Source organism: Nitratireductor sp. (genome assembly GCF_017794765.1).
Classification (GTDB): Bacteria; Pseudomonadota; Alphaproteobacteria; order Rhizobiales; family Rhizobiaceae; genus Nitratireductor.
Genome location: NZ_CP051236.1, coordinates 1,938,414 through 1,994,388 on the forward strand (window position 1 = coordinate 1,938,414; position 55,975 = coordinate 1,994,388).

At 59.0% G+C, this 55,975-nt stretch carries 56 protein-coding genes, 1 tRNA gene and 1 riboswitch (1 of these 58 running past the window's edge); of the genes, 31 read left to right on the forward strand and 26 right to left on the reverse strand.

Features of this window, described 5'->3' with window-relative positions:
• Window positions 1–1,887, forward strand: partial view of a TonB-dependent receptor gene (locus tag HF949_RS09140; RefSeq protein WP_292893391.1) — the 3' portion only. Its footprint begins 1,824 nt before the window's first position; 1,887 of the gene's 3,711 nt are visible here — the last part of the coding sequence; its start codon lies beyond the left edge, outside the window; its stop codon occupies window positions 1,885–1,887.
• Between the two features lie 205 nt (window positions 1,888–2,092).
• Entirely contained in the window at window positions 2,093–2,704 is a 612-nt protein-coding gene (locus HF949_RS09145; protein ID WP_292893394.1) for a DUF922 domain-containing Zn-dependent protease, read from the forward strand.
• A 17-nt stretch (window positions 2,705–2,721) separates the two neighbouring features.
• Here HF949_RS09145 and HF949_RS09150 read toward each other — a convergent pair whose 3' ends face one another.
• The 7 genes from HF949_RS09150 to HF949_RS09180 form a co-directional block, all read right to left on the reverse strand.
• Entirely contained in the window at window positions 2,722–4,329 is a 1,608-nt protein-coding gene (locus HF949_RS09150) for a carboxyl transferase domain-containing protein (protein ID WP_292893396.1), read from the reverse strand.
• A gap of 25 nt (window positions 4,330–4,354) precedes the next feature.
• A complete protein-coding gene (locus HF949_RS09155) occupies window positions 4,355–5,080 on the reverse strand; it encodes a flavodoxin family protein (protein ID WP_292893399.1) in 726 nt (241 codons plus the stop codon).
• A gap of 55 nt (window positions 5,081–5,135) precedes the next feature.
• Complete coding sequence (locus HF949_RS09160) at window positions 5,136–6,296, reverse strand: isovaleryl-CoA dehydrogenase (protein ID WP_292893402.1); 1,161 nt, start codon at window positions 6,294–6,296, stop codon at window positions 5,136–5,138.
• 13 nt (window positions 6,297–6,309) lie between these two features.
• Complete coding sequence (locus HF949_RS09165) at window positions 6,310–6,918, reverse strand: TetR/AcrR family transcriptional regulator (protein ID WP_292893405.1); 609 nt, start codon at window positions 6,916–6,918, stop codon at window positions 6,310–6,312.
• A gap of 285 nt (window positions 6,919–7,203) precedes the next feature.
• Window positions 7,204–7,758 (reverse strand): cysteine hydrolase family protein, encoded by a 555-nt coding sequence (locus HF949_RS09170; protein ID WP_292893408.1) that lies wholly within the window; start codon window positions 7,756–7,758, stop codon window positions 7,204–7,206.
• A gap of 19 nt (window positions 7,759–7,777) precedes the next feature.
• On the reverse strand, window positions 7,778–8,410 hold the full coding sequence (locus HF949_RS09175; RefSeq protein WP_292893411.1) for a LysE family translocator: 633 nt from the start codon (window positions 8,408–8,410) through the stop codon (window positions 7,778–7,780).
• Window positions 8,411–8,447: 37 nt separating this feature from the next.
• Window positions 8,448–9,641 (reverse strand): MFS transporter, encoded by a 1,194-nt coding sequence (locus tag HF949_RS09180; protein WP_292893414.1) that lies wholly within the window; start codon window positions 9,639–9,641, stop codon window positions 8,448–8,450.
• A gap of 302 nt (window positions 9,642–9,943) precedes the next feature.
• On the opposite strand from HF949_RS09180, the gene HF949_RS09185 reads away from it, so the two are divergent.
• From HF949_RS09185 to HF949_RS09200, 4 genes are all read left to right on the forward strand, one after another.
• Complete coding sequence (locus HF949_RS09185) at window positions 9,944–10,987, forward strand: P1 family peptidase (protein WP_292893416.1); 1,044 nt, start codon at window positions 9,944–9,946, stop codon at window positions 10,985–10,987.
• A gap of 136 nt (window positions 10,988–11,123) precedes the next feature.
• Window positions 11,124–12,194 carry an imelysin family protein gene (locus tag HF949_RS09190; protein ID WP_292893418.1) on the forward strand — a complete coding sequence of 357 codons (1,071 nt, stop codon included), beginning with the start codon at window positions 11,124–11,126 and terminating at the stop codon, window positions 12,192–12,194.
• The gene (locus HF949_RS09195) at window positions 12,184–13,278 is read left to right on the forward strand and encodes a DUF1513 domain-containing protein (RefSeq protein ID WP_292893421.1); all 1,095 of its coding nucleotides are present in this window, start codon (window positions 12,184–12,186) and stop codon (window positions 13,276–13,278) included. Before HF949_RS09190 ends, HF949_RS09195 begins: the two co-directional genes overlap by 11 nt.
• A gap of 60 nt (window positions 13,279–13,338) precedes the next feature.
• Window positions 13,339–13,491, forward strand: a riboswitch (FMN riboswitch).
• An 82-nt stretch (window positions 13,492–13,573) separates the two neighbouring features.
• The gene (locus tag HF949_RS09200) at window positions 13,574–14,008 is read left to right on the forward strand and encodes a 6,7-dimethyl-8-ribityllumazine synthase (RefSeq protein WP_292893423.1); all 435 of its coding nucleotides are present in this window, start codon (window positions 13,574–13,576) and stop codon (window positions 14,006–14,008) included.
• 169 nt (window positions 14,009–14,177) lie between these two features.
• Here the strand turns inward: HF949_RS09200 and HF949_RS09205 are convergent, their stop codons facing one another.
• The 3 genes from HF949_RS09205 to HF949_RS09215 form a co-directional block, all read right to left on the reverse strand.
• Window positions 14,178–15,290 (reverse strand): pyridoxal phosphate-dependent aminotransferase, encoded by a 1,113-nt coding sequence (locus HF949_RS09205; protein WP_292893425.1) that lies wholly within the window; start codon window positions 15,288–15,290, stop codon window positions 14,178–14,180.
• A 161-nt stretch (window positions 15,291–15,451) separates the two neighbouring features.
• The gene (locus tag HF949_RS09210; RefSeq protein ID WP_292893428.1) at window positions 15,452–16,573 is read right to left on the reverse strand and encodes a porin; all 1,122 of its coding nucleotides are present in this window, start codon (window positions 16,571–16,573) and stop codon (window positions 15,452–15,454) included.
• Window positions 16,574–16,735: 162 nt separating this feature from the next.
• Window positions 16,736–16,826 (reverse strand) — tRNA-Ser (locus HF949_RS09215).
• Between the two features lie 495 nt (window positions 16,827–17,321).
• On the opposite strand from HF949_RS09215, the gene HF949_RS09220 reads away from it, so the two are divergent.
• On the forward strand, window positions 17,322–18,401 hold the full coding sequence (locus tag HF949_RS09220) for a porin (protein ID WP_292893431.1): 1,080 nt from the start codon (window positions 17,322–17,324) through the stop codon (window positions 18,399–18,401).
• 402 nt (window positions 18,402–18,803) lie between these two features.
• Window positions 18,804–19,739: a tyrosine-type recombinase/integrase gene (locus tag HF949_RS09225; protein ID WP_292893434.1), complete on the forward strand. Its 936-nt coding sequence runs from the start codon at window positions 18,804–18,806 to the stop codon at window positions 19,737–19,739.
• 72 nt (window positions 19,740–19,811) lie between these two features.
• Here the strand turns inward: HF949_RS09225 and HF949_RS09230 are convergent, their stop codons facing one another.
• The gene (locus HF949_RS09230) at window positions 19,812–20,741 is read right to left on the reverse strand and encodes an alpha/beta fold hydrolase (protein WP_292893437.1); all 930 of its coding nucleotides are present in this window, start codon (window positions 20,739–20,741) and stop codon (window positions 19,812–19,814) included.
• Between the two features lie 168 nt (window positions 20,742–20,909).
• A complete protein-coding gene (locus HF949_RS09235) occupies window positions 20,910–22,985 on the reverse strand; it encodes a lytic transglycosylase domain-containing protein (protein ID WP_292893440.1) in 2,076 nt (691 codons plus the stop codon).
• Window positions 22,986–23,219: 234 nt separating this feature from the next.
• Between HF949_RS09235 and dapA the strand changes: the two genes are divergently transcribed.
• Window positions 23,220–24,101: a 4-hydroxy-tetrahydrodipicolinate synthase gene (gene dapA / locus HF949_RS09240; protein ID WP_292893443.1), complete on the forward strand. Its 882-nt coding sequence runs from the start codon at window positions 23,220–23,222 to the stop codon at window positions 24,099–24,101.
• 119 nt (window positions 24,102–24,220) lie between these two features.
• Window positions 24,221–24,694, forward strand: coding sequence for an SsrA-binding protein SmpB (smpB, locus tag HF949_RS09245; RefSeq protein WP_292893446.1), 474 nt, complete (start codon window positions 24,221–24,223; stop codon window positions 24,692–24,694).
• Between the two features lie 29 nt (window positions 24,695–24,723).
• Here smpB and HF949_RS09250 read toward each other — a convergent pair whose 3' ends face one another.
• Window positions 24,724–25,389 carry a uracil-DNA glycosylase gene (locus tag HF949_RS09250; protein WP_292893449.1) on the reverse strand — a complete coding sequence of 222 codons (666 nt, stop codon included), beginning with the start codon at window positions 25,387–25,389 and terminating at the stop codon, window positions 24,724–24,726.
• On the reverse strand, window positions 25,386–25,976 hold the full coding sequence (locus tag HF949_RS09255; protein ID WP_292900095.1) for a LabA-like NYN domain-containing protein: 591 nt from the start codon (window positions 25,974–25,976) through the stop codon (window positions 25,386–25,388). The genes HF949_RS09250 and HF949_RS09255 overlap by 4 nt, the downstream gene beginning before the upstream one ends.
• Before the next feature lie 297 nt (window positions 25,977–26,273).
• Between HF949_RS09255 and rpoZ the strand changes: the two genes are divergently transcribed.
• From rpoZ to recO, 10 genes are all read left to right on the forward strand, one after another.
• Window positions 26,274–26,672, forward strand: a complete 399-nt coding sequence (gene rpoZ / locus HF949_RS09260) for a DNA-directed RNA polymerase subunit omega (protein WP_292893452.1) — start codon at window positions 26,274–26,276, stop codon at window positions 26,670–26,672.
• A 133-nt stretch (window positions 26,673–26,805) separates the two neighbouring features.
• Window positions 26,806–29,058 carry a RelA/SpoT family protein gene (locus HF949_RS09265; protein WP_292893455.1) on the forward strand — a complete coding sequence of 751 codons (2,253 nt, stop codon included), beginning with the start codon at window positions 26,806–26,808 and terminating at the stop codon, window positions 29,056–29,058.
• A gap of 131 nt (window positions 29,059–29,189) precedes the next feature.
• On the forward strand, window positions 29,190–29,594 hold the full coding sequence (locus tag HF949_RS09270; protein ID WP_292893458.1) for a hypothetical protein: 405 nt from the start codon (window positions 29,190–29,192) through the stop codon (window positions 29,592–29,594).
• A 117-nt stretch (window positions 29,595–29,711) separates the two neighbouring features.
• Window positions 29,712–30,569 (forward strand): methyltransferase, TIGR04325 family, encoded by an 858-nt coding sequence (locus HF949_RS09275; protein ID WP_292893461.1) that lies wholly within the window; start codon window positions 29,712–29,714, stop codon window positions 30,567–30,569.
• Window positions 30,570–30,795: 226 nt separating this feature from the next.
• Window positions 30,796–31,392: a DUF2062 domain-containing protein gene (locus HF949_RS09280; RefSeq protein ID WP_404933316.1), complete on the forward strand. Its 597-nt coding sequence runs from the start codon at window positions 30,796–30,798 to the stop codon at window positions 31,390–31,392.
• Complete coding sequence (gene acpS / locus HF949_RS09285) at window positions 31,389–31,796, forward strand: holo-ACP synthase (RefSeq protein WP_292893467.1); 408 nt, start codon at window positions 31,389–31,391, stop codon at window positions 31,794–31,796. The genes HF949_RS09280 and acpS overlap by 4 nt, the downstream gene beginning before the upstream one ends.
• A 91-nt stretch (window positions 31,797–31,887) precedes the next feature.
• A complete protein-coding gene (gene lepB / locus HF949_RS09290) occupies window positions 31,888–32,637 on the forward strand; it encodes a signal peptidase I (RefSeq protein WP_292900097.1) in 750 nt (249 codons plus the stop codon).
• 13 nt (window positions 32,638–32,650) lie between these two features.
• On the forward strand, window positions 32,651–33,367 hold the full coding sequence (gene rnc, locus HF949_RS09295) for a ribonuclease III (RefSeq protein ID WP_292893469.1): 717 nt from the start codon (window positions 32,651–32,653) through the stop codon (window positions 33,365–33,367).
• Window positions 33,367–34,293, forward strand: a complete 927-nt coding sequence (era, locus tag HF949_RS09300; protein WP_292900099.1) for a GTPase Era — start codon at window positions 33,367–33,369, stop codon at window positions 34,291–34,293. Before rnc ends, era begins: the two co-directional genes overlap by 1 nt.
• A gap of 18 nt (window positions 34,294–34,311) precedes the next feature.
• On the forward strand, window positions 34,312–35,052 hold the full coding sequence (gene recO, locus HF949_RS09305; RefSeq protein ID WP_292893472.1) for a DNA repair protein RecO: 741 nt from the start codon (window positions 34,312–34,314) through the stop codon (window positions 35,050–35,052).
• Window positions 35,053–35,057: 5 nt separating this feature from the next.
• Here recO and HF949_RS09310 read toward each other — a convergent pair whose 3' ends face one another.
• On the reverse strand, window positions 35,058–36,299 hold the full coding sequence (locus tag HF949_RS09310) for an MFS transporter (RefSeq protein WP_292893475.1): 1,242 nt from the start codon (window positions 36,297–36,299) through the stop codon (window positions 35,058–35,060).
• Window positions 36,300–36,497: 198 nt separating this feature from the next.
• Here HF949_RS09310 and HF949_RS09315 point away from each other — a divergent pair, with 198 nt between their 5' ends.
• Both HF949_RS09315 and HF949_RS09320 read left to right on the forward strand, forming a co-directional pair.
• Complete coding sequence (locus tag HF949_RS09315) at window positions 36,498–37,013, forward strand: sigma-70 family RNA polymerase sigma factor (protein WP_292893478.1); 516 nt, start codon at window positions 36,498–36,500, stop codon at window positions 37,011–37,013.
• On the forward strand, window positions 37,013–37,804 hold the full coding sequence (locus HF949_RS09320; RefSeq protein WP_292893481.1) for an anti-sigma factor family protein: 792 nt from the start codon (window positions 37,013–37,015) through the stop codon (window positions 37,802–37,804). Before HF949_RS09315 ends, HF949_RS09320 begins: the two co-directional genes overlap by 1 nt.
• A 9-nt stretch (window positions 37,805–37,813) precedes the next feature.
• On the opposite strand, the gene HF949_RS09325 is transcribed toward HF949_RS09320, so the two are convergent.
• Complete coding sequence (locus HF949_RS09325) at window positions 37,814–38,707, reverse strand: mechanosensitive ion channel family protein (RefSeq protein ID WP_404933313.1); 894 nt, start codon at window positions 38,705–38,707, stop codon at window positions 37,814–37,816.
• Window positions 38,708–38,930: 223 nt separating this feature from the next.
• Here HF949_RS09325 and HF949_RS09330 point away from each other — a divergent pair, with 223 nt between their 5' ends.
• A complete protein-coding gene (locus HF949_RS09330) occupies window positions 38,931–39,407 on the forward strand; it encodes a GNAT family N-acetyltransferase (RefSeq protein ID WP_292893486.1) in 477 nt (158 codons plus the stop codon).
• Window positions 39,404–40,855, forward strand: coding sequence for a RimK family protein (locus tag HF949_RS09335; RefSeq protein ID WP_292893489.1), 1,452 nt, complete (start codon window positions 39,404–39,406; stop codon window positions 40,853–40,855). Before HF949_RS09330 ends, HF949_RS09335 begins: the two co-directional genes overlap by 4 nt.
• A gap of 29 nt (window positions 40,856–40,884) precedes the next feature.
• On the opposite strand, the gene HF949_RS09340 is transcribed toward HF949_RS09335, so the two are convergent.
• From HF949_RS09340 to HF949_RS09370, 7 genes are all read right to left on the reverse strand, one after another.
• On the reverse strand, window positions 40,885–41,703 hold the full coding sequence (locus HF949_RS09340) for a mechanosensitive ion channel family protein (protein ID WP_292893492.1): 819 nt from the start codon (window positions 41,701–41,703) through the stop codon (window positions 40,885–40,887).
• A gap of 253 nt (window positions 41,704–41,956) precedes the next feature.
• Complete coding sequence (locus HF949_RS09345; protein WP_292893495.1) at window positions 41,957–42,577, reverse strand: HD family hydrolase; 621 nt, start codon at window positions 42,575–42,577, stop codon at window positions 41,957–41,959.
• Window positions 42,577–43,434, reverse strand: a complete 858-nt coding sequence (gene ygfZ / locus HF949_RS09350; RefSeq protein ID WP_292893498.1) for a CAF17-like 4Fe-4S cluster assembly/insertion protein YgfZ — start codon at window positions 43,432–43,434, stop codon at window positions 42,577–42,579. Before ygfZ ends, HF949_RS09345 begins: the two co-directional genes overlap by 1 nt.
• Before the next feature lie 84 nt (window positions 43,435–43,518).
• Complete coding sequence (locus HF949_RS09355; RefSeq protein WP_292893501.1) at window positions 43,519–43,935, reverse strand: hypothetical protein; 417 nt, start codon at window positions 43,933–43,935, stop codon at window positions 43,519–43,521.
• A 61-nt stretch (window positions 43,936–43,996) separates the two neighbouring features.
• Window positions 43,997–44,800: a hypothetical protein gene (locus HF949_RS09360; protein ID WP_292893504.1), complete on the reverse strand. Its 804-nt coding sequence runs from the start codon at window positions 44,798–44,800 to the stop codon at window positions 43,997–43,999.
• Between the two features lie 9 nt (window positions 44,801–44,809).
• A complete protein-coding gene (locus HF949_RS09365; protein ID WP_292893507.1) occupies window positions 44,810–45,181 on the reverse strand; it encodes a TIGR02301 family protein in 372 nt (123 codons plus the stop codon).
• 110 nt (window positions 45,182–45,291) lie between these two features.
• Window positions 45,292–45,699, reverse strand: a complete 408-nt coding sequence (locus HF949_RS09370) for an NUDIX hydrolase (RefSeq protein ID WP_292893510.1) — start codon at window positions 45,697–45,699, stop codon at window positions 45,292–45,294.
• A 178-nt stretch (window positions 45,700–45,877) separates the two neighbouring features.
• On the opposite strand from HF949_RS09370, the gene HF949_RS09375 reads away from it, so the two are divergent.
• On the forward strand, window positions 45,878–46,405 hold the full coding sequence (locus HF949_RS09375) for a DUF2799 domain-containing protein (RefSeq protein WP_292900101.1): 528 nt from the start codon (window positions 45,878–45,880) through the stop codon (window positions 46,403–46,405).
• Between the two features lie 24 nt (window positions 46,406–46,429).
• Window positions 46,430–47,185, forward strand: coding sequence for an SOS response-associated peptidase (locus tag HF949_RS09380; RefSeq protein ID WP_292893513.1), 756 nt, complete (start codon window positions 46,430–46,432; stop codon window positions 47,183–47,185).
• Here HF949_RS09380 and HF949_RS09385 read toward each other — a convergent pair.
• Together HF949_RS09385 and HF949_RS09390 are read right to left on the reverse strand one after the other, a co-directional pair.
• The gene (locus HF949_RS09385; protein WP_292893516.1) at window positions 47,182–48,465 is read right to left on the reverse strand and encodes an NAD(P)/FAD-dependent oxidoreductase; all 1,284 of its coding nucleotides are present in this window, start codon (window positions 48,463–48,465) and stop codon (window positions 47,182–47,184) included. The genes HF949_RS09380 and HF949_RS09385 overlap by 4 nt on opposite strands.
• A gap of 195 nt (window positions 48,466–48,660) precedes the next feature.
• A complete protein-coding gene (locus HF949_RS09390) occupies window positions 48,661–48,831 on the reverse strand; it encodes a transcriptional regulator (RefSeq protein WP_157776523.1) in 171 nt (56 codons plus the stop codon).
• Window positions 48,832–49,266: 435 nt separating this feature from the next.
• Between HF949_RS09390 and cysS the strand changes: the two genes are divergently transcribed.
• The 5 genes from cysS (at window position 49,267) to rarD (ending at window position 55,012) form a co-directional block, all read left to right on the forward strand.
• Entirely contained in the window at window positions 49,267–50,742 is a 1,476-nt protein-coding gene (cysS, locus tag HF949_RS09395; RefSeq protein WP_292893524.1) for a cysteine--tRNA ligase, read from the forward strand.
• 139 nt (window positions 50,743–50,881) lie between these two features.
• The gene (locus HF949_RS09400) at window positions 50,882–51,394 is read left to right on the forward strand and encodes a GFA family protein (protein ID WP_292893527.1); all 513 of its coding nucleotides are present in this window, start codon (window positions 50,882–50,884) and stop codon (window positions 51,392–51,394) included.
• Window positions 51,387–52,340 carry a prolyl aminopeptidase gene (pip, locus tag HF949_RS09405; protein WP_292893530.1) on the forward strand — a complete coding sequence of 318 codons (954 nt, stop codon included), beginning with the start codon at window positions 51,387–51,389 and terminating at the stop codon, window positions 52,338–52,340. The genes HF949_RS09400 and pip overlap by 8 nt, the downstream gene beginning before the upstream one ends.
• The gene (cimA, locus tag HF949_RS09410; protein WP_292893533.1) at window positions 52,337–53,968 is read left to right on the forward strand and encodes a citramalate synthase; all 1,632 of its coding nucleotides are present in this window, start codon (window positions 52,337–52,339) and stop codon (window positions 53,966–53,968) included. The genes pip and cimA overlap by 4 nt, the downstream gene beginning before the upstream one ends.
• A gap of 108 nt (window positions 53,969–54,076) precedes the next feature.
• Window positions 54,077–55,012, forward strand: a complete 936-nt coding sequence (gene rarD / locus HF949_RS09415; RefSeq protein WP_292893537.1) for an EamA family transporter RarD — start codon at window positions 54,077–54,079, stop codon at window positions 55,010–55,012.
• 246 nt (window positions 55,013–55,258) lie between these two features.
• On the opposite strand, the gene HF949_RS09420 is transcribed toward rarD, so the two are convergent.
• Window positions 55,259–55,870: a TIGR00730 family Rossman fold protein gene (locus HF949_RS09420; protein ID WP_292893540.1), complete on the reverse strand. Its 612-nt coding sequence runs from the start codon at window positions 55,868–55,870 to the stop codon at window positions 55,259–55,261.
• Between the last annotated feature and the right edge of the window lie 105 nt (window positions 55,871–55,975).

A 55,975-nucleotide genomic window follows, 5' to 3' on the forward strand; every position in this document is an offset into this window, starting at 1 on the left:
GCGCAGACCTGGCTTGGCAAGAGCATTCGGCTGGGTGCCACCGGTATCAAGGATTCGACGGGATTGTCCGATCAGACAGCCTACGGCGCCGATTTGCGCCTGCAGCGATCCGAGGACACCTTTATTGACGGTGAAATCGCGTATTCGAAGGGGCCAGGTTTCGGGCTCTCGCGGTCAACCGACGGCGGTCTGTCACTGGCGGATCAGGAGACGGCGGGACGCGAGGGCATTTCGGCCAAGGCGTGGAGCCTGCGTGGTCAGATGGCCTTCAAAGACCTGCGCTTCCTGGGCACTGCAGGCAAAATTGGCGGATATTATGAGCAGAAAGAAGCTGGCTTCTCCAGCGTGACCGAGCAGGTGGATTCCGACGAGCGCAGTTGGGGCGCGGAAGCCGAAATTCCCTTGAGCGCAGCCATGAACCTCAAGCTCTCTTATGACGACTATCTGAACGAAGATGGCAAGCAACACAGCAATGCGGAACTGGAGGTCAGTTACGCCTTCGATGCCTACTGGAAGGCGGCCTTCGGCATCGCCTATTCCAAACTCCACTCGCCAGGAGCCATTGCGTCTGGAAAATCCGGTTATGACGGGACGCGGCTCGACGCGGGTCTGCGTGTCGACTATCGCCAGGATGATGATTACCTCTACTATGGTTTCGTTCAGGGAACAGTCGACAGGAAAGGCAATATTTCCAAGAATGATCGCTACGGTGTGGGCGCGGAAGTCCGTCTGAGCGAAAAGCTTGGCGCCGAGGGCGAGGTGTCCTGGGGTAAATCCGGGATCGGCGGACTTGCCGCGCTGACTTACGATCCGACACCTGAAGATCACTACTATATCGGTTATCGCCTCGATCCGGATCGCGCTACGGACGGCACCTATGGATACGACCTCCAGGGCCGGGACCATGGCGCCGTGGTTGCGGGCGTAAAGAAGCGAATGAGCGATGTGGTTTCGGCCTATTCGGAAGCCGATGTCGATCTCTTCGGACGTCGTAACTCCCTGGCTCAGCGTTACGGTGTCATCTACACACCTGATGTCGCCTGGACTGTCGATGGCGGTTTCGAAGCCGGCAATATCGAGGATGATCGCATCAACCCCGCCTCCGGGAAACAATATGCCGATTTCGAACGGTACGCGGGCTCACTCGGCGTAGGATTCAAGGACGAGGAATTGGGCGTCAGCGCACGGGTTCGAGGTGAAGCCCGGATCGAACGGTCCGAAGATGAAACACGAAACCGCAATACCTATGTCGTAAGCGCCGGCGCCAGTATGGATCACGACGGGTATGGCAGGGTTCTCGGAAGCGTTGACGCCGTAATCTCGCAGACGCCGTTGGGTACTTACTACAACGGAGACTATATCGAGGGTTCGCTGGGATACGCCTATCGCCCCGTCGACAACGATCTCCTGAACGCCTTGTTCAGATATACCTACCTCTACAATCTCCCGGGCAACGACCAGATCAGCAGCATGTCGCGTTCCACAAATGGCCCGCTTCAACGCAGCCACATCGTCTCCGCCGATCTGACTTATGACCTCCTTCCGTGGTTGTCCGTTGGTGGCAAGTACGGCATGCGCCTGGGTGAGATCCGGGCAAGGAGCAGCGACAGTTCCATGGGCGATTGGGAAAAATCCTCAGCCCATCTGGGCATCGTCCGCGCCGATCTGCATGTCGTGAAGAACTGGGATGCGATGCTTGAAGGCCGAGCCTTCTATCTTCCGGAGATTCAATCGGTGGATTACGGCGCGCTTGCCGCTCTGTACAGGCATGTCGGCAACAACTTCAAGGTCGGCGCAGGGTACAATTTCGGGCGCTTCTCAGATGATCTCCGCGATCTCACGCTGGACGACCGTGGAGCCTTCCTCAACGTGGTTGGGAAGTTCTGACGCCCGAAGCGGGCGCCGCTCGTGGGGGGAGGCGCCCGCACCCGCTTCCGCCAGATGGGAGATTTGTCGTCATTTCGACAAGGTTGTGTCCTGAAACACATCCAACATTCAAGCGCCAGGGCGTCTTTCCAGACGCCCTGGCGATCTGCTACGTCAATGGTGGCACCGCAGCGGACGCTGCTGGCAACAAGCGGGGGCATTGGAGTTGGCCAAAATTCGCTGGACCGTCCTGGCCGTGGCCACGGCCATTTTTCCTGGTTCGGCGCTGGCCGACTGGAAGCCGATCGAACGTGTCGAACCCTACGCCATCTCTGGGGCAACTGCGCTGGATCTTTATAGGTCCATCGGAGAGCGCGGGCCCAAACTCGGCGTACGCCGGGTGATCGCATACACGGATTTCAAACTCACCTGGCGTCGCGATTATCAACCACGCAAGGATGGCGCCTGCGTCCTGGCTTCAGCAACGCCGAAACTGATCATCACCTACCGCCTGCCACAGGTCACAGGGGCGCTGTCATCGCAGACACGTTCGGCCTGGGAGCGCTTCATAGAGGGGGTGAGGGCGCACGAGCGCGTTCATGGAGATATCATCACCGATATGGTGAAGAAGATTGAAGAGGTGTCGGTCGGATTGCGGGTCGAGAATGATCCTGGGTGCCAGAAGGTGCGTGCAACACTGCAGGAGCATCTGGGAAAGCTCTCTCAGGAACAGCGACAACGCAGCCGCGAGTTCGATCGCGTCGAAATGGGCGATGGCGGCAATGTGCACCGCCTCGTGATGGAGTTCATCAATGGCGACAGGCAGCGCAGCAACTGACGCTGCCTGTCCGCGTCCTACATTCTGAATACACCGAACTTCGTATCAGCGATCGGCGCGTTCAGTGCTGCGCCAAGGGACAGGGCAAGAACCTCCCGCGTCTTGGCAGGGTCGACGATACCGTCGTCCCAAAGGCGGGCGCTCGAATAGAGCGGGTGGCCTTCGCGCTCGTATTTTTCGAGGATGGGCCGCCGAAATTCGGCTTCCTCCTCCGCGCTCCAGCTTCCACCCTTACGCTCGATGCCTTCACGCTTGACGATGGAAAGAACGGTGGCCGCCTGCTCGCCGCCCATGACCGAAATGCGCGCATTTGGCCACATCCAGAGGAAACGGGGAGAATATGCGCGGCCACACATGCCGTAATTGCCGGCACCGAACGATCCGCCGATGATCGCTGTGACCTTTGGCACCTGTGCCGTCGCGACTGCCGTCACCAGCTTGGCTCCGTCGCGTGCGATGCCCCCGGCCTCATATTTGCGCCCGACCATGAACCCGGTGATGTTCTGCAGGAACACAAGAGGGATCTTTCGCTGGCAGCACAATTCGATGAAATGGGCTCCTTTCAATGCGCTTTCGGAGAAAAGCACACCGTTGTTTGCCAGAATGCCTACCGGAATCCCGTAAATATGGGCAAAGCCGGTAATCAGCGTGGTTCCATAATTGGCCTTGAATTCATCGAACTCCGAGCCGTCCGCCACGCGCGCGATCACCTCGCGCACATCGTAGGGCTGGCGGGTATCGGCGGGGATGATGCCGTAGATCTCACGTGGATCGTAGGCGGGCGGAATCGGTTTGCGAAGATCGAGCGATATGCTCTTCTTTCGATTCAGGTTTTTGACAATGCGCCTGACGATGGCGAGCGCATGTTCATCGTCCAGCGCATAGTGGTCTGCAACGCCGGATTCACGCGTATGGACCTCTGCGCCGCCGAGCTCTTCCGCGGTAACCACCTCGCCGGTCGCCGCCTTTACGAGCGGCGGTCCGCCGAGGAAAATTGTGGCGTTGCCCTTCACCATCACGGTTTCATCACTCATTGCCGGCACATAGGCGCCGCCGGCAGTGCACGATCCCATCACACAGGCGATCTGGGGAATGCCTTTCGCGGACATGTTCGCCTGATTGTAGAATATGCGGCCGAAATGATCGCGGTCGGGAAAAACCTCGTCCTGATTGGGCAGGTTAGCGCCGCCTGAATCGACCAGGTAGATGCAGGGGAGGTTGTTCTCCAGCGCAATTTCCTGGGCACGCAGATGCTTCTTCACCGTCAGAGGATAATAAGTGCCGCCTTTCACGGTCGCATCGTTGACGACCACGACACATTCCTGCCCTTCAATGCGTCCCACACCGGCAATCAGGCCTGCGGAAGCAATGTCTCCGCCATACATGTCGAAGGCGGCGAACTGGCCGATCTCGAGAAAGGGGGCGCCCACATCCAGCAATTGCGCAAGTCTCTCGCGTGGCAGGAGCTTGCCACGCTTGACGTGGCGTTCACGAGCCTCATCCGACCCGCCGCGCTCGATCTGTGCGGCTTTTCCGGTCATTTCGCCCACCAGCGCCTGCATCCGGTCGAAATTGGCCTTGTAGGCGTCGGAGGAGGGGGAAAGTTGCGATTGAAGGACGGTCATGCGATCTCCTGCGGCGAATGGGGCACTATGCCCAATCCGTGGTTTGATTCCCATGGTCTGGCAAGCCGCCTGCATCACGCAGCATACGAGCCAGGTGCATTAGGTTGAAGGTCATGAAGGTCAGGTTGCGTCGCGTGAAGGCGCTGTCGTAGCCGGCACGGCCGCCGTTCTCGGTCTCATCGCCGTAGGACGGGCCCGGGCCAGCTTCGCCAATCCAGCCGCAATCGGCCTGAGGCGGAATCGTGTAGCCGATATGCTGCAGCGAATAGAGCACGGTCTTGGCCACATGCTTGATGCCATCTTCATTGCCGGTGATGATCGCCCCGCCGACCTTGCCATAGTAAATGTACTGGTCCTTGGTGTTGCGCTGGCCGGAATGGGCGTAGAGCCGTTCGATGATCACGCGGCAGATGGAGCTCTCTTCGCCAAGCCAGATGGGTGAGCCGATCACCAGAATGTCGGCTGCATTTACTTTTGGCCAGATCTTCTCCGGCCAGTCATCAATCGGAGCACCTTCCTCCCGCATATCCGGCGAAACGCCAAAAGCAATGTTGAAGTCGACCGCGCGCAGATAATCAGTCGCGACCCCGCAGCGCTTCATCAGGGCGATGGAATCCTGCATCAGGTCTTCGGTATGCGATGCAGCCCGGTCGCTTGGTTTCAGCGTGGTATTGATGAACAGCGCTCGAAGATCGGAAAAATCAGTGCTGGTCTCATCGGCAAGGCGCTTCTGCAGATCATTGAGTGGCATGGGTTTTCTCCATGTGTGTGTGACCAGGGTCAACGCACGGGAGAGGACATGGTTCTCACGCCTCTGACATCATCTCACGTCCGATCAGCCAGCGCCTGATCTCGCTCGTACCTGCGCCGATCTCGTAGAGTTTGGCATCTCTCAGGAGACGCCCTGCCGGAAATTCGTTCACATAGCCATTGCCGCCCAGAAGCTGGATTGCATCAAGTGCGGTCTGGGTGGCCTTTTCGGCCGCGTAAAGGATGCAGCCCGCCGCGTCCTTGCGGGTCGTCTCGCCGCGGTCGCATGCGGCTGCCACCGCATACACATAGGCGCGGCACGCGTTCATCGTTGTGTACATGTCCGCAAGCTTGCCCTGGACAAGCTGGAACGAGCCGATAGGCTGACCGAACTGTTCACGCTCCCGCACATAGGGGGCTGCGACATCAAGGCAGGCTGCCATGATGCCAACGGGCCCACCCGCCAGCACCACGCGCTCATAGTCCAGACCCGACATCAAGACATTGACGCCCTTGCCTTCCTCGCCAAGCACGTTTTCGAACGGCACTTCGACGTTCTCGAAAACCAGCTCGCCCGTGTTGGATCCGCGCATGCCAAGCTTGTCGAGCTTCTGGGCAACGGAAAATCCCTGCATGTCACGCTCGATGATGAAGGCCGTAATGCCGCGTGGTCCGGCGTTCGGGTCGGTCTTTGCATAGACAACCAGGGTGCCGGCATCAGGCCCGTTGGTGATCCACATCTTGGACCCGTTGAGGACAAAGCGGTCGTTGCGTTTTTCCGCCCGGAGTTTCATGGATACGACATCCGAGCCGGCACCCGTCTCTGACATGGCGAGCGCCCCCACGGTCTCGCCCGAGCATAGTGCGGGAAGGTATTTCTTCTTCTGTGCGTCGTTACCCCAGCGGCGGATCTGGTTCACGCATAGATTGGAGTGCGCGCCATACGAGAGCCCGACCGAGGCCGATGCGCGCGAGATTTCCTCCATGGCCACGACATGTGCCACATATCCGAGACCCGAACCGCCATAGTCTGGATCGACGGTCATGCCGAGCAGACCTAGCGCTCCCATCTCCTGCCAGAGATGGGCGGGAAACTCGTTGCTTTCATCGATGCCCGCTGCAAGGGGGGCAATCTTTTCCTGCGCGAAGCGATGTGTCATCTCCCGCAGCGCGTCGATATCCTCGCCAAGCCCGAAATTCATCGATCCGGTATACATCGGTCTCCTCCGGTCACATCACGGCGCCTACAAGGCGCATGGTCATGGTATGGTAATTGGCAGCGACCTCGTCCTCCGAAAGCCGCAGCTCAGGGCGAAACCAGACGATCACGCCCGTGATCATCTGGATGATCGCCATGGCGGTCAGTGAAACATCGTCAATCCGGAAGACCCCGTCGCGCAGGCCATCTGTCAAAATACCCCTGAGCTCGCCTTCATACTGGCTGCGCAGATCGAGAATGCGCTTGAGGCGTTCCTCGGAAAGGCTGCGCAGTTCCAGATTGCTCACATGAGTGGAGTTGCGACGGGCCAGGTGAAAGCGGATGTGGTTTTCAACGAAAGCAGCGAGGCGTCCTGCTGGCTTTTCTTCAACAGAGCCTTCTGCAGGACGCGCTTCCCTCCAGGAAATGATCAGGTTTTCCATATGCTCGCGCATAAGCGCGTAAAGCAGCTCTTCCTTGGTCGGAAAATACCGGTAGAGCGCGGCCGGCTGAACACCAACCTTGCCGGCAAGCTGGCGCATTGCCATGGCCTCGAAGCCAAGACGCGCGATCAGGTCGAGCGCCGCCTCTCGGATCGCCGCTTCGGTCTTCTCTCCATCGGATCCGGTCGTGCGCGCCATGAAGCCTCCTTGGGAAATTAATAAAACGAACGTTCAATTAATTCAAGAGCCAGTGAAGCATGTGACGTTTTCTGATGTGTGTGAACCGGAGGGCCTGGGATTTTTGGAGAAACGGAGCCGCCCGGACGGGACAGAAGCACGTATGCCAATGCGTTGATGCCAGGGCGGGAAACCGGGAAAATCGTCCCTGTTCTCCATACCGTCGTGCCCGGTTGACACAGGCGGCTCCGTTGCGAAAACAACGTGATCGGCTGCCATAGGTTCCAGAGTTTTTACAGCGTCGTTTCAAAGAGTTTGCAGGAGCGCGCTGGTCGTCGTGACCTTACAGAATTCGAAGCCGAGTGTAGCCACATGGACCCGGTGCACCGTCTCGGCCGGGATGGTCCCACCGCGCCCATCTGGCAGATCGAAGCAGTCGCAGGCATCCTCCACCAAAACCATATTCCAGCCCATATTCGCGCCGGTTCGAACTGTGGTGGACACGCACATGTCTGTTGAAATTCCGCAGGTCACGATGGTTTTCGCTTCGAGCCGGCGCAGGCGAAGATCGAGATCTGTTCCAATGAATGAGGCGTTGACGCTCTTCGTGACGAGCGCTTCGCCGGGCTGCGGCTCGAAACCAGGGCGCATTGCATGTCCAGGTTCGCCCGGCCGTAGCGTTGAGCCAGGTTCGACGGAATCATGGCGCACATGGATTACCGGCCGACCGGTTTCTCGCCAGGCTTCAAGCAGGGCGAGCGCGTTCCGGTCGACGTCCTTGTTCCAGCGTCGCGGCCATGGCGCATCGTCGAATGCCTGCTGATAGTCGACGAGCAGAAGAACGGCGGCATCCATGTCCATTCTGGTAACCTTTCAATGATCAGGGGGTAACCGGATTGCGCGCATCGGAAAGGATTCGCCCACCGATAGCCATGAAGCACACGCCGGCGGCGCGTTCTATCCAGTGCTGCACGTGCCGAAAGCGGCGAATGACTGGCGCCGAGGACATGAAAAGCGTGACAAGGGTGTACCAGACCAGCGCGCTTAAAATGACCATAACGACCATCAGTCCCATCAGCCAGAAAGGTGTGCTTTCGGTGACCGCGGTGGCAAAAACGCTTGTGAAGAGCACAATGGCTTTGGGATTGGTCGATGTGACCAGAAAGCCAAACACGAGCGGATTTCCCTTTGGCCGATCGCTGCCCTCCGTCATTTCCAGTTTGGCTGGTTGGGCGAAGAGCAGCTTGAGCCCCAGATAAATGAGATAGCACCCGCCTGAAAGGCGCACTGCCCACGCCAGCCAGTGATACTCGATCAGGATCGCCGAGAGACCCGCAAGACTGAGCGTCGCGTAGATGCCAAGGCAGAGCGAAACGCCGAGTGTGGTCCATAACCCGGCGATTGTGCCGCGGGTCATTGACGTGCGCACGACGGCGATAAAGTCAGGGCCCGGCAACATCAATGCAGGGATGAAAACCGCAAACACGCCGGCCAGGATCATAAAGGGCCCCATATCTCCTCCAATCCGGAAAGGTGGACAGAGACTGAGCCTATTCGCGCTGGCGTGTTCCGCAAGAGCCATCGGCAGATCTTCGTGCTCGTAACTGGACCAAAATGTCCAGAAAGAGAAGGCCCGTGCCAAAGAACATGCCGACGCCGAGCGTGGCGCCCGCAGCATTAGCCCCGAATGCTTCCAGCGAAAGCGCGGCGAGAGAAAGCATAGAAAGCAATGCGACATTGTTCGCGCTTTCGGAGAGTGCGAGGAGGAACCCTTTTTCCCGACCTGCGCGCTGAGCGATCATGGCCGTGCTCGTCGGTGCGGCAAACCCCAGCGCGACACCCCATCCACCCAGACACAAAACCGCCCCATGGAGCGGAAGCGGCAGGAAGAGGAACATGACCAGGGTGAAAATGAGCAACAGCAGGGCCCCCAGGAGCAAGGTCTGATCGTCTCGAAAAAGGTGTTTGGCAGCGCCGATCAGAACATTCCCCAACGCCAGTCCGATGCCGAAGGCCGCGACGGAAAGACCTGTCTGAAATGTGTTGATCGCAAATCGATCACGCAGCAGTTCGCCGCTCAGGCCGAAGGCGGCAACAGCGGTTCCGTTCCACAGTGCCTTGGCCGCAATGAGCATGAGAAGACTGTGCTTGCGGCCTTTGAAACGAGGGCGAATTTGCCGAAGCGGTGGAAAGTTTTCGGCCTTGAGAACACGATGGGCGGGAAGCATCAATAGAAGGCACCCAGAGGCACTTGCCAGAAAAGGAGCGCGCCAGCCAAACGCGTGGGTGAGAGCGCCAGCGAGCACCGGCCCGAATGCAATCCCGGCCGTCATACCCAGCATGACGAACCCCATTGCCTGCGCGTGGCGTGCATCAGGCAATCGGTCGGCGATCAGGGCGAAGGTAGCGGGGATCAGCGCTGCTGCTGCTGCGCCACCAAGCACTCGAAGGAGGACGGCGATGTCAAGCGCTGGAGCAAAGGCAACCGCAAACCCGTCAGCCGCAAGAACCGCCAGGGCAACGATCAGGAGTCGTTGCCTGTCGATCTTATGGGCGAAGAGCCCGATAATCGGTGCCCCGACCGCATAGGAAAGGGCGTAGCCGGAGATCAGCCACGAAGCAGCCGCAGGTGAAGCACCGAAAGCCGATGCTATGGGTGTCAGCATGGGCGCGATCATGAATTCCGTCGCGCCGACGAAGAAAACGACCAGTGCAAGCACTGGCAGAAAAAGCCGTGAAGGCATGGATAACTCCATGAGTGCGTTGATAAGGATGGCCGAACGGCTGGAAAAATGGGGGAGAAAACACCTAAGAGCAGGCGCAAGGGCGCTGCATAGGACACACGAAAATGGGAAAGGTGTTAAAGCGTCTGGCGGCTTGGCCGCATGGAGCAGGTTGCCCCGACGTCTTTGCAACTTTGCACGAATGCGGTGAGCCTGCAAGCGCCATGCATTGTTGGCGATTGTTCATGAGGCTGGAAATCAGGAGACCAATCTAGTCGAATGACAGCGATTCAGGACCAGCGTTTCATGACAGGGGCCTTCATATGAATTTCTCGATCCGGTCGGTTGCTCAAGACGCGGATGGCTGGTGGGATCTGCCCACGGGCTTCGCCAACACTATCGCCGATGTGCCGGGCGTAGCCGTCGGGCACACGACTTGTCTCCACGGCGCGGCACGGACAGGGGTCACAACCGTCATTCCACACAACGGGGATTTGTTCCGTTATCCCGTGCCGGCCGGGTTTGCGGTGCTGAACGGCTTTGGAAAGAGTGCGGGGCTCCTGCAACTGGCCGAACTTGGGCGTATTGAAACACCGATCCTCCTGACCAATACATTCGGCGTTGCCGCCTGCACCACGGCACTGATCCGCAGGGCGATTGAACAAAATCCGGAAATCGGGCGCAGCCGCGCCACGGTCAACCCGCTTGTTCTGGAATGCAATGACGGACGCGTCAATGACATTCAGGCTCTGGCTGTCACTGAAGCCATGGCGAATGATGCCATTTCGGCGGCCAGCCCGGAGTTTGCACAAGGCACAGTGGGGGCCGGAACCGGAATGCGTACATTTGGCTTTGCAGGGGGCATCGGCAGTGCCTCGCGGCGCGTTGCGCTGCCGTCCGGTCGGGAACACGTGCTTGGCGCGCTGGTTCTTTCCAATTTCGGAAGACCGGGCGATCTCCGATTGCTGGGTAAACGTGTCGACACTCCCGAGGCCGGGCGTTGCGACCCAGACGACAAAGGCTCGGTGATCGTCGTCTACGCCACGGATGCACCGCTTGATTCGCGCCAGCTCACCCGGCTCTCCCGGCGGGCGGGAGCAGCGCTTGGGCGTCTTGGCAGTTACTGGGGCGATCAAAGCGGCGATATAGCCCTTGCATTTTCGACCGCCAACCTCCTGTCCATCGACAGTGAGGTCGTTACCATCGAGCGCCTCGGCGAGGCTCGGCTCGACCCGTTCCTGTGCGCGGCAGTCGAGGCGGCGGAAGAGGCGGTGCTGAATGGGCTGTGGCACGCAGAGTCGCTCACCGGTTATGACGGCCTTCGGCTCCCCGCCCTGCGTGATCAACTTTTGCCACGCATGACCTGATGCCCTTGTTCCAGGCTTTCTGGAAGAGTAAGCCGGAAGCAAGGAAGCTGGTATCCGGCTTCCGGCCAGCCCTCGCACATCTCCTCTCCCTCCGGTGCGACAGCCAGCATAAAGAACCTGGTTAAGGAGACCCTTGATGTACGCCCGCCTTTTCCGATCCGTTCTGGCTGTGTGTCTGCTGGCAATGCCGGCACTTGCGCAGGATGAGACGGATACGACTGCTCCGGACATCGGAAGCAGGGTTTTGGAAAACTACGTGACCCCTGCTCTTGCCCGGTTTGGCGAAACGAGCAGCGCGCTTGCAGCGGCATTGAGGGCAGCGTGCGAGAGTGGTTCTGCAGGTGATCTTCACGCAGTGCGAACGGCATTTTCTGACACGCTTTCCGCTTTTGCACACGTCTCCGCGCTTCGGTTCGGGCCATTGGTCGCGGAAAACCGTTTCGAGCGCATATTTTTTTGGCCGGACCCGCGCGGTGTAACGCTGCGCCAGGTGCAGGGACTGTTGGCTGCGGAGGAGCCGTTACCACGCAATCTGGCTGATCAGAGTGTCGCGCTGCAGGGTCTTCCGGCGCTGGATTACGTGCTCTTCGGCACTGGCGGGGACGTGTTGGCTGAGGACGCCCGTCGTTGCAACTATGCGATGGCAGTTTCCAACAATGTGTCAAATATGGCCGCGGAACTGGAACAGGCATGGGCCGAAGGGACATTGTTTCGTACCGCCTTCGTCGCGCCTGCGGCAGACCGTGACCCTTACCGCTCAACGGCCGAGGTGGCTGGCGAAATCGTCAAGGCTGCTGGCACGGCATTGGAATTTGCCCGCAACGCCGAGCTGCTTCCCGCTCTTGGCAAAACCGTAGAGAAAGCCCGTGGAAAGCGCGCGCCGTTTTGGCGCAGCGGCCAGACCTTCGCTTTCGTCGCCGCTCAGATCGAGGGCGTGCAGCAGCTCATCGATGCCGCCGGGTTTGTCGATGGCCCCTCTGATCTCGTTAATGGTTATGGCCGTGGGATGGATTTCGATCTCTCGCATGCCCGCCAGGCGTTGCTTGCGGTTGAAGCAGCACCGGAAGCGGCGTTTTCTGAAGAACAGGACCGCGGGCGGATTTCCTATGCGGCGATTGCCATGGAGGGAGCGAAGCACACGCTGAACGGAGAGCTGTCTGGAGCACTCGGACTGGTGATGGGGTTCAATGCACTCGATGGAGATTGATCGGCGGACGTTCCTCGTCCTGGCCGCTGCCGCGTCGGTGTTCCGCTCCGATCGCGCGATGGCGGAAGAGGAACCGCTGTTCCTTGGAGCCCGGCTCAATGCGGGCGCGTTCGAGGCTGCCGTGATCGATGCGGCCGGGCGCGACCGCCTCGTTCTGCCGCTCGAGGCGCGCGGGCATTCTTTCGCCATTGACGCACCACGACGGCGCGCCGTCGCCTTTGCGCGTTCACCTGGTCGTTTCGCCGTCGCTTTTTCCGTTGATGGGAAAGGGGATCCACTCGCCTTCGCACCGCCGCCGGACCGACATTTTTACGGCCACGGAGTTTTTACACCGGACGGGAAACTCCTGCTTGCGACGGAAAATGACTTCGATGGCGAGCGCGGCGTAACCGGTCTTTACGACGCCACCACTGGTTTCCGCCGCGTTGGCGAATTTGAGACCGGCGGCATCGGTCCGCACGAGGTAATCCTTTTGGGGGATGGAAGAACGCTCTGTGTTGCCAATGGGGGCATTCTCACCCATCCCGACTACGAGCGTGTGAAGCTCAATCTTGCGACGATGAAGCCGAGCCTCTCCTATATCGATCTTGAGACCGGCGAGATTGTCGAGCAGGCCGAGCTCGCGCCGGAACTGCACAAGCTCTCGCTCCGTCACATGACACTCGATCGCTTCGGCGCGGTCTGGTTCGGCGCCCAGTACCAGGGCGAGGATGACGCACGACCACCTTTGGTGGGCCGCCATCGTCGGGGTCGGGCGATTGAGTTTTTCTCCGGCTCTGAGGCAACCCTGAAGGCACTCGATAACTATATCGGCTCCGTGGCAACCGATTCGTCGGGCGAGGTCGTCGCCACCTCGTCGCCGCGCGGCGGATTGGCTGTTTTTTGGGATGCTCAAACAGGCCGCTGTCTCGGCGAGCGCGCCCTCAAAGACGGATGCGGGCTCGCTCCGCTTGCCGATCATCGTCTTGTGGGCACCAGTGGGCGGGGCGCGATCGTCCTTACGGGCCCGGACGCACCTCTGGAAAATGTTCGTGTCAACGATCCGACTTCGCCTGCGTGGGACAATCATCTCCGCCGCGTGTGAAGACACACCGTCAATGCGCATTTTGCGTCTTGCGGTCGTCAGGCCGTGTGCTTATCTTCGCCCCGTTCTCAGGGCGGGGTGAAACTCCCCACCGGCGGTAAGCGGCACTGGCCGCAAGCCCGCGAGCGCCTTTTCGCAAGACTGCGGCAAGGGTCAGCAGATCAGGTGAAACTCCTGAGCCGACGGTCATAGTCCGGATGGAAGAGAACGCGCGATTTCCGTGTGCCGGATCCCGGCAGCGGTTCATCGCCCGTGATCGCCTTGGGTGACGTGTCTGTTGCGAAAGGAGATCACGATGACACACACCCGCTATGCATTCATCAAGGCCAATTGGCACGCCGATATTGTCGATCGCGCGCTTGAAGGCTTTTGCGAACTCATCCCTGCCAGCCAGGTAGACGTGTTCGATGTGCCGGGTGCCTTCGAATTGCCGCTGGTCGCGCGGGATCTGGCGGCCTCCGGACGCTACGCCGCCGTTGCTGCGGCAGCCTTCGTTGTGGATGGCGGAATCTATCGCCATGACTTCGTCGCGCAGGCTGTTGTCGACGGCCTGATGCGAGCGGGGCTCGACACGGGTGTGCCTGTCCTCTCGGTCTCGCTCACGCCCCATCATTTTCAACCCACCGAACATCATACCGCGATCTATCGCGAACATTTCATCGAGAAGGGGCGAGAAGCTGCCAGTGCCGCCCTCATGATTGGCAAGACGCGCGCCGCACTGGCTGCGTGACCAGCTTTGCCGGGTGAGGGGCACCGAACCGCGACAAAGTGTCAAAGGACGAATTGCCCCTCACTTTCTCCCTCTTGCCGCAGGGCTGAGAAGCTGCTGGCAGGTCGGCAAAGACCGGCGTTGGCGGATAGTTCCGGCGCGAGCCGTTGGTCTATGGACGCTTATGTTCTCAACGCTGGTGATGCGCTTCAGCCAGCGCTTCGGCGAAAGCCTCTTCGAACACATCGATTTCGTGATCCGGGCCGACACTGACGCGTATGCAACGGTCCAGCCCGGGTGTCGCCGGCTTGCGTACAAACACGTCGCGCGTGAGCAGGCCCTGCATCACGGCCTCGGCTGTTGTCTTGCCGCCGCAGTCGATGGCAACGAAGTTCGTGGCCGAGGGAATTGAAGCCAGTCCATTTGCCGAAGCGATCGCGGCGATCCGGTCCCTGCAGGCGCTGATGCGATCAAGCGTTTGCCGCAGATACGCCTTGTCCTGCAAGGCGGCCAGACTTGCCGCCTGTGTGATACCTGGCATGCCGAAATGATTCCGGATTTTATCGAAAGCCCGAATGGTCTCCCGCTCGCCGATCGCATACCCGCAGCGCATGCCGGCCAGAGCATAAGCCTTGGAGAAGGTGCGCATGCGCAGGACATTGGGCCGGTCTGGCTCGAAACGGGGCAGGGCGTCTGCCGGTGCGGTCTCTCCATAGGCTTCGTCAAGGATCAGCATACTGGTTTCGGGCAACGATTCGATAAATCGCTGCACCTCGTCTGCCTCCCACCACGTGCCCATCGGATTGTCGGGGTTGGAGAGATAGACCAATGGCGCCTTCTCAGCGATGGCCGCACCGCGCAAACCTTCGAGGTTCTCATAGTCGCCTGCATAGGGCACCGTCACCAGCCGCCCGCCGAAGCCGGCGACGTGATAGTTGAAGGTGGGATAGCCACCGAGCGAGGTGACGACCGGCGTGCCGGGCTCGATGTAAAGGCGCGCGACAAGGCCTAGAAGCCCGTCAATACCCTCTCCGACGACGATGTTCTCCGGTTTTACACCATGCTCGTCTGCCAGCGCCGCGCGCAGGTCAGAACTCTCCGGGTCGCCATACTTCCAGACATGATGCGCCGCGCTCCCAATGGCCTCGATCACGCGGGGCGAGGGACCAAAACCGTTCTCATTGGCACCGAGCCGGGCGCGAAAAGGCCGCCCTGCGGCGCGCTCCTGCGTTTCCGGCCCCACGAAGGGCACGGTGGAGGGGAGGGAATGTGCGAGTGGGGTAAGCGGTGGGCGTCGTGTCATGGGCCGTGTCTGGTCTGTGCTTTCTCAAACTGAACGCGGCGACCCTACATCAAGCTCGACAAGTGTGAAATCGCCTTTGCGGCGTTGAGCAGAAACACTGCGCACAAAAAACGGGGCCCGGCAAAAGCCAGGCCCCGCTTTAAGCTTTACGGCTCTTCTGATTAAAAGTCGCGCTGGAAGCGCAGGAAGCCGTGGAACTGATCCGGATCGGTCAGACCGTTAACCACACCGTCGAACTTGGTGTAGTTGACTGCGAGCTTCGCGTTGAAGTTCTGCACGATCTCGTAGTCGATCGTCGTGCCGATGTTCCAGGCGTCGACATCGGTGAAGACAACGTCATGACCGACTTCGCTGTAGTATGCGCCGCCGATGGAAGCGGTCAGCTTCGGCGTGGCCTTGAAGCCGATGACGCCAGCGAGCGACCATTCTGCACCCGGCATGACTGCAACGCCACCGTAGGTCGCGGTAGCAATGCCGTCCAGCGGGTTGGCCGAGTAGAAGCTCACGCCGCTTTCGTACTGGGCAAGACCCTGGATGAAGAAGCGGTCGGTCAGGTTCGCCTTGACGATACCCTTGATCGCGAATTCTTCAGCCGTTGCATCGTAAGCTGCATAGAGGTCTGCAGAGCCCCAGCCCTGTGCGATGCCGACCTTACCGACAACATTCGGCGTCCAGTCGTAGTTGTCATCAGCTTCTTCGAGCATGACGGCGAAGGTGACGCCATTGCCAGCTGCGAAGTTGTAACCGATGAAGTGAACGCGGCCATACGGGAAGAAGCCGCGGTCCTGCTCGCCGTGGAGACCCGTGTCCCAGATCGAGTCGGACATACCCATGGAGAGGCCGCCGAGCGAGATCACTGCCTGCTGCAGGTTAACACCCGAGCTGGTCACACCGTGCGAGTAAGCGTCGCCGTCGTTCAGACCAACGGTCGCATTCGCATCGCTGTTGGAGCTCGTGCCACGGAATTTGATCCATGCGCCAAGCGTGCCGTACTCGGTCTCGGAGCGGGCATCGATGTTCAGCTCACCGCGAGCATACTTGTCCCAGCCTTCCTGGTCGGAGAAGTCACCGTCGCCGTAACCGATCTGGTAACGGACCATGCCGCTGATCTTCAGGCAGGTCTCGGTGCCGGGGATGTAGAAGAAGCCTGCGCCGTAAACGTCGCAAACGCGCACATATTCCATCGGCTCCGGCTCGGGGACGACGATCGGGTCGGCCGCTTTTGCGCCGGTCGCAGCAGCTGCGAGAGCTGCGGAGCCAATCAGAAGGCTCTTGAGTTTCATGTTCTGACCTCCAGTCAGAATCATGAAAGATGGAAGCTTGTTGCGGCTCGAATGCGCAAGAGCGCAGGTCAATCCATTGAAATAAAAAGGAAATATCAGACCGCGGAAAAGAGCTGCCGCTTTGCCGCCATTCAGGAAAACGAGAACCTGGGGGGAAGTGAATGGCGGAGAGGATGGGATTCGAACCCACGAGACCCTTTTGAGGTCTACTCCCTTAGCAGGGGAGCGCCTTCGACCACTCGGCCACCTCTCCGGCGAGACGCTGGATAAAGAAAACCGGCCGCACAATCAATACGGCATTCGCATTTCCATGCTTTATTATAAGGAAATTCTGCATCCTGCCTGGCGAGCGCCGGGCGGCTGCGTGAATCACCGTAAATCGCGGCGGAGAATCATCAGGTTCAAAACCAGTGATTCCGCTCCAATTTGCCTCGATTCGTCCCCGGAATGCGGTAGTACTGCAATCCAGAAGCCGTTTGTTATGCCGATATCCGGCCTTCAAGTGTTAAGAAAGACTTACCCGGTGGCTCAGATCGTGTCATTTGTGCAACAGCCATTCCGGATAGACGACCGTCAGGGGGGCTTGCCGCGTAATCGCGGTTGAACCTGCCGCCCCCATGAGTAATGTCAGGCTCGGAAAGGGGGCGCGAAAGCGCGAACTTTTCTTTTCTTGGGGATGGGGCAGGGAACGCTGTCCTTCAGCAAAATACCCAGACCCGCATTTAGAACTTTGACTGGAGGTCAGAACATGAAACTCAAGAGCCTTCTGATTGGCTCCGCAGCTCTCGCAGCTGCTGCGACCGGCGCAAAAGCGGCCGACCCGATCGTCGTCCCCGAGCCGGAGCCGATGGAATATGTGCGCGTTTGCGACGTTTACGGCGCAGGCTTCTTCTACATCCCCGGCACCGAGACCTGCCTGAAGATCGGCGGCTACGTTCGCTACCAGATCGACTGGTCCGACAGCGATGATACCGCTTTTGGTTTCCCGGGTAATATCTCCCTCGACTCCGATGACGACTGGGACACCGGTGGCTGGCGTAAGCTGGCACGTGCCAACCTGACCATCGATGCTCGTTCCGAGACCGAATATGGTACGCTCGGCGGCTTCTTTGAGGCTCGCGCTGATGCCTATTCCGGTTATTCGCAGCTCAGCATTCCTGCTCCGCTTGATAAAGTCGGCAACGGCATCAAGAAGGGCTTCTATCTGAACCAGGCCTACATCACTCTTGGCGGCTTCTTCCTCGGTTACAAGACCACGATCTTCGACCAGGGCATGGCTGGCGAGTACGATGCTGGTGGCTTCGATTCCTCCATCCACACGCTGGGCTACACCTTTGTGCCGGGCAATGGCGTTTCGGTCTCGATCGCTCTTGAAGAGAACGATTACAACTACGACTACACGCCGAACGTTGTTGGTAAGGTCGGTGTCAGCCAGGGTTGGGGTTCGCTCGCAGCATTCGCAGCATACGACGCGACGGCTGAAGAGTGGGGCCTGAAGGGCTATGCGAGCATCAAAGCGACGCAGCAGCTCACCCTTGAACTGCTTGCCACGTATTTCTCCGATGACAGCCTCTACAGCAATGGCTACGACTACTCTGTCGGCGGTCATCTGAAGTACGCAGCTTCGCCCAAGCTGGCAATCGGCTTCGGCGGTCAGTACTTCGGCGACAAGCACGGCACGAGCGCTGATGACTGGGCAATCGGTGGTGTAATCGACTACCAGCTGGTCGAGAACCTCGATACGAAGATCGCCATCAACTACAAGGACGGCGACAGCTACGACGACGGCGCATTCAGCGGCTTCTTCCGCATCACGCGGGGCTTCTAAGGAAGCGTCAGTATAAATATCGGAACCCGGCAGAGAAATCTGCCGGGTTTTGGCTTTGAAGACCTCGCTGGTAGCGGGCGCGTCAGGCGCAAATGCTTCGGGTGACAGGGTTTAGCGGGATCTTCAACCAGGCTCTCTCAAGGGCGAGTTCGACTGTTTTCTTTGAAAACTCCAGGAAGGAGAAACCATTACCCGCCGTCAGGGGCTCATAAGGGCGGGGCCATAAGTAAGTGACAAAAATGCTTTTTTTTCTGGACTGGCCTAAGTCGCGAGTGCTAGTCCCCTTTGTTGGGGACAATAACAACTTGGGGAACTCGAGAATTTCTATCTCGAAGGGGTGGTTCACAACTCAGAATTTTACCGAACACGCATTTGACATAAACGCCCGGGACGTGACCTGACATGGGGGCGGTCAACAGTCCTGATGGCGATTGGGGCCTTTCCAGGTCTCGCTATTCCGTCACGTTCGGTAACGAGCACTTGCGTCTCGTTTCTGAGTACAGTTTAAAAGAACTCTTTGCAAAGTATGGAGACATACTTTGGGAACCTGGCACGCATAAATACAATGTCACCTTCTTCATCGGAGAGCTGGATGAGCTCCTGTTGGGGAAACGTTTCAGTACATTCGAGCAAAGTCTGCTCGATGAACTGATCGGAAAATTGCGCGCCCGCGGAAACAGCAACGCGACCATCAATCGAAAGATGGCCGCGCTTAGCAAGCTTCTGCGGAAAGCGCATAAGATGGGTGACATACATAGCCTGCCGGAATTCCGGCGCCAGAAGGAGCGCTCAGGGCGCATCCGTTTCCTCTCCTGCAATGAAGAAGAGATGCTGTTTGCCGCAATTCGCCGGCGCAGCGAGGATGCCTGGCGGCTTTCGGTTTTTCTGGTCGACACGGGCTGCCGTCTGGGTGAGGCCATCGGTCTGACTTGGAATGATGTCGGTGAGGGACGGGCCAGCTTCTGGATCACCAAGTCCGCGCGCGCGCGCTCAGTTCCTTTGACCAAGCGCGCGCAGAAAGTGACAGACATCCCCAAAGATGGCCAAAAGGGACCTTTCGCCATGCTTCGGCAGGCGCAATACCGGGTCATCTGGAATGAGGCCAAGGCGGAAATAGGTTTGTCGCAAGACGCCCAGGTGGTGCCGCATGTGTTGCGCCATACCTGTGCGTCACGTCTTGTTCAGGGCGGCATTGATCTGCGCCGCGTGCAGATGTGGCTTGGCCACCAGACCCTGACCATGACCATGCGTTATGCGCATCTGGCAACAGGTGATCTGGACCCGTGCGTTGGAGTTTTGGAGCGTTGTTCCAAACCTGCAACCACCAGGCGTGCATAGGATCCACGGGCTCCACGGGTTCCGGGCCATCATGCTTCGGCTTTCGTCGGGCAAGCCGTATTGTGATCACCCCTATGGAACGGAGGCAGAAGAATGCCTTCGTTCCTCTCGGGTTTGAAGGGATTTTTCCGCCCGCCTGATAAAGGCCGAGATTTCCCTGGGCAGGCTGCCGGTTTCAAGAAGCGGTGCATGGCCCTGACCGGGCACCACGATTTGCTGCATTGTCGGATGCCGCGTGGCCATTTCTTCGAGGGTTCGGCTCGAAAGAAGACGGGAGTTTTCTCCGCGAACGGTCAGGAGCGGGGTGGCAGCCAACCCATCGAAAAGTGGCCAGAGGGCGGGCAAAGGCCTGTCCAGATTAATTGCTTTGAGCGGTTTCAACAGGTTTGGATCAAAGTCGGTGCGCAGGCGCCCCTGTTCCTCTTTGTAGAGCGCTGCAGTAAACCGCTCCCAGTCGTCTTCATTCAATGCCGGAAAAGCTTCACCATGAACGGTTTTCTGGATTTTGATCGCCTCGTCCAGCGTAGCAGGTTTGGGCGAGCGTTGAAGATAAGCGCGAATCTGCGCGAGGCCGTCTCCTTCCACAACCGGACCGATGTCGTTGAGCACCACGGCCTTGATGAGGGTGGGGCGAGAGCCTGCAAGGGTCATGATAATGAGCCCGCCGCGCGAGGTGCCGATGAACGCCGCATGTTCTACCCCGAGTGCGACAAGTCCTGAAATGATGTCAGCGGCCTCCACAGCCACGTCGTAGCGCCGCCAGTCCCGATCATAGTCGGAAAGGCCGCGTCCGCGATAATCGAAAGCAATAACCTTTCGTGCCTCGGTCTCATGGGTGGAGAGTTTTTTTGCCAACGCGTGAAAGTCCCGGGCATTGCGTGTCAGGCCAGGCAGGCACACAACCGGCAGGCCCGGATTGCCTTCGCCGTAGACGCGTGCATGCAGCTTCAAGCCATCCTGCGCCGAATAAAACACATCGCGAAATCCGTCTTCAGCCACCATATCCTCCCGCAGGCGCCCAGCCCCCAACCCAGTCAACGGCTCTGAACGTAGCGCATTTTGGTCAAATGGACCGAATTGATCTTTGTGCGGAGGTGCATCTTGCACACGATTGAGTTTGGATGCCTGGATGCTGTGCGGGGAACACGCAGTTAGGGCCCGCAGAGGCCTTCAACCTCCGGCGGAGAGGTCCGTAAGGACATCGAACCGGCCGGTAAGGCGCATCTTGTAGACCTGCAGGTTCTCCATCACCCTTTGAACATAGTTTCGCGTCTCCGAGTAGGGGATGCGTTCGATCCAGTCGACCACGTCCTCCACAGGCTTTCCACGAGGATCCCCATAACGCTCCATCCATTCGCCAGCTCGGCTCGGGCCGGCATTATAACCCGCAAAGGTGAGGATGTAGGACCCGTTGAATCGTGAAAGCTGCTCTTCCAGATACGCAGCACCCAGAGTGGCGTTATAGCTTGGATCATTGGTCAGGCGCGCCCGAGAATAGGGAAGGCCGCTCTTGCGCGCCATCTCCCGGGCCGTTGCTGGCATGAGCTGAAGCAGGCCGCGGGCACCGGCCGGCGAAACGGCGGTGGCATTGAACTCGGTTTCCTGCCGGGCAATTGCATAAGCGAGCGCTTGACGGGCGGAGGGGATGGAAGCGGCTTCCGGGATTGCGCCCACCGGATGCGCAAGCGCGCCGATCTCCAGCCCCCTGCCTCCCGCGATCTTCCCGACCCGCAGCGCTGTTGTGTAGTCACCGCGAGCCTCGGCCATGCGGGCAAGCAGGGTCAGTTCGCCCGGTTGATCCAGTGTTTCCGCGAGTTTCCGATAAAGGCTGCCTGCGCGCCACACATGGTTGGTCTGCTCGAGGCTCTGGATCGCGCGCACCATTTCCCGGGCGGAAAAATGGCGGCGATCCTCATCCGTAGGTTCCGGCGCCTCGGCCGCGAGCGTGGTCCGGCCAAGCCTGGCGGTGGCAAGCTGCCCATAGAACGTGGCGCCGAAGCGCGCTGCTTCTTCGTAATGGGCGGCTGCGTTACCGGGACCTCCAGCGTCCGCTGCCCGTCCCAGCCAGTAATTGGCCCGAGCATTCGAGATCGGCCCTTCGGCGATGGCAGCAATCTGCGCAAAATGAGACGCAGCCTTCGCGGGGTCTTTCAGCGCGCGCAGAGCATACCAGCCTGCATGAAATTCTGCATCTGCTGCACGGGAAGGGCTCTCGGCAGAGTGGGCGGCGGCAAGTTTATAGGCGGTCTCGGCGTCTCCGATATCAAGAAGCTCGCGTGAGAGTACGCGTCGCTCCACCCACCATTCGTCGGGATCAATCAGGCGTTCCGCGTCCCGCGGCGCGGTCAGCATCAGCTTTGCGGCCTCTTCGAACCGTTCTGCGCGACGCAGGAAGCGTGCTTTGGCAAAAATGTATCCAGCACTGCGCTCCGTCTCTGGCACTGCATCGAGTAGGGCCTCTGCATTCCTGTCGCCGCGGATCACCGCAGCCCACGCCTTGGTCAGCGCTTTGCCCCCGGTTCGCGCGGCAACCCGCTCGGCCGAGCGCACCCGTGCCTCGTACAGCATTCGCTCCATACGAACCCGGTGATCCGCTTCCGAAAGCTGGTCGTCGAAAGCGCTCAGAAATGACGTTTCGCTAGAAGCATCAAGCTTGGCCCGACGCCAGAATCCGGAAACGAGCGCGCGCGCTTCCTCGTTTTTTCCCAGCGACAGATAAGACTGGGCAAGCACAACGGTACCCTCGAAAGTGACAGGACCCGCGTCGCCGAGCAGGCTTACCACGACCTGTGGACGTTGATTTTCACGGTAGAGTGCACGCTCCGCATGTTCACGCAGCGTGAGCATGCCTGGCCAGTCCTTCAATTCCTTGGCGGTTGCGGCGATCTCAGCGCTCGAAAACGTTTCGCTCGCCGAAAGCGCAAGCGCCCAGGTCAGAATTCGCCGCTCGAGACTTTTCTCCTTCATGTGATCGCGAAGCGTGCGGGCGGTTGCAGGGTCGCCGACAGAAAGCGCATCGAGCCCCGCGATCAACGCGCGCTGATTGGCAGATTGTCCACCCGGAGCGCTCATCACGTTCGGTCGAAGAGCCGCCGCGTTCGTCAGCGCATCGATAGCGGCTGCGGGCGAATTGACGGCGTCTGGACGTGCGAAGGGGATCGGGCCAAAATCCGGAAGGGACTGAGCCATGGCGAAGGGCGAGACTGAAAAAAGAAGGAGCGAAGCAAACGCCGCCTTTATCGTCATACGCAAACGTCCTGAATATTGGAACTGATTGGCCGTCAGCACGGTCCAAAACAGACTTTGTCATTGCAAGATGGAGCAAAGCCTGCGGATGCTGGCGTAACACACCATCTTTACAGGATTCTTGCGGGCAAGAGATGGCAAGACTATGGTGCGCCGCCTGATCTTCGGTTAGAAGCATCCGGCGCCGGCTCGGGCTGGCACCGCACCATTAAATTCATTCAGGAGTTCGACATCATGTTCAGGGGGTCTCTCACAGCGCTTGTGACACCGTTTGCCAAGGATGGCAGCCTGGACAAAAAAGCGTTTCGCGAACTCGTTGAATGGCAGATTGCGGAAGGCAGCAACGGGCTCGTGCCGGTTGGTACGACTGGCGAATCCCCAACGCTCACGCATGAGGAGCACCGCGAAGTTGTCCGGATCTGCGTCGAAGCTGCTCAGGGCCGTGTTCCGGTCATCGCTGGCGCCGGCTCCAATTCGACTCGTGAGGCAATCGCATTGGCAAGGTTTGCCGAAGAGGTGAAGGCCGACGCGGCACTGGTGGTCACGCCGTATTACAACAAGCCGACACAGGCTGGGCTATATGAGCATTTTGCCGCCGTCGCCCGCGCCACGAGTTTGCCCATTATCATCTATAATATCCCTCCGCGTTCTGTCATAGACATGACACCGGAGACCATGGGGCGTCTGGCGAAGGATTTTTCCAACATCGTCGGCGTAAAGGATGCAACGGCGAAGGTGGACCGGGTCTCCGAGCAGCGTATGACCTGCGGCAAGGATTTCATTCAGCTTTCGGGTGAGGACGCGTCGGCTCTCGGGTTCAATGCGCATGGCGGGGTGGGGTGCATCTCGGTCACGGCCAATGTCGCACCGCGTCTGTGTGCCGAATTCCAGGCAGCCACACTTGCCAACGACAAGGAAAAGGCGCTCGAGCTACAGGATCGGCTGATGCCGCTCCACAAGGCGATCTTTATTGAGCCCGGGCTTTGCGGGGCAAAATACGCTCTCTCGCGCCTGGGTCGTGTCGAAAATACTGTGCGATCGCCGCTTGTGACGATCGAAGCCTCGACGGCAGAGCGCATCGATGCTGCCATGCAGCATGCAGGGCTTTTGAACTGACGCATTTGTAGCCGGGGAAGGCTCCTGGCGTCGCACAAATGCGGTGAAACGAAAGGGCGCGTCTCTGGCCGCCCCAGGAAAGCGGGAGCGCTGCGGCGCTTCCGGCGCATTTGGAACTGATGGCAAAAGACAAGAATCCCAACCTCAAGACGATTGCCGAAAACCGCAAGGCGCGCTTCTCTTACGAGGTGCTCGACACGCTGGAAGCCGGTATCGTCCTGACAGGAACCGAAGTGAAATCGCTGCGCGATGGGCATTCGAATATCCAGGAAGCTTACGCTTCCATCGAGGATGGCGAGTGCTGGCTGATCAATTCCTATATCCAGGAGTATTCGGCCGGGAACCGCTTCAACCACGAGCCTCGCCGCAGGCGCAAATTACTGGTGTCAAAGCGTGAACTGTCGCGTCTGGCGCAGTCGATTGAGCGCGAAGGCATGACGCTTGTGCCCCTGCGTCTCTATTTCAATCCGCGCGGACTGGCGAAGCTTCAGATTGCCGTGGCACGTGGCAAGAAGCTGCACGACAAGCGCGAAACAGCCAAGAAACGCGACTGGAACCGTGAAAAAGCAAGGCTTCTCAAACAGCATGGCTGAGCAGGCCGGTGCTGCGTCTGAGGCGGATTCTATTTATTCAGAAACGCACGGATGTCACGGAAAACACTTATGAACATCTCTTCGGTCAATCGACCGGTATTCGTGTTGTATCGTGAGCAGTGATAACTTGAGAAAATCGAGAGTCCACCGAGTGACTGTTCTCCGCCATGCGTGAATGGATAGGCGGCCACACGTCCACCAAGGGCCCGAACGGTCGACTGATGGGCGATCACCCCAAGCGTTAGAACTGCTCTCAGATTCTTGAAGTGTTTCAGTGTCGGCGTAAAGAAATGCTGGCGGCAGGTGTTGATCTCGGCCCCGACCGGCTTGTTCTCCGGCGGAACGCAGCGCACGGCGTTGATGATCGCTGTATCGACGAGGGACAGATTATCATCAGGCCGCGCTTCGTACTCGCCCTTGGCGAAGCCGAATGTCTTCAGCGTACTGTAGAGTAGGTCTCCAGCGTAGTCGCCTGTAAAAGGCCGCCCCGTTTTGTTGGCACCGCGAAGACCGGGAGCCAGACCGACGATGAGAAGCGTAACCGCGTCGTGACCGCCCTCAGGCAGGAAGGTGGGCACCGGTGCATTGTGCCACTCAGGCTCGCGCACACGCCAGTCGGCAATGAACTGGTGGAGGCGCGGGCAGAGAGGACAGTCGCGGGGCGGCTCGGTTTCAAGCGCCGGGACACGTGTCATAGATCGTCGAAGGTCTCGTCTGTATCGTCGTCAGGTTCCGCCTTGCGGGAAGGCCGTTCGCTTGTTGCACGGCCAACTTCCTCGCGCAATGTCGACAGATCGATGAAATTATCCGCCTGGCGCCGCAGATCGTCAGCGATCATCGGCGGCTGGGACTGGATTGTGGACACGACACTCACCTTGCGCCCCTTGCGCTGCAGGGCGTCAACCAGGGTGCGGAAGTCACCGTCTCCGGAGAATATCACATAATGGTCAACCACGTCGCTGAGCTCCAGCGCGTCAATTGCCAGCTCGATATCCATATTGCCCTTGATCTTCCGGCGCCCGGCGGAGTCGGTGAATTCTTTGGCCGGCTTGGTAACGACCTTATAGCCGTTGTAGTCCAGCCAATCGATAAGAGGACGAATGGAGGAATACTCCTGATCTTCCACAAGCGCAGTGTAATAGTAGGCACGCAAGAGATACCCACGTTCCTGGAAATTGCTCAGGAGCTTTCGATAGTCAATGTCGAATCCTAAAGCTCTCGACGTGGCATACAGATTGGCGCCATCAATGAAGAGAGCAATTTTTTCACGCGGATCAAACATCGACAAAAATCCTGTTTCAAATAAACGTTCAGCGCTCAAATGGGTGGTCTGGGACGGGAAATCGCCCGACAAAGCCATCTCTTATAAGGAAATAGCGCTGGAATATGATTGTTCCAACGAATATATAAATTCGTTATAAATACAAGCGTGCGAGAGACATGCTGCACAATCACACCCACGCCGCATTTCCGTGTTGATCGGAAAGCGAGTGTTGCGTGCTGGCCTTGAATTTTATGGTGCGGCAGGCTATTGACGCGCTGGATTTCCTTGCAGATTTACGCATGAAAGGGGCACTGAATGGCCCGTGTGACCGTTGAAGACTGTATCGACAAAGTCGATAACCGCTTTGAGCTCGTGCTTCTGGCAGGGCATCGTGCCCGTCAGATTTCACAGGGCGAGGCGATCACCGTCGACCGCGACAACGACAAGAACCCTGTCGTTGCGCTGCGCGAGATCGCTGAGGAGACCCTCTCTCCCGGCGATCTCAAAGAAGATTTGATCCATTCTCTGCAGAAGCATGTAGAAGTGGATGAGCCTGAGGCCGATCTTCCCGAGATCACTGAACCGACCGCAACCTCTGTCGAGGGTGGTGCCGATCAGCCGGAAGAAGAGATCTCCTTCGACCGTATGACCGAGGAGGACCTCCTCGCCGGTATTGAAGGCCTGGTGCCGCCGGAAAAAAGCGACGACTTCTGATCGATACGGATGTTCGGCACTGCATTCTCTTCCTTGCCGAAACATTCCTGCCTATCTTAAACATGCGCCGTGAATCTCGCGGCGCATGTTTTGCTTTGCGTAGATAATAACAACAAGAACGAGGAAGCCGCCCATGATGCGTCAATACGAGCTTGTCGAGCGTGTCCAGCGCTACAAGCCGGACGTCAATGAGGCGCTGCTCAACAAGGCCTATGTCTACGCAATGCAGAAGCATGGCCATCAGCGCCGTGCCTCTGGCGACCCGTATTTCTCACACCCCCTCGAAGTCGCGGCCATCCTCACCGACATGCATCTGGACGAGGCGACGATCGCGGTCGCCCTGTTGCACGACACCATTGAGGACACGAGCGCCACGCGGGCAGAGATCGACGAACTCTTCGGACCAGATATTGGCAAGCTGGTTGAGGGGCTGACCAAGTTGAAGCGCCTCGATCTTGTATCGAAGAAGGCGCATCAGGCGGAGAACCTGCGCAAGCTTTTGCTTGCGATCTCGGAGGATGTCCGCGTCCTTCTGGTCAAGCTCGCCGACCGCCTGCACAACATGCGCACACTGGATCATGTGCCTGAGCACAAGCGCCTGCGGATCGCGGAGGAGACGATGGATATCTATGCGCCGCTTGCCGGTCGCATGGGCATGCAGGATATGCGCGAAGAGCTTGAGGAATTGGCCTTCCGGCATATCAATCCGGAGGCTTTCCGCGCGGTCACTGAGCGGCTTGCTGAGTTTTTTGAGCGCAATCGCGGGGTCATCAAGGCGATTGAAGAGGCTCTGTCACATCTCTTCACCGAGCACCATATCGAATCGACTGTGAAAAGCCGCCAGAAGAAGCCCTGGTCGGTTTTCCGCAAGATGGAGACCAAGGCGCTTTCCTTCGAACAACTGTCCGACATTTTCGGCTTCCGCGTGCTCGTGGACGATGTTGAGGATTGCTACCGCGCTCTGGGTGTCATTCACTCCACCTGGTCGATGGTGCCGGGCCGCTTCAAGGACTACATTTCGACGCCCAAACAGAACGATTATCGCTCGATCCATACCACCATTGTCGGCCCGTCCCGTCAGCGTGTTGAACTGCAGATTCGCACCTACGAGATGCACCGCATTGCAGAATACGGTGTGGCCGCTCACTCGATTTACAAGGACTTCGGTGGCAAGGTGAACGGCGCCGATCACCGCATCTCGCGTGATACCAATGCTTACGCCTGGCTCCGGCGCACCATTGAGGCGCTTTCCGAAGGCGACACACCCGAAGACTTCCTCGAAAACACCAAGCTGGAACTGTTCCAGGACCAGGTGTTCTGCTTTACGCCCAAAGGGCGGTTGATCGCCCTTCCGCGTGGAGCAACGCCCATCGACTTTGCCTATGCGGTCCACACCGAGGTGGGCGACACCTGTGTCGGCGCGAAGGTGAACGGGCGCATCATGCCGCTCATGACCGAATTAAAGAACGGCGACGAGGTGGAGATCATCCGTTCCAAGGCGCAGGTGCCGCCGGCAGCCTGGGAATCTGTCGTGGTGACGGGCAAGGCACGCGCGGCCATCCGCCGCGCGACCAGGAATGCAATCCGCAAGCAATATTCCGGCCTTGGTGCGCGCATTCTGGAGCGCGCTTTCGAGCGAGCGGGGAAGGGCTTCTCCAGAGATGCTCTTAAACCGGTGCTTCATCGCCTCGGACGTCAGGATGTGGAGGATGTCCTGGCGGCTGTCGGTCGCGGCGAGCTTTCCTCCCAGGACGTGGTGCGCGCTGTGTTCCCCGACTACAAGGACGAGCGCGTGACCCAGGCTCCGAAAGAGCGTGAGGAGGGCTGGTTCAACCTGCGCAATGCAGCTGGCATGCTGTTTCAGATCCCTGGCCGCTCCTCACGCAAAGCCAAGCGCACCAAAGCCGGTGGGGTTCCGGTAGAAAAGGGCGCGGGCGGAGCCCTGCCTATCCGCGGCGTTTCAGGAGATCTCCCCGTCAGTTTCGCCCCGGAAGGCGCAGTCCCGGGTGATCGTATTGTCGGCATTCTTCATCCGGGGTCGGGCATCACCATTTATCCCATACAGTCACCCGCGCTGACCGCGTTCGATGATCAGCCCGAACGTTGGATTGACGTGCGTTGGGACATTGATGAGCACATGAAGGAGCGGTTTCCGGTCCGCATGTCTGTAACAGCGATCAACGAGCCCGGCTCGCTGGCAGAGATCGCGCAGGTGATCGCATCGAATGACGCCAACATCCACACATTGGCCATGGAGCGAACGGCCCCGGATTTCACCGAAATGCTGTTCGATCTGGAAGTGTGGGACCTGAAACACCTCACCCGTCTTGTCTCGCAGCTGAAAGAGATCAGTTGCGTGAGCGATGCCCATCGGGTGAATGGATAGGAAACCCCTCAGGCGGAAGCCCTATCTGATACCAGACTTCGACAGATCGGAGTGCCGCCTCATCCCAAATGAGTAGCCTGCAAACGACCCGAGTGAATTGACCAGCTCGCGGCGCGGCGCAAACATCCTGAATGCGCAGCGTTCAGATAAAATCGTCTTTGCCGATATTGAGAGGTGGACTGGCCACTCTCATCCTGCTCGCCCTTGTGCTGCTTCCTTTTGGCGGCGTGCATCCGCATGTTGCACCGCAGGCCGTTGCAGGCGGTCTCTCCTCCGATCACGCAGTTTCCTACGCGCAGAGTCATGCCCATGGGCATGACGATGAACGTGCCCATGAGCACAACGATAGTGATGGCGAAGCTTCGCGAAACGAAGCGGCAGGCGCAGAGTGCTGCATGTTCCATTGCATGCCGCTGGCCAGCCTGAAATACGAGCAATTGTCCGATTCGCGGTTTGCCCCATGTTTCGCTGCGAGCTCGATGCTTGCTCTCAGTTCCAGCCTTCCTGAAAAGCCGCGCAAACCACCCCGCTCATAGCTCTCCTGAACAGTCTCGACCATGCGCGTCGGCATGCCGGTGCCTGATGCTTCCCTCATAAGGCGTTGGCCATGGCGCGTGGCGAGTGCACGTTACTCGTGTTCAAGAGAGGTTGACATGAAAGCCCTACTGCATTTCGACGGTGGGAGGATCAAGCGTTTCGCCCAACCGTTCCATTCGGCATTGTCGAAGCTTCATCTCGTCGCCCGCCGCGCCGAATTGACCGGTGCTTATCCGGATCGAAAAAGCGCCGTAAGAGCAGCGCCCCGCTGGGCGTTGACCGATTATGATCATGAAGAAGTCGTCCCCGTCGCGCTCGACAAGATGAGCCGGATCATCGACTGGGATTATCCCGTCCTGTTCTGGCTTGAGCGCGAGTTGCGGGCGCGGGAAGGGCACCCCATTCGCTTGCTGGACGCTGGAGGGCATGTTGGAACGAAATACCGTGCTTTCCGCAACCTGATCGATCTCTCCAGCGTGCAATGGCAGGTCTACGAGCTGCCCTCGATGGTGAAGGCCGGTCGGGACATGGCGCGCGCGGAAGGCCTCGGGCCTCAGCTTTCCTTCTGCGACACCTTCTCCGACATCAGGGAAGTCGACATATTGCTGTGTTCCGGTCTGCTACAGTATCTGGACATCCCGTTCGCCGATTTCGTGAGCAATTTGCCTAAGCGCCCGCAGGTGATTCTCCTCAACAAGGTGGCGTTGCGGGAAGGACCGTCCATCTACACGCTGCAGCGTGGAGGGCCGACTTTCTTGCCTTACCACATCCGCAGCAAGCATCAGTTTCTGGCGGACCTGGACGCTATGGGCTATCGCATCGTCGATAGCTGGCGCATTCAATACCTGGCTCACAGAGTGGCCAGCCACCCGGAACTGGGCTGGAGCGAGAGTCGTGGATACATGCTCCTGCGTAAAGACCTGGCGCGCGGCGCGCGTGAACCGGTCGAACCGGCAATGGCGAAAGCGGGGTGAACTGTTGCGCCCCAATTCCGCCGTTTCGCTTGATTAGTTCTTTCGTGTTTCCTGCTGTTTCGGCGGGAAACACGATTATTAACCCGTTTCCCTTGCCCCGTCCGACCGAGCTTGCCTATATCGAACCAAAGACATGTCCAAGGGAACCCGTCGTTAAGAGAACGGGCTCTAGGATTTTGTTGGTTGGGGGAAGCCTGGTTGCTGTTGGGGGTGCTGCGTAGCCGCGATGTTGTTTCGACGTAGAAAACCTGCGGATCTCTGGGAGAGGGCGCGGACCATGGTCTGGCCGCGACGCTCATTCTGGCGCTCCGCACAATATTTCGTCAAACGCGCTTTGCGGTTGACGGCAACGCCTCATGCCATCGCTGCAGGCATTGCTGCCGGTGTGTTCGCGTCGTTCACGCCCTTCATGGGTTTTCATTTCTTCATCGCCGCGGGCCTGGCCTGGTGCATCGGTGGAAACCTCGTGGCATCGGCCATCGGCACAGCCGTTGGCAATCCGCTGACATTTCCGTTTATATGGGGAGCGACGCTCGAAACGGGGCGTCTCATCCTGTACGGTAGAGAACTGTCGCACGGCGCTCCGATCCATCTCGGCAAGATGCTGCGACATCTCGAATTTTCGCAGCTCTGGGAGCCGCTGATCAAGCCAATGTCCGTTGGCGCGCTGCCTCTGGGCATTTTCTTCGCCTTGGTATTTTACTTCGTGACACGCTGGGCCACGTTCACCTTCCGTGAGCAGCGCCGCAAGCGCCTCGCCGAGCGGGCGCGCCGCAAGGCTGGCCGGCAAGCCTTCGATGCAAGGACTGCGACAAGTTCATGATTATCGGTATTGGAAGCGACCTGATCGACATCCGTCGGATCGAAAGGACACTCGAACGCTATGGGGAACGTTTTACCCAGCGTGTGTTTACAGAGGTTGAGCGGGCAAAGTCCGAAAGGCGCCGGGAACGCGCGGCTTCCTACGCGAAGCGCTTCGCGGCCAAGGAGGCATGCTCAAAGGCACTCGGCACCGGCATTGCACGTGGCGTGTTCTGGCGCGAAATGGGTGTCGTGAACCTCCCCGGCGGAAAACCGACAATGGAACTGTCAGGCAAAGCCAGGACGAGGCTTGAGGGCATGACACCTGCAGGCATGAAAGCGCTGGTTCATTTGACCATCACTGACGACTATCCCCTGGCTCAGGCATTTGTGATCATAGAAGCGGTTCCCGACAACGGGAGCTAATGCCGAAAACTGCGCACGGGTTGTGCTGTCGCATTGCCGCCGCCTTTCTGGCGCGATAAGACCGTCCCGAAACACTCGAACCGAGGACATGATGAGCGTGGCTGACAAGACGAAGAAGAAATCGGGCGGCGTGGGCGAAACTGTCAATGTGATCGTCCAGGCGTTGATCCTCGCACTGGTCATCCGTACCTTCCTGTTTCAGCCATTCTCCATCCCGTCAGGTTCCATGCGTCCGACCCTTCTTGAGGGTGATTACCTGTTCGTCACCAAGTGGGCCTACGGTTATTCGCGTCATTCTCTCCCGTTTTCACCACCGCTCTTTTCCGGTCGCATCTGGGGTGCGGAGCCGGAACGCGGTGATGTGGTTGTCTTCAAGTTTCCGCCCAATCCATCCATTGATTATATCAAGCGCGTGGTTGGTCTGCCTGGCGATAAGATCCAGATGCGAGAGGGAGCTCTCTACATCAACGACAAGGCCGTAGAGCGCGAGAAGATTGGTGAAATCAATGATCCCGACATTACCGAGATGGATCGCCCGGTCGACGTTTACCGGGAGACACTGCCCAATGGTGTATCTTACGAGACGTTGGATTTGACCGCGAACGGGATCGGCGACAACACGCGCGAATTCATCGTCCCCGAAGGGCATTATTTCATGATGGGGGACAATCGCGACAACTCTGCCGACAGCCGGTTTTCAGTCGGTTTTGTGCCTGCCGAAAACCTTGTCGGTCGCGCCAATATCATTTTCTTCTCCATCGCTGGTGGTGCGAGCCCGTTGGAAATCTGGCGCTGGCCGAGCGAAGTGCGCCCATGGCGCATTTTCGACTGGGTAGACTAGAGTTGTCAGGATCATGACTGCCAAGCGCCCCCGTGGTCCGGAGCTCGTCAAAGCGGTAGCCGGTTGCACCGGATTTGACTTCAAGAATGCCGCCCTGGTCGAAGAAGCGATGACCCATGCCAGTGCCCGTGGGCGCTCGGGTGTCGATTATCAGCGGCTTGAGTTTCTCGGCGACCGGGTTTTGGGACTTGCCGTGGCGGAACTGCTCTACGAGAGCTTCCCGAAAGCACCTGAAGGCGAACTTTCGGTGCGGCTCAATGCGCTCGTGAATGCCGAGACGTTGGCGGAGGTCGCCGACGATATGAAGATCAGCCCGCTCATCAGAATGGGTAGCGATCTGCGTAGCGCGGCGACCCGCAAGCAAATTAACTTGCGTGCGGACGTGATGGAAGCACTGATTGCGGTGGTCTATCTTGAGGGCGGCATCGACGCGGCACGCAGCTTCGTGCGCAATCACTGGAGAACCCGGGCTCAGGCTGAAGGCGCTGATCGCCGTGATCCCAAGACCGCTCTGCAGGAATGGGCTCACCAGGTTGCCGGTGTCACGCCAGGCTATACTGTGGAGGACCGGGAGGGGCCTGATCATGATCCGGTCTTCTCTGTGTCTGTTAGAATTAAGGGATACAAGCCCGCGCACGGTACGGGCCGTTCCAAACGAGAGGCCGAACAGGCCGCCGCCATCGGCATGCTGGAGCGTGAAGGTGTGTGGCAGAGCAATGAGAGCACATGATGAGTGAAGACGTTCCCACAGCCGATGCACAGGATGAGACCCGGTCCGGGTTTGTAGCCTTGATCGGCGCTCCCAATGCGGGCAAGTCGACACTGCTCAATCAACTGGTCGGCGCCAAAGTGTCTATTGTCACGCACAAGGTGCAGACAACACGCGCCATCGTTCGCGGCATTGCTACCCACGAGAATGCGCAGATCGTGTTCATTGACACGCCCGGCATTTTCAATCCGCGCCGCACGCTCGACCGAGCCATGGTGACGACCGCCTGGGGCGGCGCCAAGGATGCCGATATTGTGGCTCTGCTTATCGATGCCGAGCGCGGGATCAAGGGCGATGCCGCCGCAATTCTCGAGAAGCTCAAGGATGTGGCGCAACCGAAGATTCTGATCCTGAACAAGATTGATCGTGTGAAACGCGAAACCCTGCTGGAACTCGCTGCCCGGGCCAATGAAGCGGTGGAGTTCGAGCGCACCTTCATGATCTCCGCCTTGCAGGGGGCGGGCTGCAACGATCTTCTCGCCCATCTTTCCGAGAGGCTGCCCAAAGGTCCCTGGTATTATCCGGAAGATCAGCTATCCGATTTGCCGATGCGTCAGCTCGCAGCGGAAATCACACGCGAGAAGCTCTTCCTGCGACTGCACCAGGAATTGCCCTATGCAATCCACGTCGAAACCGAGAAGTGGGAAGAGCGCAAGGACGGCTCCGTGCGTATCGACCAGGTGGTTTATGTGGAGCGCGACAGTCAGAAGAAAATCGTGCTCGGTCACAAAGGCGCGGCCATTCGTGCCGTGGGGCAGGCCGCCCGTGAGGAATTGGCGGGGATTCTCGAGCAGAAGGTTCATCTCTTTCTGTTCGTGAAAGTGCGGGAAGGTTGGGGCAACGATCCTGAACGCTTCCGCGAAATGGGACTTGAATTCCCCGGTTGAGGGAAGGACAGCGACCGCATGGAATGGCGCGACGAAGGGATAATTCTAGGCGCCAGAAAGCATGGCGAGACGAGCGTCGTCCTCGAAACGATGACTGCTTCCCATGGGCGTCATCTGGGACTTGTAAAAGGCGGCCGCTCGCGGCGCATGCAGCCCCTTCTACAGCCGGGAAATCGTGTTGACCTGGTGTGGCGGGCCCGCCTTGAGGAGCATCTGGGTACGTTTCAAGTCGAGCCGCTGGAGTTAAACGCCGCCCGTCTTCTAGCCTCGGCGCTGGCCGTTCACGGCATACAGCTTTTGGGTGCGCATCTGCGCCTCATGCCCGAGCGCGACGCCCATGCGGGCCTGTATGAGGCGATAAAAGTCATCACCGAGCATCTGGACGAGCCTGAAATTGCTGGTCCGTTGATGGTACGCTTTGAATTGGCGATGCTTGAGGAACTGGGTTTCGGGCTCGATCTGACAAGATGCGCGCTGACGGGGAGCCGACAGAGCCTTGCTTATGTATCGCCGAAGTCGGGTCGCGCGGTAACAGAGGAAGCGGGATTTCCCTGGCGAGACAGGCTCTTGCCCCTGCCGCGTTTTCTTACAGCTCAGACGCGAACGGAGGCTTCGCCGGCTGCGTTGAAGGACGCGTATCGCCTGACGGGCTTTTTCCTTCACCGGAACGTCTATGAACCCCGCGGTATGGAAGAACCGGTTTCGCGGGGCGGCTTTCTTGCCGCTCTCGCCCGCAGCGCAGCAGGGGCTATGGGCTGAGCTTGCTACTCGGCAGGGGCAAGGGAAGGACGCGTTACCGCGGCTTCCTTGATTGGCCAGTGTACCAAAGCAGCAAACAGACCAAGCAACACTCCCAGCCACCAGACCGGGTCGTAGCTTCCAAACAGGTCGTAGAGATAGCCGCCCAGCCAAACGCCCAGGAATGAGCCGACCTGGTGTGAAAAGAACACGACCCCGCCCAGAAGCCCCAGATGGCCCGTCCCGAACATGATCGCCACCAGCGAATTGGTCGGCGGCACCGTGGACAGCCACAAGAGTCCCATGACTATGGCGAAGATGATCACGCTTGTGGGCGTTTGCGGGAGCAGTAGAAACGCCGTCACGGCGATTGATCGCGCGATGTAGATCAGGGCCAGAAAACCGGGCTTGGAATAGTGCTGGCCGATATAGCCCGAAGCGAGTGAACCGATAATGTTGAAGAAGCCGATCAGGGCCAGCGCCACGACCGCATAGCGTGCATCGATGCCTATATCGCCGATATAGGCGGGGAAATGCGCGGTGATGAACGCGACCTGAAAGCCGCAGACGAAAAAGCCCGAGACCAGCAGCACGAAGCTGCGATGCGCGAAAGCCTCCCGCAGCGCTTCGCCGATGGTCTGCTTGAAGGTCTCAACACTGTTGCGCGCTGTCGCGGCATTGCCGACCAGAGGAATTGCCAAAAGCGGAACGATCAACATCGCTACGCTCATGTAGACCAGTGTGTCGGACCAGCCGAACGCGTCTATCAGGCCCTGGCTTATAGGAGCAAAAATAAACATGCCCGCAGAGCCCGAAGCAGTCGCGAGACCAAAGATCAGGCTGCGCTTCTCGGCAGGAACGCTACGGGCGAATGCAGCAAGAATGATACCGAAGGAACCGCCGGCCACGCCCAGGCCGACAAGCACACCGCCGCCGATATGCAGCATGGCTTCGTGGGTGGGCATGGACATCATTAGCAGTCCAAGAGCGTAAAGCACTGCCGAAAGGGCAAGTACGCGCCAGGTGCCGAACCGATCTGCCACAGCGCCAAAAATAGGCTGCCCGATACCCCAGAGGAGGTTTTGGATCGCCATCGCAAGCCCGAAAGTGGTGCGGTCCCAGCCTGTCTCGGCCAGCAGCGGCAACTGGAAAAAACCCATCGCGGAGCGTGGCCCGAAATTAAGGGCTGCAATCAGGCAACCGCAGATGACGACCGCCCAGGGAAACGAAACGGGGGTGGCCGCACGGGCCGGGCTTTGCTGTATCATGTCGCCTTCATGCGCTTTTTTGGCGCCTCGATTTGGAAATCCGCCCATGAGAGTAGCCGATGCGGCATTTCAGAGATAACGACAAATTGTGCATCTTCGATCAGTTTTTCTTATGATTGGGGCGGCGGCCGGGAATAAATGCCTTTAGGCAGCCGTTGATCGGACAGGAACAGTGTCCCGTGAAAGGCGGGCGGGTGCATGGACGGCAAGAGGGAAGCGATTGTACGCGAGATTCCGGCGCTTCGACGCTACGCGCGAGCACTGCTGCGCGATGCGGAAGCGGCTGATGATCTCGTGCAGGATTGCCTGGAACGGGCGTTCTCACGGCTTGAAAACTGGCAGACGGGCACATCGCCCCGGCGATGGTTGTTCACCCTGATGCACAACCTCTTTGTTGATGGTCTGCGGGCGCGCAAGCGCAGGAACGAACTCGCCTCGGCTTCAATCGCCGATATCCCGGCGTCGGCCAGCACACCGGAACAGAATGGCGTTCTCGATCTTCATGACGTTCTCGACGCATTGCAGGAGGTCAGTCCCGACCGCCGCGCAGCGATACTTTTGGTCGGGGTGGAGGGGATGAGTTACGCCGAGGCTGCTGACGTCTTGGACATCCCCACAGGAACACTCATGTCGCGTGTGGCGCGCGGACGACAGGATCTGCGCGAAGTACTCGATCTCGCGCGGCGTCGGCGCATTCTCAAGGCGGTGCAGTGATGACAGGTCGCAGCTTTGATGAGAGGGATATTCATCTTGCACTCGATGGCGAACTGCCTCGGGAGGATCTGCCGGCGTACGAGGCCTGGCTGGAAACCAGGGCCGATATGCGAGCTTTAAGCGCACGCTACGTGTCTGATCGGGCGGTCCTGCGCGAAGCACTGGCGAAGTTGAGTAGCGAAGACGTGCCGCACCGCCTGCAGGGCAATATGGTAACCGTTGATCGTGCGACGAAAGGCGCTCGGCACATGACGCTTCGCCGCCTCGTTGCTGCTGCTGTTGTCTGCATAGTGGCTGGCGCAGCAGGCGGCTTCTGGGTAGGGCGGCAACAATTCGTCACCGGCGAGACACTTGCTGCGTTGGATGTGGTCGGCGAGGCAGTCGCCGCTCACCAGGTTTATGCGGCAGAAAAACTGCATGTCGTCGAGGTCGGCGCCAGCGAGCGCAGCCATCTGGTCGGCTGGCTTTCCAACAGGGTCGGCACCGAGCTCATCGCCCCCGACCTGCAGGCCGAAGGCTTTGATCTCATGGGCGGTCGGCTGCTGCCATCGGGGGGGAAGGCCGCCGCTCAGTTGATGTATGAAGATGAGGCTGGTGAGCGTATTTCACTCTATGTAGCCCATTGCGTAAAGGGCGAGGATACGGGCTTTAGGCTCTTCGAAGACGAGGGCGGACGCGCGTTCTATTGGCAGGAAAAAGGGTTTGCATACACCGTGGCGGGCTCAATCGACGAGAAGCGTCTCCTGCAACTTGCGAACGTCACCTACCGGCAATTGCTTGCCGGTAGGTGAGGACTGCAGTCAGCTCTTGGTCGTACCTTTCTTCGAACCCGACGCGTTTTGCGTCTCGGTCTGCAGTGGAAGGTAGTGGACGTCCCGCTGCGGGAAGGGGATCGAAATGCCCTTTTCGTCAAATGCCTTCTTGGCTGCCTTGGTCAAATCGAGGCGGGTCTGCCACCAGTCGGACGTCGTGGTCCAGTAGCGCAGCGTGATGTTCACGGCACTGTCTCCAAGCTCTGACACAAAAGTGGCTGGCTCCTGATCGCTCAGAATGCGGTCGTCGGCCGTGGCCAGTTCGAGCATCGTTTTCTGTGCCAGGTCGATATCGTCATCGTAACCGATGCCGATCACAAGGTCGTTGCGGCGTCGCGGATTGCGAGAGTAATTGGTGACGGACGTGTTCCACAGAGAACTGTTCGGCGCGAGAATGTACAGGCCATCAACGGTCTTCATCTCAGTCGCAAACAGACCAATGGTCTGGATAGTCCCCGAGATGCCGCTTGCCTCCACGTATTCACCCACGCGGAAAGGCTTCAGAACGAGGAGCATGATGCCGGCGGCGACGTTCTGCAGCGTGCCTTGAAGGGCGAGGCCGATCGCCAGACCAGCTGCGCCGAGAGCGGCGATAATGCTTGCGGTCTGAACGCCGAACTGCGCCAGAACGGTGACGCCCACCAGAACCAGCACCGCGTAGCGTGCAATCTTTGAAAGAAAACTGGTAAGCGTGACATCGAAAGAGGGAAAGCGATCGAGCGCGCTCCGCACCCAGTTTTCCACCATCCCCGCGACAATAAAGCCGGCGATGATGAGAATGATGGCGCCGAGAATCGAGAAGGCGTAAGATACGGCAAATTCGCTGACCTGGGCCAAAGCTGCCTGGGCAGCTGTCATGAGGTTCTCAGTTTGCATTTCCATGTTGGGGAATGTCTCCGTTCCGTGTTTGTCGTTGCCGGCCTTCAGGGGACGGTTCCAACCCATTTGCCGCGCTTGAAGCGCGAGGGATTGGCAGGGCAGGCGACCGGTCGCAACTGCCCGATTGGTTTCGAGTGTCTAGCAATCCCGGCCTGGTGCTGCAAATCGGGGTGCCGGCATCTCTCTGCTGCGCTTGTGATCGTGCGCATCTCGCCCGGAGCCTTGCATGCCGATTGACGTTCGTCCCGCCGGTTTTGCCGATCTCGACACTCTGGTTGCAATTGAGAACGCAGCCTTTTCGGGCGACAAGCTCTCGAGGCGCTCTCTTCGGCGTCTGATTGGTTCCAGGACGGCCATTGTAGGCGCGGCCGGGGAGCGAGGGGTGATTCTCGGCTATGCGCTGGCCCTGACCCGCCGGAGGAGTGGTGTCGCGCGGCTTTATTCTATAGCCGTGGCCCCGGAGGAAACCGGAAAAGGGGTGGCTGCGTTGTTGTTGCATTATGTCGAGAACGCGGCGTACCGGCGAGGGTTCCATACGATGCGGCTTGAAGTGAGGTCAGACAACAAACCGGCCATCCGGCTTTATGAAAAGACGGGATATCGTAGCTTCGCCCAGTATGAGAATTACTATCATGACGGTATGAGTGCATTGCGCTATCAGAAATCGCTCTGCGCATTGAACATGGAGAACGGCCCCAAATGAGTTGGGTCATCCTGACTGGCAAAAAAGGCGATCTCGACGAGACTGCCACACCCTACAAGATCATTACCAATCGCGACTATCTGGCCCACCCGGCGTTGTTCCGCGGGCAGCGCCCCAAGGTTATCAATCTCTCATCCAGCTATGCTTATCAAAGCCGCGGCTACTATGCTTCGCTGCTTGCCAGTTCCCGTGGCCATCGCGTGATCCCCTCGGTCGAGACCATGATCGACCTCTCCGCGCGCAAGCTCTACGAGAATGCCCTTCCGGAACTGGAACAGGCCCTGAATCGCTGCCGCGGTGAATTGGGGGGAAGCTTTCCCTCAAGCGTCAGCATCTTTTTCGGCATAGGGCCCGAAAAAGCCTGGGAACGCTTCGCCAAGCTTCTTTTCGACTGGTTTCGCGCGCCCGCGCTGGAAGTCGTCATCAAGGACGGCGAATGGGCCACTATCACGCGCATCGGGTTTCGTTCCCTTTCGAGAATGAACGCGGACGAGAAGGAACGCTTCACGGCATCGCTTCACACCTACACGAGCCGGCAATGGCGCGACAGCCGCACCCGCGTACCGGCTCGCTATGGGTTCGCCACTCTCATCGACCCGAGAGAGGAACTGCCACCGTCAAGCGTGGCCTCGCTCAGGCATTGGTCGCGCATAGCCGCAAGGATGGGAGTTGAAGTAGAGCCGATCACCAAAAGGGATCTGCCGCGCCTGGCAAACTTCGATGCCCTGTTCATCCGCGAGACGACATCGATTTCCAACCACACATACAGGTTCGCAAGGCGTGCCCAGCAGGAGGGGATGCCGGTTATCGACGACCCCCTGTCGATGATCCGCTGCACGAACAAGGTTTATCTCAACGAATTGATGGCGACGCACCGGGTGCCCGTTCCGCCGACAATGATGATCGCCGGCACCGCCGACCTCGAACGCGCCGCCGATCTTCTAGGCTTCCCTCTGGTTCTCAAGACGCCGGACAGCTCTTTTTCACGCGGTGTGAAGAAAGCAGCGAACATGACGGAGCTCAAGGCTCTGGCGACGACGTGGCTTGAGGACTCCGATCTTCTGATCGCGCAGAAATTTCTGCCCACGTCCTTCGACTGGCGTATCGGCGTACTCGATGGGAGGCCTCTCTTTTCCGTGCAGTACCTGATGGCCAAAAAACACTGGCAGATCGTCAACCACGAACGGCAGGGGCGTCCGGATGAAGGAGGTTTCCGCTCTTTCACCTTGGCCGACACTCCCTCAGACGTGCTCGAGATCGCGGTTCGCGCGGCACGCTGCATCGGCAATGGCCTCTACGGTGTCGATCTTAAGGCCACGCCGGAAGGGGTTTATGTCATTGAGGTCAACGACAACCCCAATCTCGACCATGGGTGCGAAGACGCTGGGGAGAAGGACGCCGTCTGGACAAGCCTTACACAGTGGTTCATCGACCGGCTGGAAAGGTAGAGCTCTCGTTTCGGCGTCCTTCGGGTATCTCAATCAGGGATCGAGACACTCACTCCTTTCTTTCCAAGGGTCTTGTTGATGGCTTCGGTTAGCGCTGAGCGAGATTTCTGCCAGCCCTCGCTTCTGGTCCAGAACCGAAGTGTCAATTGCGAGGTCCCGCCATCGATAGCCGAAAAGAGTGTCTCGGCATCGGGCTTCTTCAAAACGCTCTTTTCTGCAGCGAGGATTTTCAAAAGCCCTGTTTGCACCTGCTCGGGGCTTAGGCCGTCGCCAACGTCAATCTGAAGTTCCAGCCTGCGAGCCTTGTTTCGGGAATGGTTGATGATGGCCGCATTCCAAAGCGTGCTGTTGGGAGCGAACACGATCAGCCCGTCGTCGGTATTCAATTCCGTTGCAAAAAGCCCCAGCGTGCTGACGGTCCCGGATATTCCGTTCGCAAATACATGCTCGTCCACCTCGAAGGGGCGCAAAATCAGAAGCATCACGCCGGCCGCGATATTCTGAAGTGTTCCCTGAAGGGCGAGCCCGACCGCGAGACCGATAGCGCCAAGCGCGGCAATGATGCTGGCGGTTGGAACACCAAGCTGGGTCAGCGCCGCGACGCTGGAAAGGGCCATAACGGTGTATTTGGCAAGAACAGAAAGAAATGACGTTAAAGTCGCGTCGAAAGAGAAGATCTTGCTGAGTGTGTTGCGCACCCAGCGCTCCAGCATTTTGGCGGCGATAATGCCGATCACCAAGAGGGCGCAGGCCCCGAGTAAGGTGGGCCCGTAAGTCAGCGCGAAATCAGTGATGTAATCGAGCGTCGCATCCGCGGTGTGGATAAGGTGTTCAGCTTGCTTTTCCATGTTCCGAACATCTCCGTGGCGTGTTCAGGGTTTCCATTTCGAGAAACCGAAGCACCGCCCCGTCGACGTTCTCATCTGCACAGAAGATCTATCTGGAAGATCAGAAGCGTTAAACTGCGTCAGTTTGAATGATGCGTTTAGCAAAGAAAATTGAGTTACAAAAGTATATATATAATATAATTTTACTGCGTTGAGATATATTTCATGAGGGAAAATATTTAAATTAAAATACGAAAAACAAACTACAAATACGTTAAATTTTTTCTCCTCTCGCCTCTTCTATCATTTTAAAGCGGTCGAGAAACTTTGTCTGCGCCAGTTTGGGGGGATGAGGTTGAATCCGCAACTCCTCCGGTGACATTCCGCGTGGGCGGCCGAAAAGTTTGGCGGCTTCCGTGACACCAAAGCCTGCCAGTTGCGTCGCCTCATAAAATGCCGCGATCTGGTCAGCGCGCTTTATCGCTTTCTTAAGCTTTTGCGGCAGATCTGGAGCCAGGGTGAAACGCAGGTGGATGGCGCGCTGCAGCCGTTTTTCGACCGACTTGTAATCATCGCCCAGCGTAGCCTTGAAGGGGGATATCATATCTCCGATCACATATTCTGGAGCGTCATGCAGCAGCGCCGCCATCGAGCACTCGGGTGTGACGTCAGGCGTTGTCCGACGGAAGATGTCCTCCACCAGAAGGGAGTGTTGGGCGACAGAATAGGCGTGGTCACCCTCGGTCTGCCCGTTCCACCGGGCAACGCGTGCAAGGCCATGTGCAATGTCGCTGATCTCGATGTCGAGCGGTGACGGGTCGAGAAGATCGAGGCGGCGACCGGAAAGCATCCGTTGCCATGCGCGCGGAGGAGCGGCTTTGGGCGACGCCGGCATCAACCCGCCTCGTCCGAACTCACGGGAAAGGTGAAACTCGCCCATTGCGGTATAGCGAACGTCACGGCGGTCTGGTCCGCCAGAACTGGAATCGAGGCATCCATGGCCTCCTTGACTTTATCGATCCGCACGATAGCCAAAGCCTTGGAGCCGGCAACGGTGCCGAGGGTGCCGACGATTTTTCCGTCGGCGCGCAAATCGGTGCCTGGCGGAGGCAGATCCGCGGCACCGCTTGCGGTCAGTAGCCGCCGGCGGGCTGTACCCCGATGGTGCATCCGCGACACCACTTCCTGTCCGACATAGCAGCCCTTCTTCAGCCCGACACCGCCATTCTGGTCGTACAGCACATCGTGTGGAAAGGCGTCACCCAAAGCGAAGTCGCGGCCGCTTTCAGCAACGGCATGGGCAATTCTCAGTTCATCCCAGCGCATCTTGTGGCTGTCTGCATCAGGCGTGTCGCCATAGTGGCGCCGAACGTTCAGGTTTTTGTCAAAACGTCCGTCGATCGGAGTTGATTCACTTTCTGAAGGACTGGAATCAGTTTCCCATGATACAGCGATAGCTCTTTGTTTTATATCGGAAATATCGACCTTTGCGCGAAGCCTGTAGAGTGTCAGCCGCTTCACCAGGTCTGCAGCGACATCCGCCCGGCATTCAATGCGTAACACGTCGCTGCCGGCGCGGGAGATAAGGAAATCGAACAGGATCTTGCCCTGCGGCATGAGCAGGGCGCCCGGGCGGCATTCGCCGTTCTGGAGCGCCGAAAGGTCCGTTGTGATCACATTCTGGAGGAAATGTTCAGCCTCGGGTCCCTGCAGATGAATGAGGGCACGTTCGTCGAGATGGCAGATCGGCATGGCTGGTCCGGCAAGATGAGGAGGTCGTCCGCTTCTAGCTAGGATGCTTTGCCCCCGACGACAACCCGCGAATGTTGGACGGGATCAACGCGCAGCCTTTTCCCTCAGGCGGGCTGCTGCTTCTGCGAGCGCCCTCGCACTTCTGGCGCTCAGGCCGCCGTTTTCATAGTCATGACGAAGCGCCTCTTCAATCTGTTCTGCAATTCTATCCAGGGAAGGGGTATCGTTCGGTGCGCTTCGGTGATCGAACAGATTGATCCAGTGATCCGTCTCGCGGCCAAACCGCATAAGACGGTCGAGGTAGAGCTCGGCGCTGCCATTGCGCGAAACAAGTCCCAAAAGGCCGGCAGCTATCGAAAGCGGACTCATCACCACATCGCGCATGCCGTCAGCCATGAGCTTGACCTGAAAGAGGATGACACGTCGGACAAGACGTCCACGCCTCCCTCGGCTCTGAGGCGATGCCACAATGCCGCTCTGCGAATGCGCTATCCCCTCCATCGCAAACCTCCCTGAAGCTTCAGCGGATATGGGGGCAGCGCTCAGGATTGCAAGAATGAACTCAGTCCCCGGCGACGAAAAACGCCCAGTGGCCCTCCGGCGTGATGCCAACCCGGTAGAAGATGTAGGCGCCAAAGCTCTTCATGTCTTCATAATCGCCGGCGGTCACCAGTGTGAACAGTTCAACCCTCTGCCTCTTGTCGAGGGATTCGAGCGGGATGGCGAAAAAGTATGGCCAGACATACATCTCCTGGGGTGTGCCTGCGTCGAGATGCACATAGCCGGCGAGTAGCACCTCCAGAAGTATGGCCAAAACCTCCTGGCCTTCTTCATCCCCGGATAGCTCGACGAGAAACTCAAGCGGATCCCCATCCAGTCCACCGAGCGAGAGGCGTGTCGCACTGTCGCCGTTACCGATCAGCGGCCGCAGATTTTCGATATCGCCGCTTTTCGCCGCTTCGACGATCAGGCCGTGCATACGCCGGACAGGTTCTGGCAACTCTTCCAGATCGTAATGGACCTCCGGCAGCTCCTTCCCAATCTGGGTGTCCGGGCGCACGACGTCGCGCAGCGGCGTGTCCCCAATTGGCGAGGTGCCCTCTGTGGGCTCAGAACCCTCCGGAGAGGACGTGTCATTCTTGGGGAAGCTGATCGGCGGCGGCAGCGGCACGCGCTCAACACTGTCGGATCCGGCCTGATCTTCTTCTATCGGTTCAGCCTGCTGAAGCTCACTGAGAGCGTATGCAGAGAGGCCTGACGTTGCGTTCAAGCCAAAGGCTGCCAGACCGGCTAGAAGGATGTATCGCCAACGCCTGCGAACTCGCAGGCTTGCAGGGTTTAGGACGTTCACCAGATTCCAGGTCATTGTCACGTCTCAGTTTCCGTAGCGCTGCACGATTTCCGTGGAGATGCGCGTGCCTTCGCTCATATAGTGATCGATTGCTGACAGTGCCTGGTCCGTGCAGTTTTCATAAGTCCCTGCGAAGGATCTGTAACCACGGTTGAAACTCGCAATCAACTTTTCGCGCCGTGCTGGTGATGGCGCTTCTGTTTCCAGAAGCTCTTCCATTTTCCCGCGCCACGTCTCAGATTCTTCCCCACACAGATTGCGCAGATAGTGAATCGAACCGAGCACTTCTGCCAATCGCAGAAGAGGGGCTTCATAGCTGGTCTCGTTGGCCTGCGTTGCAGGCGCGGCTATGAGAAGAGCCGCCATAAGTCCGGAAAATACTGAACCACTACGCATGCCGTGTTGTCTCCCAGCAGGCGCTGCCTGTCAAACGCCCGCGATTGCGGGAAGAGCACCACAAAACATTCACGAAAGTGGCAAGATTGAGGGCAGGGCACCCGGCAGATTCATCTGCCAGGAAAGTGTCGCAATTCTTCAACAATCGTTCGCGTGCTGTCGGTTAGTGACATGGTAGCGACTTCTTCGTAGGAATACCAACCAGCCTCGCTCGCATCGTCGCCCGCCATAACGGGGCCGCACGCGACCGTGGCGCGAAAAACGGTCAATCGAAAGATTTGCTGATCGTCGTCGTCACGCAACACAACTTCGCGATAGGGGTTCGCCGTCTTCATTACCAGTCCCGTCTCTTCCAGTAGCTCGCGTGCGATTGCCTGTTCCAGTGTTTCCCCGGTCTCCACCCGACCGCCGGGAAACGCATACAGATCTCGCGCGGGTGCGCGGCCACGGCGCACCAGTAGAACGCGGCCTTCCTGAACGACGGCCGCAGAAACGGCGAGGATTTCCTCCGATTTCATAAGCAGAGCCCTTGCATACTGCCACTCGATCACCAAAAGTCCGGCCTGAGTTGTGGCCAGAAAGTTATGGCCCAGAGTTATGGCCCAGAGTTATGGCCCAGAGTTATGGCCGGTGAATTGGCGGGAGGCAATCGTGCGGATGGAGCAGAGCACATGGCTGGTTGCAGGTCTGGCGTGCATGTTGTCTTTGTCGGCATGTGCAACGCTGAATGAGAGCGAGTGCGAAACGGTAAACTGGAGCGAGCTCGGACGTAATGATGGCGCGGCTGGCCGGAGCCCTTCTTATGTACAGCGTCACCGCGAAGCCTGTCAGAAGTACAGCTTGCCTGTCGACGAAACTGCCTGGCGCGCTGGCTGGGAGGACGGTATCCGTCGCTATTGCACACCCGAGAACGGTTTGAGCGTCGGGCGTGACGGCAGCGGTTACGCCAATTCCTGCCCGGCGGATGTTGCGCCAGGCTTCGAGAGCGCTTACCGCGTCGGCAAGCGTGTTCATGATGCCCGGTCAGAGTATGATCGCTTGAAGCGCGAACTCGAACAGCTTTACGACGATCTGGAAGATGCCGCCAAGGGCGAGGACCGTAGCAAGGTGCGCAATCGGATTTCACTGAAGGAATCGGATCTGTTCTTTGCTGAGGGGCGTGTGCGTGATGCCGAACGCCTGTACGATCGCTACCTCTATGAGGAGGCAGCGCGCCGCTACTAGCGGTCTGGCGGGGGATATTCGCTTATGTGTGGTCGCTTCGCTCTCACCGATACACCCGATGCGGTGCAGTCGCTGCTTGCCGTGACAGATTTCGAACCGTTCCCCCCGCGCTACAACATCGCTCCGACGCAGCCTGTTCTAATGGCCCTGTCAGGTCCTTCCCGGGGGGCCGGAGCCAACCTGCCTTCACGGCAAAGCGTGCTCGTTCGCTGGGGGCTCATTCCCTCCTGGGCCAAGAATCCGGACGACTTCTCCCTGCTATTCAATGCCCGCTCTGAAACGGCGGCGGAAAAGGCATCGTTCCGCACCGCCATGCGCCACCGCCGGACATTGGTTCCAGCCAATGGATTCTACGAATGGCGTCGCGTCGGCTCAAAGCGGGCGGAGCCATATTGGGTCCGGCCTCGCGATGGCGGGCTGATCGCCTTCGCCGGGTTGATGGAAAGCTGGTCCGATCCCGGGGGGACCGAGATCGATACAGGCGCCATCCTGACGACGGAAGCGAATGAGGATTTACGTGGCATCCATCATCGCATGCCTGTGATTATCAGGCCCGAGGACTTCGACCGCTGGCTGGACTGCCTCAATCAGGAACCGCGTCACGTGGCCGATCTCCTGAAACCGGCCGATCCCGGATTTTTCGAGGCAGTGCCTGTATCGGACCGGGTCAACAAGGTGGCAAATGCCGGCCCGGGCCTTCAGGAGCGGGTCGAGCGTCATGACGAAAAGGCTTCTGGCACGAAATCCGCGAACGACACCGACCAGCTCGACCTTTTTTAAGCGATGGTCCGCATGAGATGGACGGCTTCGGCGCCGAAACGGTAGACGCCTTCCCGCAGCCCCTGGAACGATTGGCGCGACACATCGCTGACGGGCAGGGGAAGCTCTTCCTCTGAAATGCGCCCCAGCATCAGCTCGGCCAGAGCTTTGCCGAACACGGTACCCGGGCCGATGCCGCGACCGTTATATCCGGAGAAGCCGACAACTTTGTCGCCGAGGCGATGGAACTTCGGCAGGTGGTCTGAGGTCATACCGATATGCCCGTACCAGCAATGCTCAAACCGGGTGCCTTTCAGTTCCGGAAACAGCCGGGCGATGGCGCGTTCGGCCCACGCACGATGCACGGCCTGACCCGTACCCTTCAGGGCACCAACGCTTCCGAAGACAAGACGTCCCTCCCGATCCCACCGGAATGAGGTCAGTATCTGCTTCGTGTCCCATGCACCCTGCCGCTCCGGCAATATCCGCTCGCGCATGGCCGGTGGCAGGGGGGGCGTGGCGAAGTTGAAATAGGGCAGGTGGACGATTTCCTCACGGATCTGCGGCCACGGCGTGGTGGTGTAGGCGTTGGTTGCAACAATCACCTGCCGGGCCGTTAGCGAGCCCTTGGGAGTTTCAAGCAGCCAACTATCACCTCTCTGTTCCGCTTTCGTCACCCGGGAGTTGGTGTGAAGCCTTGCGCCGGCGTTTGCGGCCGCATGGGCGAGGCCCCTTGCATAGGCCAGCGGCTGGATCGTGCCGGCTCGTTCATCCAGCAACGCGCCCGAAAACGCGTTGCTCCCGATCTTTTTTTTGGCTTCCTCGCGTTCAAGAAGCCGCACCGGTGCACCGCGCGCCTTCCATTGCCTTGCGCGCTCATCAAGTTGCCTTAGACCGCTTTCCCCAACGGCGCAGTGGAGCGTGCCCACGGGCATAGCCTCGCAGTCCATGCCGTGTCGCGCCGCCAGATCGAACACGACGCGGGGTGCATCGCCAAGGACGCTGAGCAGCCGCTCGCCATAGGTTTCACCGAGAATGCCGGGAAGGTCGTCGGGCATGACCCACATGCCGGCATTCACGAGGCCCACATTGCGCCCTGAGCCGCCAAAGCCGATCTCATCGGCCTCCAGCAGAACCACATCGGCTCCAGCTTCGGCCAGATGCAGCGCAGCGGAAAGACCGGTATAGCCAGCGCCGACGATGGCGATCTCAGTCATCACATCGCCCGTCAAGGCTGTTGTCTGCGGCGCGGCAGGGGCTGTTTTCTCCCACAGGCCGTGGGAAAGCGGGTCGTTCCTCATCTAGCGGACTCACTGCAAACCGAGATTGTTCCGACAGATCACATGCTGACCGCCGCCAAGCAAAGCGAAAAATCAGCATGATCTCATGCAGACACGGCATTGAATGTATCGCACACCATCCTAGCCATCGCTCTCGCAATGTCTGGAAACCGTGCTGCCCCTAGTCACCCGCTCCGGCCGCGCCAGAGCAAAACCTCAGTCGGTCTGCGTGTCGTAAGGGGATTGTTTCGGTGCCGGTGCCGGCTTCTCGGCCTTGCACTGCAGAGCAGCGTTGATCGCTGCGGGTCCAACCGCGTGATACTGGCTTAGCAGGAGCTTTTCCTGTTCGGCGGTATACTCTGCTGGCTTGTTCATGTCGCGGGGCATAACTATTCCTTGGTTCCGCGTTGTCGTCCCTTCCGCGCAGATGGGGACCAAATCCGACAAAATCTTGACAGACTGCCCCGTCGGAAGACGCATTCTTAAAATTGCCGCATCAGCCTTAACATTTCCTTCACATTGCCATTTTGCTTGCAATACCTCTTTCGGGCCGCGAAGCAGGGTTTCAGCGTGATCCCCAGCCTTTTGGCTTTCAGCTTTTAGTCTTGACGCATTTGCCGCCTGCGGCGATAAGAAAGTCCATGAAAACGCTGTGCACCATTATTGGCATTTGCATTATCGGCTAGCGCCACACCGCTGGTCCGGACGTTTTCGCCCTTCTTTCCCGACGAGAAAAACGCCCAGGCCAGAGGCCGGTGCGAACCATGCCCGCAATATGCGTGTCGCTTGAGCATGGCGACGGGTTGAAAACGGAAGGCGAGGATGACGAACGGTTTCAAGGGCCTCAGGGTCTACAACACGCTGACGCGGGCCAAAGAGGACTTCGTCCCCATCGATGAGAAGAATGTCCGCATGTATGTGTGCGGGCCGACTGTCTATGACTATGCCCATATCGGCAATGCACGTCCGGCCATCGTCTTCGACGTCCTGTTTCGTCTTCTTCGCCACCTCTATGGCGAGGACCACGTTACCTATGTGCGCAACATCACCGACGTGGACGACAAGATCAATGCGCGTGCCCGCCGCGACTATCCGGACTTGCCGCTCAATGAGGCGATCCGCGAAGTCACGCAGAAAACGGCCGACCAATACCATGCAGATGTCGCCGCCCTCGGCTGCCTGAAACCGACCATCGAGCCGCGCGCCACTGATTTTGTCTTGCCCCGCTCGGACGGGCTGACGGATATGGTAAGCCTGATTCAATCTCTCATGGATCGCGGGCATGCCTATGAAGCCAAAGGAGAAATCCTTTTCGACACAGCCTCCATGGAGGCCTATGGCGGGCTTTCGAAACGCAAACTGGAAGATCAGCAGGCCGGTGCCCGCATCGCCGTCGAAGCACACAAGAAAAACCCGGCCGATTTTGTCCTGTGGAAGCAGTCCTCTTCAGATGAGCCGGGATGGGACGCACACTTCACCATCGCCGGGGCGGCCATGACCATCCGCGGCCGCCCCGGCTGGCACATCGAGTGCTCGGCCATGTCGGCGGCCTATCTTGGCGAGGAGTTCGACATTCACGGCGGCGGCCTCGACCTGATCTTCCCGCACCACGAAAACGAGATCGCGCAATCCTGCTGCGCCCATGGCCGCGATGTCATGGCGCATTACTGGATGCACAATGGCTTCCTTCAGGTGGAGGGGCGAAAGATGTCCAAATCCGAGGGCAATTTCGTCACCATCCATGAGTTGCTTGAAACGGAGAAGTTCGGCGGGCGTAAATGGCCGGGCGAGGTCTTGCGTCTTGCAATGCTGATGACGCACTACCGCGAGCCGATCGACTTTTCGGTGCGCAAGCTCGAAGAGGCGGAGGCGGTGCTCGACGGCTGGTATCGGGCCGTCGGTGATATTGGAGCCGGTGATATCGGTTGCGCGGATACCATCGCCGCGCTCGGCGACGATCTGGGGACAACCGCTGCTATTGCCAGCCTTCACGAGTTGCGCGGCGAGGCGATGAAGGGCAGCAACCCCGCGAGACAGGCTCTTAAAACAAGTGCAGCTCTTCTCGGATTGTTGTCAGCAAGTGAGAGCGATTGGTTTGCGGCAAAAGTGTCAGAGGCGTCTATCGACACCGGTGCGGTGGAGACTGCAGTCGAGGCGCGGCTTGCGCATCTGCGCCAAAAGAACTTCTCGGAGGCCGACCGGATCCGCGACGAACTTGCCGCACAGGGTGTCCAGCTCATGGACTACAAGGACACGGAGAGCGGCGAACGCCGCACCAGATGGGAGGTGAAACGGTGAGGCAGGTGGTGTTCACCCCCTCTGTCTTGCCCGGCATCTCCTCCTCAAAAGGGGAGGCCAGACGGTGGGGCTGGTTTCGCCAATCGCCAGCGTGTTCGTCGAAGCCGTCTGTCACACGTCGGCCTGGGAGAGAGCAGGGATGAGCCTCGACAACAAACCTGTCTATTCCGGCGGCTGCCAGTGCGGGGCGGTGCGTTTTCATGTCGAAGGCGCGCTTGGCGAGGCATCGGTTTGCCATTGCCGCATGTGTCAGAAGGCGAGCGGCAACATCATGCTTCCGCTGGTTTCGGTGCGTGGCGCGAAACTCGCCTGGACACGCGCCGAACCGAGGCGCTTCCAGTCGTCCAGCCATGTGCGGCGGGGCTTTTGCCCGCAATGCGGCACGCCGCTTACCTATGAGGCGCCCGACGGGCTGGCGATCACCATCGCCGCCTTCGACCACCCGGAGGAAATCGCGCCGGTGGTGCAGTGGGGCTTGGAAGGAAAACTACCCTACACCGACGGTATCGCAGCCCTCCCGGGCTATACCTCCGAAGAAGACGCAGGCGCGGTGGAGTTTCTGCGTGACCTGGTTTCCTACCAGCATCCCGATCACGATACGGACAAATGGCCGCTGCATGAAAACGCACGGAAAGACTTCGAGAATGACTGAGTTACGTACGCTCTACCCGGAAATCGAGCCATTCGAGAGCGGTATGCTGGATGTGGGCGATGGTCACACCGTCTATTGGGAGCGCGTGGGCACCCGTAGCGCAAAGCCAGTCGTCTTCCTTCATGGCGGTCCGGGCGGCGGGTGTTCCCCGACGCATCGACGTGCGTTCAATCCGGAAAAATACGACGTAATGCTCTTCGACCAGCGCGGTTGCGGCCGTTCGAAACCTCATGCGGAACTCGAGGCAAATACCACCTGGCATCTCGTTGCTGATATCGAGCGGCTGCGGAACCTGATGGGTGTTGAGAAATGGCAGGTCTTTGGTGGCTCATGGGGCTCCACACTGGCGCTCGCCTATGCCGAGACCCATCCCGAACGCGTCTCCGAACTGATCCTGCGCGGCATCTACACGCTCACCCGTGCCGAACTCGATTGGTATTACCAGTTCGGCGTCTCGCAGATGTTCCCCGAAAAGTGGGAGCGTTTCATTGCTCCGATACCGGAGGAAGAGCGCGGTGACCTGATGGCGGCCTACCGCAAGCGCCTGACCTCAAGCGATCGCGTGGTTCAGCTTGAAGCGGCAAAGGCGTGGAGCTTGTGGGAGGGCGAGACCATTACGCTGTTGCCCGATCAGGGCCTCACAGAGGATTTCGGCGAAGAGGATTTCGCCATCGCCTTCGCGCGCATCGAAAATCACTTCTTCGTCCATGGCGGCTGGTTTGAAGACGGCCAGCTTCTGCGCGACGCGCATAAACTCGCGGGCATCCCCGGCGTTATCGTTCACGGCCGCTACGACATGCCGTGTCCGGCGCACTACGCCTGGCAGTTGCATAAGGCCTGGCCGGACGCGCAATTCCATTTGATTGAGGGGGCGGGGCACGCCTTTTCAGAACCGGGCATTCTCGACCGCTTGATCCGGGCAACAGACCAGTTTGCAGGCAAATGACGATGGCACAGAAAGAACGCATCTACCTTTTCGACACCACGCTGCGCGATGGTCAGCAGACGCCGGGCGTGGATTTTTCCGTCGAGGACAAAATCGCCGTGGCAAGGCTGCTCGACGATTTCGGCTTCGACTATGTTGAAGGTGGCTATCCCGGCGCAAACCCCACGGATACCGCCTTCTTTTCGAAGAAGCGCACCGGCAATGCCGCTTTTGTCGCTTTCGGCATGACCAAGCGCGCCGGTGTCTCCGCCTCCAATGATCCGGGCCTTGCGGCCCTGCTTCAGTCGGCGAGCGATGCGATCTGCTTTGTCGCCAAGAGCTGGGATTACCATGTGCGCGTCGCGCTCGGCTGCACCAATGAGGAAAATCTGGAATCGATCACTGCCTCGGTCGAGGCGTCGGTTGCCGCCGGCAAGGAGACGATGGTCGACTGCGAACATTTTTTCGATGGCTATAAGGCCAATCCGGACTATGCGCTGGCCTGTGCGAAGGCGGCCCATGACGCAGGCAGCCGCTGGGTGGTGCTGTGCGACACCAATGGGGGCACGCAGCCGTCTGAGATCAGGGAAATCGTGAGTGCGGTTATCGGGGCTGGCATTCCCGGCACGCATCTGGGCATTCATGCTCATGACGATACGGGCCAGGCCGTGGCGAATTCCCTTGCCGCCATCGAGGCTGGAGTGCGTCAGGTCCAGGGCACGCTCAATGGCATTGGTGAACGTTGTGGCAACGCCAATCTGGTGACCATCCTGCCCACTCTCATGCTCAAACCCGCCTATGCGGAACGCTTCAAGACGGGCATTCCCGGCGACAGGCTGGCTGATCTCGCGCGCCTGTCCCACGGCTTTGACGAGCTATTGAACCGCGCTCCTGAGCCGCAGGCGCCCTATGTTGGCGCATCGGCCTTTGCCACCAAGGCCGGTATCCACGCCTCTGCCGTGCTGAAGGAGCCCGCAACTTATGAGCACGTGCCGCCGGAGAGCGTTGGCAACACGCGCCGCGTCATGGTCTCCGACCAGGGCGGGAAGTCGAATTTCATCGCAGAGCTCAAGCGCCGGGGTATTGCCGTTGACAAGGCCGATCCGCGGCTCGATACGCTCATCGCGCTCGTGAAGGAGCGTGAGGCTCAAGGCTATGCCTATGAAGGCGCGGATGCGAGCTTCGAGCTCTTGGCGCGCCGAACCCTCGGCCGCGTGCCGGAGTTCTTCAAGGTGGATGGTTTTCGGTGCATGGTGGAGCGTCGCTTCGATGCAAATGGCGAACTGAAAACCGTATCGGAGGCGGTCGTCCGGGTGACGGTGGACGGTGAGACGCTGATGTCGGTCGCGGAGGGCCACGGCCCCGTCAATGCACTCGACATCGCTCTGCGCAAGGACCTTGGCAAATATCAGGCCGAAATTTCGGATCTGGCGCTGGCCGACTACAAGGTGCGCATTCTGAATGGCGGAACCGAGGCGATCACGCGTGTTCTGATCGAATCGTTCGACGGCACGGGCGCACGCTGGTGGACGGTCGGTGTTTCAGACAACATCATTGATGCTTCGTTCCAGGCGTTAATGGACTCCATCGTCTACAAGCTGGTCAAGAACCGCGACAAGGCGGTGGAGGCTGCAGAGAACGCTGCATGATTGAGGCGCGCCAATTGCTGGACCAATAAAATGAGATGGCGCCGCTCCGCAGCGATGTGACAGGATGTAGAAACGCCTGTCGCCCGCCGGGCCTGCCGTGGAAAGCACATGTCCGAGATTGCAGAAAAGCCGCTCAGCGCGGACCGAAACGATGCCATGCGCGGGTTCTTTTTCGCGTTGTCCGCTTATGGATTGTGGGGTTTTCTTCCTCTCTACATGAAGCTCGTTTCTCATATCCCGGCGATGGAGGTGGTGGCCCATCGCGTTCTATGGTCGCTGCCGGTCGCAGCCATCATCCTTTATCTTCTGGGGCGCACCGACGATATCCGTCAGGCATTGCGTTCGCCCCGTACGCTTCTCATGGCAGCGCTGACGGCGGCGATTATCTCGTGCAACTGGGGTATCTATGTGTGGGCGATTGCTGTCGACCGGACCGTCGAAACGGCGCTTGGCTATTACATCAACCCGCTGGTCAGCATCGCCATGGCGGCGCTTTTTCTCGGTGAGCGTCTGAACCGTTACCAGATCGCGGCGGTTTGCCTTGCCGGCCTCGCCGTTCTCATCCTCACCACCGATGCGGGCGGTCTGCCCTGGGTGTCCCTCAGCCTGGCCTTCAGCTTCGCAGCCTACGGCATTCTGCGCAAGACTTTGCCCATCGGGCCAAGCCAGGGCTTTTTCCTGGAGGTGCTGATCCTCGCTCTTCCGGCCCTCGGCTATCTCATGTGGCTGGGTGCAAAGGGAGGGGCACACTTTACGCTGTCCAGCCCGGGCGACATCGCGCTGCTGATCGGTTGTGGCCCGGTCACGGCCATCCCGCTCATCCTGTTTGCCATGGGCGCCAAGCTTCTGCGCTATTCAACAATCGGCATCATGCAGTACACCGCGCCAACCATGATCTTCCTGATCGCCGTGTTTGTCTTCAAGGAGCCTTTCGGAGGCGTCAAGGCGGTGGCGTTCGCCCTGATCTGGGCAGCCCTTGCACTTTATAGCTGGTCGATGCTGCGGGATGCACGACGCGCAAAAAATAGCCGCCCCAAAAGCTAAATGAGGGGCGGCGAAAGACGCCCGTGATGTCTGGAAGGGGTGTGCGGCGGACATCGCGGGTCAGGGACGGCTGCGCGGAGCAAACGGAACCGGGAAAACATGAAAGCAGACAGTCCCGGCGGTCGGATTGGGTTCACATGCGATGCACCGCGCCATGAGAGCCAAGCAGTCTAGTGTTACAGAGGCACGGCGTTTGCATAACACCGCGATGACAATCCTGCGCGGCTGCATGAAAGCTGTGGACAGTTAAAGCCGGTCGATGACCGCCTGATCCTCACCATTGGCTGATTTGCGTTCAGTGGCCGCTTTTAGGATTGCGGGAACAATGTCCCGGGCCTCATCCACCACAATGGGACGAACACGGTGATCGGAATGCACAAAGCATTCCAGCTTCATGTGATCGATCAGCGTGAGAAGCGGATTCCAGAAGCCACCTATGTTGGCAAAAACCATGGGTTTGTCATGCCGGGCAAGCTGGGCCCAGGTCATGATCTCGATAATCTCTTCCAGCGTACCAATGCCACCGGGTAGCGCGACAAATGCATCCGAGCGTTCGAACATGGTGTGCTTGCGTTGGTGCATGTCGTCGGTGACGATCAGTTCATCTAGCTCTGCCAGATCGACTTCGTTGGCTTCTCGGCGGATCAGGAATTTTGGAATGATGCCGGTTACCTTGCCACCGGCGTCCATCGTGCCCCGGGCAACGGCACCCATGATGCCTCTGGTTCCCGCGCCATAGACGAGCCGGAGGCGCGCCTCTGCCAGATCGCGACCCAGCGCGAGTCCAGCCTGAAAATAACGTTCATCGCGCCCATTGCTTGATCCGCAATAAACGCAAACCGACTCAATTTTGCTCATGTAACCATTGCTCGTCCTGGCCGCTGCCGCGGTCAAGAGGGTGGTGGCTTTTTCTTGTCGCTTACGCGAAAAAGCGTTACAGCGTTTCACAAAGGGACTATCGTG

Coding starts and splice junctions, on each gene's coding strand:
- HF949_RS09220 (WP_292893431.1), top strand. CDS start 17,322: ATGAAACTCAAGAGCCTTCTGATTGGCTCCGCAGCTCTCGCAGCTGCT.
- HF949_RS09400 (WP_292893527.1), top strand. CDS start 50,882: ATGAGCCTCGACAACAAACCTGTCTATTCCGGCGGCTGCCAGTGCGGG.
- era (WP_292900099.1), top strand. CDS start 33,367: ATGAGTGAAGACGTTCCCACAGCCGATGCACAGGATGAGACCCGGTCC.
- HF949_RS09280 (WP_404933316.1), top strand. CDS start 30,796: ATGTTGTTTCGACGTAGAAAACCTGCGGATCTCTGGGAGAGGGCGCGG.
- lepB (WP_292900097.1), top strand. CDS start 31,888: ATGAGCGTGGCTGACAAGACGAAGAAGAAATCGGGCGGCGTGGGCGAA.
- HF949_RS09165 (WP_292893405.1), bottom strand. CDS start 6,918: ATGGCGCGCACGACCGGATCCGATGGAGAGAAGACCGAAGCGGCGATC.
- rarD (WP_292893537.1), top strand. CDS start 54,077: ATGTCCGAGATTGCAGAAAAGCCGCTCAGCGCGGACCGAAACGATGCC.
- HF949_RS09255 (WP_292900095.1), bottom strand. CDS start 25,976: ATGTTTGATCCGCGTGAAAAAATTGCTCTCTTCATTGATGGCGCCAAT.
- HF949_RS09325 (WP_404933313.1), bottom strand. CDS start 38,707: ATGGAAATGCAAACTGAGAACCTCATGACAGCTGCCCAGGCAGCTTTG.
- dapA (WP_292893443.1), top strand. CDS start 23,220: ATGTTCAGGGGGTCTCTCACAGCGCTTGTGACACCGTTTGCCAAGGAT.
- HF949_RS09275 (WP_292893461.1), top strand. CDS start 29,712: ATGAAAGCCCTACTGCATTTCGACGGTGGGAGGATCAAGCGTTTCGCC.
- HF949_RS09315 (WP_292893478.1), top strand. CDS start 36,498: ATGGACGGCAAGAGGGAAGCGATTGTACGCGAGATTCCGGCGCTTCGA.
- HF949_RS09185 (WP_292893416.1), top strand. CDS start 9,944: ATGAATTTCTCGATCCGGTCGGTTGCTCAAGACGCGGATGGCTGGTGG.
- HF949_RS09225 (WP_292893434.1), top strand. CDS start 18,804: ATGGGGGCGGTCAACAGTCCTGATGGCGATTGGGGCCTTTCCAGGTCT.
- HF949_RS09210 (WP_292893428.1), bottom strand. CDS start 16,573: ATGAAACTCAAGAGCCTTCTGATTGGCTCCGCAGCTCTCGCAGCTGCT.
- cysS (WP_292893524.1), top strand. CDS start 49,267: ATGACGAACGGTTTCAAGGGCCTCAGGGTCTACAACACGCTGACGCGG.
- HF949_RS09330 (WP_292893486.1), top strand. CDS start 38,931: ATGCCGATTGACGTTCGTCCCGCCGGTTTTGCCGATCTCGACACTCTG.
- HF949_RS09155 (WP_292893399.1), bottom strand. CDS start 5,080: ATGCCACTCAATGATCTGCAGAAGCGCCTTGCCGATGAGACCAGCACT.
- HF949_RS09160 (WP_292893402.1), bottom strand. CDS start 6,296: ATGTATACCGGATCGATGAATTTCGGGCTTGGCGAGGATATCGACGCG.
- cimA (WP_292893533.1), top strand. CDS start 52,337: ATGACGATGGCACAGAAAGAACGCATCTACCTTTTCGACACCACGCTG.
- HF949_RS09180 (WP_292893414.1), bottom strand. CDS start 9,641: ATGCCTTCACGGCTTTTTCTGCCAGTGCTTGCACTGGTCGTTTTCTTC.
- HF949_RS09320 (WP_292893481.1), top strand. CDS start 37,013: ATGACAGGTCGCAGCTTTGATGAGAGGGATATTCATCTTGCACTCGAT.
- HF949_RS09200 (WP_292893423.1), top strand. CDS start 13,574: ATGACACACACCCGCTATGCATTCATCAAGGCCAATTGGCACGCCGAT.
- HF949_RS09335 (WP_292893489.1), top strand. CDS start 39,404: ATGAGTTGGGTCATCCTGACTGGCAAAAAAGGCGATCTCGACGAGACT.
- HF949_RS09390 (WP_157776523.1), bottom strand. CDS start 48,831: ATGCCCCGCGACATGAACAAGCCAGCAGAGTATACCGCCGAACAGGAA.
- pip (WP_292893530.1), top strand. CDS start 51,387: ATGACTGAGTTACGTACGCTCTACCCGGAAATCGAGCCATTCGAGAGC.
- ygfZ (WP_292893498.1), bottom strand. CDS start 43,434: ATGCCGATCTGCCATCTCGACGAACGTGCCCTCATTCATCTGCAGGGA.
- recO (WP_292893472.1), top strand. CDS start 34,312: ATGGAATGGCGCGACGAAGGGATAATTCTAGGCGCCAGAAAGCATGGC.
- acpS (WP_292893467.1), top strand. CDS start 31,389: ATGATTATCGGTATTGGAAGCGACCTGATCGACATCCGTCGGATCGAA.
- HF949_RS09235 (WP_292893440.1), bottom strand. CDS start 22,985: ATGACGATAAAGGCGGCGTTTGCTTCGCTCCTTCTTTTTTCAGTCTCG.
- rnc (WP_292893469.1), top strand. CDS start 32,651: ATGACTGCCAAGCGCCCCCGTGGTCCGGAGCTCGTCAAAGCGGTAGCC.
- HF949_RS09190 (WP_292893418.1), top strand. CDS start 11,124: ATGTACGCCCGCCTTTTCCGATCCGTTCTGGCTGTGTGTCTGCTGGCA.
- HF949_RS09345 (WP_292893495.1), bottom strand. CDS start 42,577: ATGCCGGCGTCGCCCAAAGCCGCTCCTCCGCGCGCATGGCAACGGATG.
- HF949_RS09385 (WP_292893516.1), bottom strand. CDS start 48,465: ATGAGGAACGACCCGCTTTCCCACGGCCTGTGGGAGAAAACAGCCCCT.
- HF949_RS09230 (WP_292893437.1), bottom strand. CDS start 20,741: ATGGTGGCTGAAGACGGATTTCGCGATGTGTTTTATTCGGCGCAGGAT.
- HF949_RS09420 (WP_292893540.1), bottom strand. CDS start 55,870: ATGAGCAAAATTGAGTCGGTTTGCGTTTATTGCGGATCAAGCAATGGG.
- HF949_RS09270 (WP_292893458.1), top strand. CDS start 29,190: ATGCGCAGCGTTCAGATAAAATCGTCTTTGCCGATATTGAGAGGTGGA.
- HF949_RS09370 (WP_292893510.1), bottom strand. CDS start 45,699: ATGAAATCGGAGGAAATCCTCGCCGTTTCTGCGGCCGTCGTTCAGGAA.
- rpoZ (WP_292893452.1), top strand. CDS start 26,274: ATGGCCCGTGTGACCGTTGAAGACTGTATCGACAAAGTCGATAACCGC.
- HF949_RS09340 (WP_292893492.1), bottom strand. CDS start 41,703: ATGGAAAAGCAAGCTGAACACCTTATCCACACCGCGGATGCGACGCTC.
- HF949_RS09310 (WP_292893475.1), bottom strand. CDS start 36,299: ATGATACAGCAAAGCCCGGCCCGTGCGGCCACCCCCGTTTCGTTTCCC.
- HF949_RS09265 (WP_292893455.1), top strand. CDS start 26,806: ATGATGCGTCAATACGAGCTTGTCGAGCGTGTCCAGCGCTACAAGCCG.
- smpB (WP_292893446.1), top strand. CDS start 24,221: ATGGCAAAAGACAAGAATCCCAACCTCAAGACGATTGCCGAAAACCGC.
- HF949_RS09360 (WP_292893504.1), bottom strand. CDS start 44,800: ATGACCTGGAATCTGGTGAACGTCCTAAACCCTGCAAGCCTGCGAGTT.
- HF949_RS09150 (WP_292893396.1), bottom strand. CDS start 4,329: ATGACCGTCCTTCAATCGCAACTTTCCCCCTCCTCCGACGCCTACAAG.
- HF949_RS09365 (WP_292893507.1), bottom strand. CDS start 45,181: ATGCGTAGTGGTTCAGTATTTTCCGGACTTATGGCGGCTCTTCTCATA.
- HF949_RS09205 (WP_292893425.1), bottom strand. CDS start 15,290: ATGACACGACGCCCACCGCTTACCCCACTCGCACATTCCCTCCCCTCC.
- HF949_RS09170 (WP_292893408.1), bottom strand. CDS start 7,758: ATGGACATGGATGCCGCCGTTCTTCTGCTCGTCGACTATCAGCAGGCA.
- HF949_RS09195 (WP_292893421.1), top strand. CDS start 12,184: ATGGAGATTGATCGGCGGACGTTCCTCGTCCTGGCCGCTGCCGCGTCG.
- HF949_RS09250 (WP_292893449.1), bottom strand. CDS start 25,389: ATGACACGTGTCCCGGCGCTTGAAACCGAGCCGCCCCGCGACTGTCCT.
- HF949_RS09375 (WP_292900101.1), top strand. CDS start 45,878: ATGTTGTCTTTGTCGGCATGTGCAACGCTGAATGAGAGCGAGTGCGAA.
- HF949_RS09380 (WP_292893513.1), top strand. CDS start 46,430: ATGTGTGGTCGCTTCGCTCTCACCGATACACCCGATGCGGTGCAGTCG.
- HF949_RS09355 (WP_292893501.1), bottom strand. CDS start 43,935: ATGGAGGGGATAGCGCATTCGCAGAGCGGCATTGTGGCATCGCCTCAG.
- HF949_RS09175 (WP_292893411.1), bottom strand. CDS start 8,410: ATGGGGCCCTTTATGATCCTGGCCGGCGTGTTTGCGGTTTTCATCCCT.